We start from the raw sequence: 57671 nt of genomic DNA, 5'->3' as shown, positions 1-57671 counted from the left end.
CGATGACATCAGCGCCAGCAGCAGCATATTGCGGCGGCTGATTTCACTGTTCAATTTGACGCGCGAGAACACACCGCGCATCTCTGGCGTGTGGCTGATATCCACCGACAGCATCTCGTCCATCGGCAGTTTCGCATCCAGCACCACCATTGCAGTCATCAGCTTGGTGAGTGACGCGATAGGCCGCACACGATCCGGATGGCTGGAGAACAGCACTTTATTGGTTTCAAGATCGACAATCATGGCACTGCCGGAGGCGATTTGCGGTTGGGCAATCGGCGCCAGATTAGACAGCGCAGCAGGCGCGGCCAGTGCCGGAGTGACAGCTGCCGGTGCGGCGACAAACAGCGCCAGCGACAGCAAGGAAATACGCATTTTTACAGACATCGTGTCAAAAAAATCCGGTAAGGAGTTTTGCGCCGTGTTTAAGACACAGGCCGCGCGCATCAAACCAGACGGGATGCGGGCTGGCAGCAGCATAATACGCGCTTATCTGCGAAATTTCTTAGGTAGATTGTTTCTGAGCGTTAAAAAACGGGAGACCTAATGGCCTCCCGTTCACGGTATCATTGCAGGTTAGAACAATCGTGGTCCGTAACCCCACAACACCACGGTCAGTGCCAGCAGCACTTCAAACACCAGCACACCAATCGCCAGTGTCGATCCTGAGAAGCGCATGCTCTCTTCACGATCAATATTGAGGAACACCGGAATGCCGACGTACAGCAGATAACCGGTATAGAGTAACGCCACTGCGCCGATCAACACGCACAGCCACACCAGCGGATAAAGTGCCACCAGCCCACTAATAAATAACGGGGTAGCGACATAGCCAGCAAACACGGTACAGCGCTGAATGCTGGGACGCTGCGGATAATCGCGCGCCATCCAATGAATGACGCGGCCCATCACCGCCACGCCGCCTAAGATAATCAGATAGAAAAGAATGCCGAGACCGATACCGGTCAGCAGGTTGAGTTGCACGAACTGCCCTTCGCCCAGATTCCAGCCCAGTTGTGTGGTACCGATAAAGGCACAGATCACCGGGATCGCTGCCATCATCAAAACATGGTGGGTGTAGTGGTGCGAAACGCTCTCGTTTTCTTGCTTGATATCGCGCATTTCCTGGTTAGGATGCGCCAGAAGACCCCAGACATGATTCATAAAATCACTCCTCTGATGCGACGGGCTGCCACTTCAGCGATCAGGCTGTCTCACTCAGGCAGCTTCCCTTCAAGTATAATCGGCGCGGCTGTTTTTGCGGACAGCGGCACAAAAAAAGCCGCTGGCGTATAAACTGTTACCTGAATCACTCGCGACAGGGAGGAAAATTTGCATCTCGATATCAATGGATTAATTACGCAGTACGGCTATCTGGCGTTGCTGATTGGCTGTATCGCGGAAGGGGAAACTTTTACCCTGCTGGGCGGCGTGGCGGCGCATGAAGGTCTGCTGCACTTCACCGGCGTGGTGCTGGCCGCGATGGTGGGAGGAATTATCGGCGATCAGCTGCTGTTCTGGCTGGGCCGTCGCTACGGTACGCGCATTCTGCGCCGTTTCCGTAAACATGAAGATACCATTCGTAAAGCCAATCGCCTGATTCAGAAGCGCCCGAGTCTGTTTGTGATTGGCGTGCGCTTTATGTATGGCTTCCGCATTATTGGCCCGATCATCATCGGTACCAGCCGGTTAAAACCGCTGCGCTTCTTTGTGCTCAACGTGATAGGCGCCGCGCTCTGGTCGCTGATCTTTGTCACCCTGGGTTACTTCGCCGGGGAGATCATTACTCCGTGGCTGCATAAACTCGACCAGCATCTTAAACATTTGCTGTGGCTGGTGGCGGCGATTGTGTTCGGCATCGCGCTGCGTTACGTGATTCGCCGCTGGAACCGCCGCCGGGCGGATTAGTGGTGATAACCTTTAAACTGCGGGTTGGCCAGCATAAAGCCACCGTCAACAATAAACGATTGTCCGGTGGTATAGGTCGCCCATTCCGAACACAACCACGCGACTAAACTTGCCACTTCACGCGTATTGCCGGGCCGTCCAATCGGAATTTCCGGCATACGTGTGCTGTGCGCCTGATCGTCAGTCAGATGGTTCATTGCAGTGGCAATCGCGCCCGGTGCAACCGCATTCACCAGAATGTGATGGGGCAACAAACTCAACGCCATCGATTTGGTCAGACCGCCGAGCGCATGTTTCGCCGCGGTGTAAGCGGTGGCATCCGGCAACGGAGTGTGTTCATGCACTGAAGTGATGTTAATGATGCGCCCGCCATCGCCCTGATCGACCATATGGCGGGCGGCGATCTGTCCGCAGATAAATGAACCATCCACATCGACGCTGAACGTTTTCCGCCAATCTTCAAAGGTGACGTCGAGAAAATCGGCTTTCATCATCACGCCCGCATTGTTGACCAATACGTCAATGCGACCCAGTGAATTGATGAGCTGCGCCAGTTGCTTGCCCCCTTCTTGCGGGTCGGAAAGATCCAGCTGCCGCACCTGTGCGGTTTGCCCTTTGCTTTCGACCAGTCGCGCTGTTTCCTGCGCCCCCGCTTCATCTGAGCGCCAGGTGATCCCTAACGTGTAGCCCGCTTCAGCCAGCATGACGGCACAGCTGCGGCCAATGCCGGAATCGGATGCGGTAACCACGGCCACTTTCTGTTTCCCCAGTGCCATAACATTCTCCTGCGTGATGGGTGTCCTCACAGTATAGAAGTTATCGTTCTGTGCCTCGGATCAGCCGAAAAAACCCTTTCGTCTATAGTTAACAATCAGATGCAGTCAAGGAGGCAGGATGAGCAAAATTAAACGCAGAATTGATGATCACGGCGTGATTGGGGATTTACGGACCTGTGCATTGATCGCCAATGAGGGCACCATTGATTATCTCTGCTGGCCCGAGTTAGACAGCCCATCCGTGTTTGCTGCGTTGCTGGATGGCGATGATGCCGGTCTGTTCTCACTGGCACCCGACTGGAAAAATGCGCGCCAGCAGCAGCTCTATCTGCCGGACACCAATATTTTACAGACGCGCTGGTTGGGCGATGCGGGCGTGGCGGAGATCACCGATTACATGCCGATCTGCGACCAGCCCAATAAAGTGCCGCGATTGGTACGTCGGGTCAAAATGGTGCGCGGCTCGGCCACCTTCAATTTGCTGTGCGCCCCGCGCCATGATTATGCCCGTGCTGAAACCCATACCGAACTGCGCCCCGGTGGCGTGGCCTTTCTTGCTGAAGGCCAGCCCGCGTTACGGCTGAGTGGTACGGTGGTGATGACGCGTGAAAACCACAGTGCAGTTGCCGAATTTACCCTCAAAGCCGGGGAATCTGCTGAGTTTGTATTTGGCAGTGATGACGATCCCTTCGTGGCGGAGATTGCCACTGAACAGTGCTTCAGCGACACACTGGCCTACTGGCGGCGCTGGAGCAGCCACAGTACGTATCGCGGACGCTGGCAGGAGATGGTGACGCGATCCGCACTGGCACTCAAACTACTTACCTCGAAACAGCACGGTTCGATTGCGGCTGCAGCGACCTTTGGTTTGCCGGAAGAGTTAGGCGGCGAGCGCAACTGGGATTATCGCGCCTCGTGGATTCGGGATGCCTCCTTCAGCATGTATGCGCTGATGCGGCTGGGTTATGTGGAAGAAGCGCGAGACTTTACCCATTGGGTGGGGCGTTGCGTCGAGCACAGCCATGACGACACGCCGCACCTGCAGGTGATGTATCGCCTGGACAGCGGCACCGAACTGCATGAAACCGAGTTGCTCAATCTTTCCGGCTATGCCAACTCGCGCCCGGTACGCATCGGCAATGATGCGTGGCAGCAGACCCAGCTGGATATTTACGGCGAACTGATGGATGCCATTTACCTTGCCAATAAATACGGTGAAGCCATTTCACAACGTGGCTGGCGGCATGTGTCCGACATGATTGATTATGTCTGCGGCAACTGGAACCAGCCCGATGCCGGTATCTGGGAGATGCGCGGTGAGCCGGAGCACTTTCTGCATTCGCGCCTGATGTGCTGGGTGGCGTTGGATCGCGCCCTGCGTCTCGGTCTGAAGCGTTCGTTGCCAATGCCGTATGAGCGCTGGGATCGTGTGCGCAGTGAAATTCGCGACGACATCTGGCAAAACTTCTGGAACCCGGAACTGGGCCATTTCACCGCCACACGCGGCGGCAAGTTCCTGGACGCATCCATGCTGTTGATGCCGCTGGTGCGCTTTGTCAGCTCCACCGATCCTGACTGGATCGCCACCCTTGACGCGATTAAAACCCACCTGGTGAGCGACGGTTTAGTGCGCCGCTATAACATTAGCGAAACGCCTGCCGATGCCTTAACCGGGGGTGAAGGTTCCTTTGCCGCCTGTTCCTTCTGGTATGTGGAGTGTCTGGCGCGGGCCGGGCGCGTGCATGAGGCGCATTTTGAGTTTGAAAAGCTGCTGAGCTATGCCAATCCCCTGGGATTGTACGCCGAGGAATTTACTACGCATGGCGAAGCGCTGGGGAATATGCCGCAGGCGCTGTCGCATTTGGCGTTAATCAGTGCCGCTTTTTTCCTCAATCGTAAATTGAGTAATGAAGTGACGCTGTGGCAGCCTTAAGAGAATTCACATTTTGGGCGGTACGGCAACGAGATGGGTCGGGAAATGCCCACTAATTAAGTAAAGTATCATCAGCCATTGAAAATCCTGATTCCCATCACTGCGCCTATGCACATATAATGCGCACCGGGTCATTGAGACCAAGATGGATTCGACACACTGACAAGCCTGAAACACGGCTATAACGACTTGAAAAACATGAAAAAGAGCATTCGCGCGTTCGCTTCACTTGCTTTAGTACTGGCGGCGTTCAGCCAGTCGGCATTCGCAGTAGTGTATCCGCTGCCAGCGGCTAACAGCCGTTTGATCGGCGAAAACCTTGAAATCACCGTGCCTGATGACAGCCGACTTCCGCTGGAAGCCTTCGCTGCTCAGTACCAGATGGGCCTCAGCAACATGCTGGAAGCCAATCCGGGCGTTGATGTTTATCTGCCAAAAGCGGGCACCAAAATGGTGATCCCTCAGCAGTTGATCCTGCCTGACGCCCCGCGTGAAGGCATCGTGATCAACAGCGCGGAAATGCGTCTTTACTACTACCCGAAAGGCACCAAGACCGTGGTTGTGCTGCCAATCGGTATCGGCGAACTGGGCAAAGACACGCCAGTGAACTGGACTACGACGGTTCAGCGTAAAAAAGCCGGTCCAACCTGGACGCCGACCAAAGCGATGCACGCAGAATACGCATCACGTGGCGAAAGCATTCCAGCGGTATTCCCGGCAGGTCCGGATAACCCGATGGGCCTGTATGCGCTGTATATCGGCCGCCTGTACGCAGTTCACGGTACTAACGCCAACTTCGGTATCGGTTTACGCGTGAGCCACGGCTGTGTGCGTCTGCGTGCTGACGACATCAAATGGCTGTTCGACAACGTGCCGGTTGGTACTCGCGTACAGTTTATCGATCAGCCGGTGAAAGCCACCGTTGAGCCAGATGGTTCTCGCTATGTAGAAGTGCACAACCCACTCTCTACTACCGAAGAGCAGTTCAACTCACGTGAAGTGGTGCCGATTACACTGACCGCTGCTGTGACCAAAGTGATTGCCGATGGCAGCACTAACCAGGATGCAGTGAACAACGCTATCCAGGCGCGTAACGGTATGCCAGTTAAGATCAATGGCCCGCAGGGTGAAGTGATGCCTGCGCCGGTGCCGGTACAGGAATCTTCTGACGCTACGCCGAAAGAAGAGCCGATGACTCCGCAAGGTGCCAGCGGCGTTGCACCGCAGAGTGATGTGGCTCCGGCTGCTCAGCCTGCTCCAGCGACCGGCAACAGCCTGTAATCGCTGACTCGCCATGCAGTAAAAAACCAGTCCATTGCGGCTGGTTTTTTTATGGGCGCAAAAACGTATTACCCGACTCGACTGGCCACAAGATTGTGACTTATGTGGTCGTTCTGATCTGTTACCTGTGTGCCCGGTAGTCCCTTGATGCGCGCCTGGATGCCTGGGCATCATTCCCGCCGCCGTCTCAGCGCCAGCCAGCCCGCCACCAGGGTAAACACCAGCACCACAATCACCAACAGTAAGAAACCGTGCGGATTATTTGCCAGCGGAATCCCGCCCACGTTCATACCGAAAAAGCCGGCAATGATGTTAATCGGCAGCGCCAGCACGGTGATCACCGTCAGTAAAAACAGCGTGCGGTTACTCTGCTCCATCAAACTGGCGGCAATCTCTTCCTGCAACAAGCGAATGCGTTCCATCAGTCCCGCCAGGTCATTCAATGCCACGCTGAACTCTTCCGTAAAGATGCGCAATTCACTGAGCGGTTCGCGCTTAAGCCACTTTGGTGGCCGATTTAACAAACGAAATAGCGCGGCGGGTTCCGGTGCCAGCAAACGCTGCACACGCAGTAGCATACGGCGCAAATGGCCCAACTCACTGCGGTTGGTTTTAATCGCTGCACTGAGCAAACGCTCTTCAATGGCATCCACCGCCTGACTGGAGCGACGCACCACTTGCTCCAATTGCGCTTCCTGCTCACCCAGCAACCACAACAGCATCGCATCCGGCTCGGCGAACGGGAGACGATCAATTTGCTGATGCATGCGTTCAATCATTCCCACCGGGCGATAACGCGCGGTGACAATGGTGTGCGCACAGCACCAAATCCACAACGTCGCGTTCTGTGTGCTGCGCTCTTCTTTGCTGAACGTCACATCATTGAGCACCGCCAGCAGCGCATCGTTTTGATGGGCCAAACGTGTGCGCGGTGAAGCAGAATGGATCTCGTCGAAAAAATCATCATCTACACTAAAGTGGTCCTGAACCCAGCGTTCGGCACGCGCATGATTCAGGTTGATGTGTAGCCAAAGAAAATAGGATTCCGGCAAATCTTGCTGTGCAAGCTGTGCAGCTTCACGGGCATTGAGCCGCTGTGGCGCCGCTTCCGGCGTGAACAGATAGCCATGAATAAGACCGGCCACTTCATTATTGAAGTCCGGCAATGAGGCAAGCGGCAAGACAGGCTGGAGCATGGCAGCGTGATGATCCCGAAGCGGTCAGATCCACATACTGCGACAGCCGTGTTACAGCAAGATGACAGAGCGTGATCGCGATCATCATTCTGTCATACAAACCACGTATCACACTGCGGGTAACGGGTGCCATTCGAGCACCGTCAATCCACACCGGGGTGTGTTATGGCTGAAAACAGTTTACCTGCATCTACATCAACATCATCGTCCCACAACGGACGCCCGAATCTTAACCAGGGCAACGGAAAAATCTCACGCATCATCTTTCTGATCCTGCTGTGCGGCGGCCTGCTGTTCACCGCCATCAATCTGTTCAACGACGTGGAAGAGACCGGCGCGCCGGTCACCAGCTATACGCCGTTCCTGCTGCTGGGCGTGGCTTTAGTGATTGCGCTCGGCTTTGAGTTTGTTAACGGCTTCCACGATACCGCTAATGCTGTCGCCACTGTGATTTATACCCATTCGCTGTCTCCGGGTGTGGCCGTGGTGTGGTCGGGCTTCTGCAACTTCCTCGGCGTATTGCTCTCCAGCGGCGTGGTGGCGTTTGGCATTATCTCGCTGCTGCCGGTGGAGCTGATTCTGCAGGCAGGCAGCGGCAACGGCTTTGCCATGGTGTATGCGCTGTTGTTCTCGGCCATCATCTGGAACCTCGGCACCTGGTATTTCGGCCTGCCTGCGTCCTCTTCGCATACGCTAATCGGTTCGATCATCGGCGTGGGCGTGGCGAATGCCCTGCTGCATGGTCGCAGCGGCACCAGCGGTGTGGATTGGGATCAGGCGATCAAAGTGGGTTACGCCCTGCTGCTGTCACCGATTGTCGGCTTTATCTGTGCTGCGCTGCTGTTGCTGGCGATGAAAGCCTTTATCCGCAACCGTCAGCTGTATGAAGCACCAAAAGGCAATCAGCCCCCACCGGCGTGGATTCGCGGCCTGCTGATTCTGACCTGTACCGGCGTCTCTTTCGCTCACGGCTCAAACGACGGTCAGAAAGGCATGGGCCTCATCATGCTGATTCTGGTCGGCACCATGCCGATTGCCTACGCCCTGAACCGTTCGCTGCCGCCGGATCAAATCCCGCGCGTGACCGCGTTAACTCAGGTCACCGAACAGCAGTTGCTGACGCTGCAACCGGCACCAGCTGCAATGCCCGCACCGCGTGAAGTACTGACCGAATTTGTGCGTACCAGCCAGAACCGTCCACAGGTATTGCCTGCCCTTGGCATGATGCTGGGCGATATCGGCGACCAGATCCGTCTTTATGGTGCGGTGGAAAATATCCCGGCACAGGCGGTGACCAACACCCGTAACGATATGTACCTCGCCTCCGAGACCATCAAACATCTGCAATCGGCCAAAGTCGCGCTGCCGGAAGAGATTGCCAGCAATCTTACTGCGGTGAAGAAGGAGCTGGATGCCGCCACGCGCTTTATCCCGATGTGGGTGAAAGTGGTGGTGGCAATTGCCCTTGGCCTCGGCACCATGGTGGGCTGGCGCCGCATTGTGGTCACCGTCGGTGAGCGTATCGGTAAAACTCATCTGACCTACGCACAGGGTGCCAGTGCGGAGCTGGTGGCGATGGCGACCATCGGCGCAGCGGATGTTTTCGGCTTGCCGGTCTCCACTACGCACGTGCTGTCATCAGGCGTAGCGGGTTCAATGGCCGCCAACAAATCTGGTCTGCAGCTCTCAACGATTCGTAACCTCGCGCTGGCGTGGGTACTGACGCTGCCGGTCTCAGTCTTACTTTCAGGGCTGCTTTACGCTCTGTTTATTCATCTGTAACGGGGAAAAGTCATGGCGACACACGACAATAGCTTCCACAGCGAGACCTTTAATGCGCGTCTGCTGCAGGAGTTTTACGACAGCTACGACGAAGAGCTGGAAATGGAGCTGGACGATCTACGCTTCAATGATAATGGTGAGCCACAGCAGGAAGGCGATAAGGCCTTTCGCCGCCGCTACTTCCGTGAGCTGCTGCATCTGCAGGGCGAGCTGGTGAAGTTGCAGGATTGGGTGATGCGTACCGGACATCGCGTGGTGATTTTGTTTGAAGGCCGTGATGCCGCCGGGAAAGGCGGGGTGATCAAGCGTATCACCCAGCGTTTAAACCCGCGCACCTGTCGCGTCGCCGCCCTGCCCGCACCGAACGATCGTGAGAAAACACAGTGGTATTTCCAGCGCTACATCGCTCACTTGCCTGCAGCCGGTGAAATTGTGATGTTTGACCGCAGCTGGTACAACCGCGCAGGTGTTGAGCGCGTGATGGGCTTCTGTAACGAAGCCGAAGTGGAAGAGTTTTACCGCAGCGTGCCGGAATTCGAAAAAATGCTGACCCGCAGCGGCATTCAGATCATCAAATACTGGTTCTCGATTACCGATGAAGAGCAGGAGCTGCGCTTCCTGAGCCGCATCCACGATCCGCTGAAACAGTGGAAATTGAGCCCGATGGATCTCGAAAGCCGTCGCCGCTGGGAAGATTACACCGAAGCGAAAGAAGAGATGCTGGAGCGCACCCATATTCCTGAAGCGCCATGGTGGGTAGTGCAAGGTGTGGATAAGAAACGTGCGCGCCTGAACTGCATCAGCCATCTGCTGCAACAGGTGCCCTACGAAGAGAGCGAGAGCAAAACCATTATGTTACCGACGCGCGAACGTCATGAAGATTATCGCCGCGCGCCAGTGCCAGAAAACATGGTGGTACCAGAGAAATATTAATGAACAGTTTGCACGGCTGCCTGGCGGCCGTGCTGCTGTTGCAGACGCAATGTAATGGCAAATGCGCCTAGCACCATCAGGGCCGCCGCCAGATACACCGACTGCATCCCCCAATGACCAATCAGTAACCCCGCCACCGGCCCCGTCAATCCCAGCCCTAAATCGAGAAACGCCGAATACGTCCCTAACGCCGATCCCTGATCCTGTTGCTGCACGCGTTTAACGGCTTCCACACCCAGCGCCGGGAACACTAGCGAGAAACCACCGCCGGTCAGGAACGCGCCGATATCCACCAGCCAGCTGCTGTCGGCCTGCCAGATTAACAGCAGACCGGCACACTCCAGCACAAACGACACCAGCGACACTTTCAACCCGCCGAAACGGGTGATATAGCGGCCACCGGCGAGACGCACCAGCACAAAGCCCAGGCTGAACAAGGTCAGGGCAAAGGCGGCGCCGCTCCAGTCGCGGCTGGCAAAATAGAGCGTGATAAACGTCGAGATGACGCCGAAGCCGATGGTGCCGAAGCCCAGTGCCAGCCCGAACAGCCAGACGCGGCTGACCACGCGATGAAAAGGAATACGCACGCCCGCTGTGACGCTAACCGCCGCCTTACGACTCGCCATGCAGAAACCAATCACGCCCATCAACGCCACGAGTCCGGCAAACCCGCTGATGCCGAACATTTGATTGAGCAGCACTCCGAGCGGTGCGCCTATCGCCATCGCAAAGTAGGTGGCAACGCCATTCCAGGAGATCACACGCGCCGTCTGCAGCGGTCCGACAAGGTTCATCCCCCACAGTGTCGAACCCGTGCTGCTAAAACTTTCTCCCACGCCCAAAAACAGCCTACCCACCGCTAAAAGCGCCAGACTCAGCATGGGTGTTGCGGTAAACAACGCGGCGAGAAGAGAGAGCACGCCGCTCATGCCGCAGCACACCAATCCCATCATCACCACGCGTTTCGGGCCATAGCGATCGGCCAGGCGGCCCGAATGCGGACGACTGAGCAGCGTGGCGAAGTACTGCAGGCTGATGATCAGCCCGGCGATGAACGAGCTGAAACCCAGCTGGTTATGCACAAATCCCGGCAGCACCGCGAGCGGCAGCCCTACTGAGAGATAGCAGAAGAAGGTGAAGACAATAACGGAAATGATGCGTTTATTTAACTGAGCATGACTCAGTACAGCGGCGTCAGACATAAGTGATGGCATTACAAATGAATGTGAAACGCTACTATAGCGCAAACAGTGTTGAGCTTGAACCTGACTTTACGTGGAACGGTGTCATAGCTTAATTCTGAATAATGCTGGTCATGTCAACAATCAAACGTCGCCTCGGTTATTTCGTCTTACATTAATAACAGCTCTTAATTAATCTTCATTTATATATTGGCCTGAAAATTCCGAAAAGAAACCTTTTAGTAAAAAAATTAATCCATAAAATCCTCTAAAAATAGTAACAAAACCCTTTATTAATCTGTTCAGGTCGCGCGTATGCTGAGAAGAACTCCTCCAATCATTCACATTAAGACATAGATCCGCCCTTGCTTGCTTTAGCTTACAGATGGTTAAATCAAACATTAATCATTACTTTTGGTGCGTAACTAATGTAATGGCAATGCTGGCCCAGCGCACCGACTCAAGCAAATTTCAAACCTTTGTTAATTCTGTTTCTTAACGACCAGGAGAAACCATGAAGATTATCACCAGTGGAAGCGGATATCCTGAAAAAAGAAATATTATCACTAACCCTCATAACAAATATATTAATTGCCGAAAAAAGAATATCTATTTCTATTTAAATGCCGTCAAAGCAAAAATCTTACATAAAAATAAACAATTTATTTTTCTCCCGATTCCCGGCTTACTGCCACAGGATGCGGATGTCATTCACCTTTTCAATGAAGTGGCCGACACCAAAAGGAACTGGATCGCCACTTTTGAAACCGAGATCCCACGCGTGCTACCGGTGCCTGGTGTAGCGAAATACGACAATCCAGAATTAAAGTCGCAGCTGCAATTAATAGCGAAAGCGGAATGCCTGGCGTTGATTGCCATCTCGCAAGCGACCCTCGACATCCAATGCAAGCTGCTCGATGCGTTTCCCGCGATCAAAGCCGCCGTCAGACACAAGCTACACGTCCTGCATCCGCCGCAACCGCTGCTGTGCGCTGAACCGCGCCTCGTCTCGCCCGGAGAAATACGTTTCATCTTTATCGGCAATGAGTTCTATCGCAAAGGCGGCGCGGAAGTGGTACTGGCCCTCTCCCAGTTATCTGAAGAGGATGTATTTAACCGCAGCCAGATTCAGGTCACGCTGATCGGTGACATCACGCAGCGGCATAATATCGCGCATCGGCAATTTCAGGATGATGAGGCGTTTTACACACGTATTGAGCACTTAGTCAAAACCTCGCCCCATATTCAGCATTTTACCTCTCTGCCCAACAATCAGGTGTTGACCTTGCTGCAGCATTCTCACGTGGGATTGCTGCCCAGCTGGCAGGATACTTACGGCTTCTCGGTGCTGGAGATGCAAGGCAGTGGCTGTCCAGTGATCACCACCAACATCCGCGCTTTGCCAGAGATCAATCCACCCGGTGCGGGATGGCTTATCCAGCAGCCGGTCAATGACGAATATGAGTATGTGGTGGATTCTGAGGAGAGCAAACTGCAAATACGCCAGCAAATCGTGCAGCAGCTTAAGGCGCATATCATTGATATTTTGCGTAATCCGGGCGTGATCACGCAATACTCTGCGCAATCACTGAAGAGAATTGCTGAGCAGCACGATCCGGGGAAATTCAGCGAGCAACTTGCCCACTTCTATTCAGCCAGCAAGCAGATGCACTACACAACGGCGTTTAAATGAGGAAGGGTTAAACCGGTGCGGTTAACTGAAGGGCGTGGCGCTCAATTGCCGTGGCAATCTCAGCAGATACGCGCAGAGTGCGGATCTCACTGAACAGCCCATCGGCTTCGTTATAGGCTTTACGCAGATAACCGAGCCACTGTTTGATGCGGGCGACGTGATACATGCCGGTATCGCCCTGCTTCTCCAACTGCGTGTACTTCAGCAGCAGTTCGACCACATTCGGCCACGGCATCGGCGCTTCGTTGTATTTCACCACACGGCCGAGGTTCGGGATGTTGAGCGCACCGCGCCCCAGCATCACCGCGTCGCAACCGGTGATGCGCAGACAGTCTTGCGCATCCTGCCAGCTCCAGATCTCACCGTTGGCGATCACCGGAATCGACAGACGCTGGCGAATTTCACCAATCGCCTGCCAGTTGATGCTCTCAGCGCGGTAGCCATCTTCTTTGGTGCGGCCGTGCACCACCAGTTCGCTGGCCCCGGCCTGCTGCACCGCGTCGGCAATTTCAAAGCGGCGCTCTCCCGAATCCCATCCCAGACGCACTTTCACCGTGACGGGAAGATGATCGGGCACGGCTTCGCGCATCGCTTTCGCGCCGCGATAAATCAGCTCAGGATCCTTGAGTAAGGTGGCGCCGCCGCCGCTGCCGTTCACCAGTTTTGATGGACAGCCGCAGTTGAGATCGACGCCCCAGGAGCCGAGTTCTACCGCACGCGCGGCGTTTTCTGCCAGCCACTCAGGATATTGCCCGAGTAGCTGCATACGCACGCGCGTACCGGAAGCCGTTCGGCTGCTGTTGTGCAGCTCGGGACACAAACGGTAGAAGGATTTTACTGGCAGCAGCTGATCGACCACGCGTAAAAACTCAGTAACGCACAGATCATAATCATTTACCCCGGAGAGCAGTTCGCGTACCAGCGAATCCAGCACGCCCTCCATCGGCGCCAGTAATACCCTCATCGCGTTAGATGTTCCCGCTCTTTTTTGCTGCCGGACGACGACGACCGCTGTTGGCGGCTGGCGCGTTTTGAGCGGCACTGCTGCCCTGACGACGTGCAGGACGCGCTTCGCCCTGTGGACGTGCACCATTGCCACCCTGTGGACGCTGACCGTTGCCACTGTGCGGACGAGAGACGTTACCGCCCTGCCCACGTCCCTGGCCACCCTGACCACGGCCCTGGCCGCGACCCTGCTGCTGGCGACCGTTCTGGATCGGTTCCGCTTTGATGCTAGGGTCCACTTCGAAACCTTCCAGCTCAATGCGCGGAATTTCACGCTTCAGAAGGCGTTCGATATCACGCAGCAGTTTGTGTTCATCGACACACACCAGTGACAGCGCAGCGCCGGTTGCCGCAGCACGGCCGGTACGACCAATACGGTGGACGTAATCTTCCGCCACGTTTGGCAGCTCGTAGTTCACCACGTGTGGTAATTCTTCGATATCCAGACCACGCGCGGCGATATCCGTTGCCACCAGCACACGAATGCCACCGGATTTGAAGTCAGCTAACGCGCGGGTACGCGCGCCCTGGCTTTTGTTACCGTGGATTGCCGCTGCGGTGATGCCATCTTTGTTCAGCTGTTCAGCCAGATGGTTGGCGCCGTGTTTGGTACGGGTGAACACCAGCACTTGCTGCCAGTTGTCGCGACCAATCATCAGCGACAGCAGTTCCCGCTTACGCTTCTTATCAACGAAGTGTACTTGCTGTGAAACTTGCTCAGAGGCGGTGTTACGACGCGCCACTTCAACCTGCTCTGGGTTGGTCAGCAGTTTTTCCGCCAGGGTTTTGATCTCATCAGAGAAGGTGGCAGAGAACAGCAGGTTCTGACGTTTTGCCGGCAGACGCGCCAGTACACGGCGAATGTCGTGGATGAAGCCCATATCGAGCATGCGATCCGCTTCATCCAGCACCAGAATTTCAACCTGTGACAGATCAACCGCATTTTGATGTGCCAGATCCAGCAGACGGCCTGGCGTCGCCACCAGCACATCCACACCCCCGCGCAGTTTCATCATCTGCGGGTTGATGCTCACGCCACCGAAGACCACCAGTGAGCGGATATTAAGATACTGACTGTATTCACGAACGTTCTCGCCCACCTGCGCCGCCAGTTCACGGGTTGGGGTGAGGATCAACGCACGCACCGGACGACGACCGCGCGCGTTAGAGGGATTCGCAGTGAGACGCTGCAACAGTGGCAGCGTGAAACCGGCGGTTTTACCGGTACCGGTTTGGGCGCTTGCCAACAGGTCACGACCTGCCAGCACCACGGGAATAGCCTGACGCTGAATCGGCGTCGGTTCCTGGTAGCCTTGTTCCGCTACCGCACGCAAAATATCGGCACTTAAGCCGAGAGAGTCAAATGACATGCAGGTGTATTACTCCGAACCGCCCTGTTCGCCGTCAGCGATGTAGTTTTCAGGGGGTATATGACGCAAGCCTGGTGGGCTCACGTGTGAAAAGGGCACAAACTACCATGCGTAAGGGCGGGAGTTTAGCAGGTTTCCGCTGCCACCGCGACTGACAATAGTCACGGCGCTGTAACATGATGTTGGTAGTCTTCCCGTCGTGGCACGAGTTGCGCCGTTGCTCTCTGTGACCGTTATTGCGCTGCGCATAACAAAATAGGAGCCGCATGCGGCTCCTTTCGGTTCGCGACTGAGCTTTCGCTTAGCTGCGCTTTTTCTCCACGCGATGCGCGGGTTCTTTCGCCAGCAAGGATACCAGCGCCGGACCCACCAACATCACCACGCCCAGGCAACCGATCAACAGGTTGTTGTGGATGAAGCGCGAGATCAGGAACAGCGTCAGCATCGCTGCGCCGAAGTAGTACGTTGTCGTGACTTCTTCCAGCGCGTCACCCATGCGACGTAAACGGGCACTACGCTGCAGAGCCAGCATGGCGATAAACACCACCGCATAAGCTGCTACCAGGGTACTGCTCACTTCAACCAGCGCCTTGTGCTTCCAGCCCCAAACCAGCGCGGCGATCACCAACAGGTGCATCGCAATATGCAAACAGGTTTGACCGGTAACGATCTGAACACGATTAGACCATTTCATTCTCTTCTCCTGGCAGACCCAACAGGTCGCCCAAGTGTATCTGGCTGCGGCCAGACGGATTTCCTCAATGTAAAGCAAATTTCGGATAACGCCCTAATTTTCTGCGTCCATCACCATCCATTTGTGACAAAGACTACACTTTGTGCTGTTGATGATGAAAAGGAGCGCGTCGAAGTATGCCACAAAACACGCAAGGATTTTCATTTAAAGTCCTGACGATCAATACCCACAAGGGGTTCACCAGCTTTAACCGTCGCTTTATCCTGCCGGAATTGCGTGACGCAGTCCGCGCCACCTCGGCGGATATTGTCTTCCTGCAAGAGGTGATGGGCACCCACGCTATCCATTCGCTGCACATTGAGAACTGGCCGGAAAACTCTCATTACGAGTATCTGGCCGATACCATGTGGCATGATTTTGCCTATGGCCGTAACGCAGTTTATCCCGAGGGACATCACGGGAACGCGATATTGTCACGTTTCCCCATTATTGAATATGAAAATCTCGATATTTCTGTGGCGGGAAGCGAAAAGCGCGGCATGTTGCACTGCCAGATTCGCCTGCCGGATCGCCCCGATCCGCTGCATGTCATCTGTGTGCATTTAGGGCTTAAAGCACAGCATCGCCAGGCGCAGATGAAGATGATGAGCGATCGCATCAATGCCCTGCCGCATGATGCGCCGCTGGTGGTGGCCGGAGATTTCAACGACTGGCAAGTGCACGCCAATCGCTTCCTGAAGCGCAGCGCGGGATTGCAGGAAGTGTTTAGCATGAAAAACGGCCGCCCGGCACGTACCTTCCCGGCACGTTTTCCGCTACTGCGACTGGATCGTATTTATATCCGCAACGCCACCGTGAGCCAGCCCTGGGCGCTGCCGGTCAAACCCTGGTCACACCTTTCCGATCACGCCCCCCTGGCCGTGGAGATCTTCCTATGAATTTCAGCTGGCGTGAGGGCAATCAGTTGCGGTTGCTGGAGAACGGCGAGCAGTTCTTCCCCTGCGTTTCAGCAGCCATTCAGCGTGCCGAGCGTTCGCTGCTGCTGGAGACGTTTATTCTGTTTGAAGACGACGTCGGCAACGCGCTGCATAGCGATCTGCTTGCAGCAGCGCAGCGTGGCGTGAAAGTCGAAGTGATGGTGGATGGCTATGGTTCACACGATCTCTCCGACGCCTTTGTGAACACGCTTACGGAAGCCGGGGTGCGTTTTCTCTATTACGATCCGCGCCCGCTGGTGCTGGGCATGCGCACCAACGTGTTCCGTCGTCTGCATCGTAAAATCGTGGTGGTCGATGATGCCCTCGCCTTTGTGGGCGGCATCAACTTCTCTGCAGAGCACAATACCGATTACGGCCCGGAGGCGAAGCAGGATTATGCGGTCGAGGTGACGGGGCCGGTGGTGCTGGATATTGCTCGCTATGTACAGCAGGCCATCGGTAGCAAGCAGACCACGCGACGCTGGTGGGGAGGACGTTCACAGCGGCTGGCGGTTAATGCGATGCCCGGTGAGGCGCAGGTGTTGTTTGTTTACCGCGACAATGACGACCATCGCGACGACATTGAGCAGCACTATCTCGATATGCTGCGCAAGGCCAAACAGGACGTCATCATCGCTAATGCCTATTTCTTCCCTGGCTATCGCCTGTTACGTGAAATGCGCAGTGCCGCACAGCGTGGCGTGCGTGTACGGCTGATCGTGCAGGGTGAACCGGATATGCCGATTGTTAAAGTGGGCGCCGAGATGCTCTATAACTATCTGGTGGATGCCGGGGTTGAGGTTTATGAATATTGCCGCCGTCCACTGCACGGCAAAATTGCGGTGCAGGATCAGCACTGGGCCACCGTGGGCTCCAGCAATCTTGATCCGTTGAGCTTATCGCTCAATCTGGAAGCCAATCTCATCGTGCACGATCGCACTTTCAATCAGACGCTGCGTGACAATCTGGAAGCCTTGCTTCAGCACGATTGTGTGCGTGTGCAGGATGACAAATTGCCGCCGCGCACCTGGTGGCATCTCACTAAAAGCGTGATTGTGTTCCATTTCCTGCGTCACTTCCCGGCCATTGCCGGTTGGTTGCCCGCGCATACGCCTTTACTGGCGCAGGTTGATCCCCCCGTGCAACCGGAAATGGAAACCCAGGATCGGGTCGAAACCGGCAACGAAGGAGCGAAACACTGATGAGCAAAAAACATTCTCGCTGGCAATGGACAAAGAAAATCCTCACCTGGCTGTTCTTTATTGCGGTGATCGTACTGCTGGTGATCTACGCGCGCAAAGTGAACTGGCAGGACGTGTATCAGGTGATCGTCGGCTACAACCGCTATGTGGTGCTGGGCGCAGCGGCGCTGGTGGTGGTCAGCTATCTCACCTATGGCGTGTATGACTTAATCGGTCGCGCCTACTGTGGACACAAACTGGCGAAGCGTCAGGTGATGCTGGTGTCGTTTATCTGCTACGCCTTTAACCTGACGCTCAGCACCTGGGTCGGCGGCGTGGCGATGCGCTATCGCCTCTATTCCCGCCTCGGCCTGCCCGGTGGCACCATTACACGCATCTTTTCCATGAGCATCGCCACCAACTGGCTGGGCTATCTCCTGCTGGCGGGCGTGGTGTTTGTCGCCGGCATGGTGCCGATTCCGCCGCGCTGGTTTATTGGCGAAAACACCTTGCGCATTATAGGTGCCGTGCTGTTAGTGCTGGTGGCGATTTATTTGTGGGCCTGTGCCTTTGCGAAAAAACGTCGCTGGACGATAAAGGGGCAACATCTACAGCTGCCGTCGCTGCGGATGGCGCTGATTCAGTTTGCCGTTTCAAGTGCAAACTGGCTGGTGATGGGCACCATTATCTGGCTGCTGCTGGCGCGTCAGGTGGATTATCCGCAAGTACTGGGGGTGCTGCTGATCAGCAGTATTGCAGGGGTGATCATTCATATTCCTGCGGGCATCGGGGTGCTGGAAGCGGTATTTCTGGCGCTGCTGGCTGGCGAGCATGTTTCGCACGGCACCATCATTGCCGCCCTGCTGGCCTATCGCGTGCTGTACTTTATTTTGCCGCTGCTGCTGGCGCTGGTGTTGTATCTGATGCTGGAGAGTCGCGCTAAACATCTGCGGCAGAAGAATGAACAGAAGATGGCCAAATCAGACGCGGGATAATCGGGGAGAAATCACTCGCGCGCGGTGGGCGCCATCAATAGCGCACCCGACAAAATTCTGTGCAGATTTACATTGATGCATGTTGCCTGTCTTGAATTGCGCCCCCTAAAAGCATCCTGTTCGGATGTTGCAGGGGGCGCATTGATACCAGCCAGAAGCGGTGCTGCAGAGTTAACGACGGTTGCCGAAAATACGCAGCAGCATCAGGAACAGGTTGATGAAGTCGAGATACAGCGTCAATGCCCCCATGATTGAGTAGCGACGCAGATTCTCTTTGTCATTGACGTTGATGGTCTCGCCAATCGATTTCAGTTTCTGGGTGTCATAAGCGGTCAGACCGACAAACACCACTACGCCGATATAGGTGATCGCCCACATCAGCGCCGGGCTTTTCAGCCAGAAGTTCACCAGGGACGCCAGCACAATACCAATCAGCGCCATAAACAGCAGGCTGCCAAAGCGGCTGAGATCGCGCTTGGTGGTGTAACCGTAGAAGCTCATGGCACCGAACATGCCCGCCGTCACGAAGAAGGTGCTGGCGATAGAGGAATAGGTGTAGACGAGGAAAATACTCGCCAGCGTCAGGCCCGTTAGCGCTGAATAGAGCATAAACAGCCCGGTGGCTAAGGTACTGCTCAGACGATGCACCATGCCCGACAGCACAAAGACTACCGCCAGCTGCACAATGATCAGCCCGAAGAAGGTGATGCGATTTGCAAACACCAGCTCCATCACCGCCGGCGTGCGCGCTGCAAACCAGGAGACAAACGCGGTCAGCAGCAAGCCGCAGGTCATCCAGCCATAGACCTGCGCCATATATGTCTGCAGCCCGGTTGACGCCTGCTGCACGATTGAATCATTACGTGGATATCGGTCCATGATGCACCTCTTTAAGTTAGACAAACGCTCTAAGTGTGGAGTCTACACCGCATTGCGTCAACGGCGCGTCAAGCACTGCTGATATCGGCCATTTACGCGCTGGGCAAACCAGGCGGTGGTCAGATTGCGGGTGATTTTCGGGCTCTCCAGTTTAATGCCCGGCAGCATCTCGCGCGGCAGGCGTTTACCGGCCATTTTATCAGCCAGAATAAACGTCTGCTTCCAGAGCGTGCTGCTGCTGAAGCTTTCCGTATCGCCCTTCTCCAGGTCGCGACGGATTTCCCGATTGCTCATATCCAGTTGCTTGCTCAGCGTGCGCACCGCTAATTCGGTGGAACCCGCTTGCTCGCTGCCGTACATAATTAAGTCACCATCCAGCGCCAGTTTAATGCCGCTGGCGCGCGCTACGGCTGCCTGAAAAGCGGCGTTGCGGCTGGCGTACCAACCGGCATTGAAATCGGCAAAACGGTACAGCATCTGGCTGTAATCCGCCGGATAGCCGAGCAGATGCATTGTGCCAAAGTAGATGCCGCCGCGACGCGTGAAGACTTCACGGCGAATCGAGCCATCAATCGAATACGGATAACCTTTGGCATGCGCTTCGGCAAATTCAATGCTGACCTGCATCGGGCCGCCGGTGTGAATCGGATTGAGATTGCCAAACAGCTTCTGCCCCATCGGCACCATATCGATGAAATCATCGAAAATTGCGCTCAGCTCTTTCTCACTGCGCACTTTATCCAGTCGCGCGGCGTAGCTTTGGCCGGTGGGCGATTTAATCAGTAAGGCGGTGCGCACCAGGAACGCCGGAACGTGGACTTTGGCGGCGCGGCGATCAATTTCGCCCCAGGCGATTTTCGGTAAACCGGGCACAGGCGCATCGGCATTGAAATTCGATTCCTGATCGGTGACCGCGATCACCGCACAGACGTTACTGGCGCTGGGATCGATCTGCTGGACGCGAAACGCGGTGTAGATGTCGTCTGCCCAGGCGCTTTTTTGGCTGACATCGCTCGGCAGTAACTTTTGAATCTGAGATTTGACGTCGGCAGGTTGCCGCGCGGGGGCCTGCGGTTCTTTTTGGTACTACATCCGGCCAGTACCAGCGCGGTGAGCAGCGCCGCGCCTTTGAGCATTTTAGTGGTATTCATCTTGTTCCCTGACAGGCCAGCAAAACCCGTACCTTAACGTTTTCAACTCGCTACGGCTATCAGAGCAGGTCGGTTTTACGCGCTACTTCCAGCGTTCGGCGGCTTGATGGTCGCTGTCGCGCGCATCGACCCAACGATCGCCCTGTTCGGTGGCTTCACGCTTCCAGAACGGCGCACGGGTTTTCAGGTAATCCATGATGAACTCGGTAGCAGCAAATGCGCTACTGCGATGGGCGCTGCTGACGCCAACAAACACAATTTCATCACCAGGGAACAGTTCGCCCACGCGATGGATCACCGTCACCTGCTGCAACGCCCAGCGCTGACGCGCCTCTTCGACTATTTCCGCCAGCGCTTTTTCCGTCATACCCGGATAGTGTTCCAGGGTTAAAGCGGCCACGCTGTCACCGAGATTGTGATTGCGCACTTTGCCGGTAAAGGTGGCCACCGCGCCATCACTGTCATGCGCGGCGAGTTGGCGATACTCCTCGCCGACATCAAAAGGCTCAACGCCAACGCGAATACGAGTGGCCATGCTCATCCTCCGGTGACCGGCGGGAAGAACGCCACTTCATCACCCGCACGCAGCGGATGGCTCATCGGCACCAGCGTCTGATTGACCGCTGCCAGCAATTTGCCGGACTCCAGCGCCAGCGCCCAGCGATCGTTCCTCTCCGCCAGCGCTGCACGCAAGGTTGCTACATCCTGATATTCCGGTTTCAGCTCTAACGCGCTGATGCCGGTCAATTCACGCACCTGGGCAAAAAACAGCACCTTAATCATGTGCCACCGCCTGAAAATCGCCGGATTTGCCGCCGCTTTTGCTGAGCAAACGCAACTGATCGATCACGATATCTTTCTGCACCGCTTTGCACATGTCGTAAATGGTCAGCGCGGCCACCGATGCGGCGGTCAGCGCTTCCATTTCCACGCCGGTTTTTCCGGTCAGACGGCAACGAGAGGTGACGCGCACGCGGTTGTGCTCAGGCTCGGCCACCAGCGTCACTTCCACCTTGCTCAACATCAGCGGATGGCACAGCGGGATCAACTCCCAGGTGCGTTTCGCGGCCTGGATACCGGCGATGCGTGCCGTGGCGAACACATCGCCTTTATGATGGCTGCCGTCGATGATCATCTGCAGCGTTTCCGCGCTCATCAGCACCAGTGCTTCAGCCTGGGCTTCACGCACCGTTTCAGTTTTGCCGGAGACATCCACCATATGGGCTTCACCAGCGGCATTGATATGAGTTAATGATGACATGCTTACAACTTCTTCAAATGAGAGACAAAATTACAGGGACGCGTGCGCGCATCCAACTGTTCTTCAATAATGCGTTCCCAACCGCTACGGCAGGCATTGGTTGATCCCGGCACGGCGAAAATCAGCGTCTGGTTCGCCAGCCCGGCCACCGCGCGTGATTGCAGCGTGGAACTGCCAATCTCTTCGTATGAGATCATCCGGAACAGTTCGCCAAAGCCGTCAATTTCACGGTCGAACAGCGGCAGCAGCGCTTCCGGCGTACTGTTTTTGCTGTTAAATCCGGTGCCGCCATTGACGATCACCACCTGCACATCATCACTGGCAATCCAGCGCGACACGGTGGCGCGAATACGGTAACGGTTGTCAGGCACAATCGCGCGATCCACCACCTGATGCCCGGCTTCTGTCAGTGCCTCACGCAAGTAGTCGCCCGAGCTATCATTGCTGGCATCACGGCTGTCCGAGACGGTCATCACCGCCACATTCAAGGCGACAAACTCGCCGGTAGGTTTACCCATGGCTGTAACTCCTGTGTTTAGCCGCCAATGAATGAGAGGTTTTGTGTGATGCCGGTGTTGCCCTGATGCAGGAAATGCGTCTGCTTTTTCTGCCCGAGACTGTGGGCGATGCGGGCCTGTAGCTCGCCCTGCTGATCGTCGGATGCCAGTAAATCGCGCAGCGAAACGCCGCCGTCGCCGAACAGGCACAGATGAAGATTGCCCATGGCTGACACGCGCAGACGGTTGCAACTGGCGCAGAAATCTTTTTCGTAGGGCATGATCAAACCGACTTCGCCCTGATAGTCAGGATGGCGGAACACCTGCGCCGGACCGTCACTGCGTCCACGCGGCTGAAGCTGCCAACCCTGCATGATCAGCTGATCGCGAATCACCTCACCCGAGATGTGATGACGACGGAACAGATCACCGCCCTCGCCGGTTTCCATCAGTTCGATAAAGCGCAGCTGAATTGGACGGATGCGGATCCAGTCGAGGAAGGTCGCCAGGCTGTAGCTGTTGAGATCGCGCATCAGCACGCTGTTGACTTTGACCTTCTCGAACCCGGCGTCAAACGCGGCATCAATTCCGGCCATCACTTCCGCGAATTTGTCCTGGCCGGTGATGGCGTGAAACTGGCGCGCATCAAGGCTATCGACACTAACGTTAATGTGAGTGAGCCCGGCATCACGCCACGCGCGCACGTCTCGCGCCATTCGGTAACCGTTGGTGGTCATGGCGATCTGGCGAATGGCGGCGTTTTCACGCACTGCTGCGATGATATCGGTGAAGTCGCGGCGCATAGAGGGTTCGCCGCCGGTGAGACGCACTTTTTCCGTGCCCGCGGCCGCAAAGGCACGCGTCACGCGGCGAATCTCGTCCAGCGAGAGGAAACTTTTGTTGTGATTACCGTTCGGTTTATAACCATCGGGTAAACAGTAGGTACAACGGAAGTTGCAGACATCCGTGACCGACAGGCGCAGATAGTAGAAGCTGCGCGCATAGGCATCTGTAAATTGTGGCACCTGAACACCTTTCCAAATACGGGAGATGCAGTCATTTCTTTCTGCACCCTGGCAGCGATGCTGCGGCCAGGCATCCATATCGTTATGACTTAGGCATGCAAGGCTTGGGAGTCTGTTGTCATTATGGACAACACGGTTAATTCGAATGGTAGCGCGATTTCTCTCTCGCATCCATCAGTGAATTTCGCTATATATATTGATACATAACGTTTTTTTCACCGCATTTTCGCCGCAGGATACGGTAAAATGCGCGACAGATATTGATACACATCACTTCAACTGCATGACAACCTGCAGTTGTCCGTTAAAAGGAACAGCATGAATCGTACCCTGGCAGATTTGGATCGCGTGGTAGCACTGGGCGGTGGGCACGGCCTGGGTCGTGTGATGTCGGCGCTGGCACCGCTGGGCTCACGCCTGACCGGCATCGTGACCACCACCGATAACGGCGGATCCACCGGACGCATTCGTCGTTCGGAAGGCGGTATTGCCTGGGGAGATATGCGTAATTGCCTGAACCAGTTGATCATGGAACCGAGCGTAGCCTCGGCAATGTTTGAATACCGTTTTGCCGGTAACGGCGAACTGGCCGGTCACAACCTCGGTAATCTGATGCTCAAAGCGCTCGATCACCTTAGCGTGCGGCCGCTGGAAGCCATCAACATCATTCGCAATCTGCTCAAAGTCGATGCCTTCTTGATTCCGATGTCGGAGCAACCGGTAGACCTGGTGGCGCAGGATTGCGAAGGCAATATGGTGTATGGCGAAACGGCAATTGATGAAATGAAGCTACCGCCGCAAGAGTTGATGCTGCATCCCAATGTCACTCCCACTAAAGAAGCACTGGATGCGATTGCGGAAGCGGATTTGATCCTGATTGGCCCAGGCAGTTTTTACACCAGCCTGATGCCAATTCTGCTGATGGAGGAGATGGCACGCGCGCTGCGCCGTACGCCCGCCACCATGGTGTTTATTGGCAATCTTGGACGTGAGTTAAGCCCGGCCGCCAGCCTGACGGTGGCGGATAAACTGGCGATGATGGAAAAAGCCATCGGCAGGCGAGTGATAGATGCCGTGGTGGTCAGCCCGTCAGCGGACGTCAGCGGCGTGGAAGATCGCCTGATTGTACGCGAACCGCTGGAGGCCGCCGATATCAAGTATCGTCACGATCGCCAGCTGCTGCGAATTGCGCTAGAACACGCGATTCAGGCAGTTTAACCTCGCGCGGGCAGTACGCATAAATGCGCACCCTACGAGGGCGAATTTTAAGGATCTTACGTAGGGTCGCAATTCAGGTACGACCTGGCACATGGGTAGCAGATCAGACCGGGCACATAGTTAACACGTATGTGCTCAGTCGATCCGAATGATACGTCTTTCTGCACCGTCAGGAGGCGGCGATAAACAACTCGCGCAGCTGGTGCAACTGGTCGCGCACACTGGCGGCCTCTTCGAACTCCAGATTCTGCGCGTGCTGCTGCATCTGCACTTCCAGCTCGTGAATTTTCTTCTGCATGGCTTGTGGCGTCAGCGCCAGATAATTGGCCTCTTCTTCTGCCGCCACACGTGAGGCGGTTTTGCCCTTACCGCGCGTTTTCACCACGTTTTTGCCCAGCTCAAGAATATCGGTGATTTTCTTGTTGAGGCCCTGCGGCACAATGCCATTCTCTTCGTTGTAACGCTGCTGCTTCTCTCGACGACGTTCGGTTTCGCCCATCGCGCGTTCCATCGAAGGGGTGATCTTATCAGCGTACAGAATCGCCTTACCGTTGATGTTACGCGCCGCACGGCCAATAGTCTGAATCAGTGAGCGTTCGGAACGCAGGAAGCCCTCTTTATCCGCATCGAGGATCGCCACCAGCGACACTTCCGGCATGTCGAGACCTTCGCGCAGTAAGTTGATGCCCACCAGCACATCGAACTCACCGAGACGCAAATCACGAATGATCTCCATACGTTCAACCGTATCGATATCGGAGTGCAGATAGCGCACCTTCTCGCCGTGCTCCACCAGATATTCGGTAAGATCTTCCGCCATGCGTTTGGTCAGCGTAGTGACCAGCACACGTTCATTGATCGCCACGCGTTTGCGAATTTCTGATAGTAAGTCATCCACCTGAGTGGCGACCGGACGCACTTCCAGAATCGGATCCAGTAGCCCGGTGGGACGTACCACCTGATCAATCACTTCGTCACCGGATTTTTCCAGCTCATAGTTACCTGGCGTGGCCGAAACATAGATGGTTTGCGGTGCCAGCGCTTCAAACTCTTCAAAACGCATCGGACGGTTATCCAGCGCCGAAGGCAAGCGGAAGCCATATTCTACCAGCGTCTCTTTACGTGCGCGGTCGCCGCGATACATGCCGCCAATCTGGGGGATGGTAACGTGCGATTCGTCCACCACCAGCAATCCATCGGCGGGCAGGTAGTCAAATAAGGTCGGCGGTGGCTCGCCCGGACCGCGACCCGAGAGATAGCGCGAGTAGTTTTCAATGCCAGAGCAGTAGCCGAGTTCGTTCATCATTTCGAGATCGAACTGGGTACGCTGGCTGATGCGCTGCTCTTCCAGCAGTTTATTGTTCTCCAGCAGCACCTTGCGACGATCCACCAGCTCGACTTTGATCTCTTCCATCGCCTGCAGAATACGTTCGCGTGGCGTCACGTAGTGCGTTTTCGGATAGATAGTGAAACGCGGGATCACGGACTCAATCTGCCCGGTCAATGGATCGAACAGCGACAGACGCTCAACTTCTTCGTCAAACAGTTCGACACGCAAGCCGATGTCGTCGGATTCAGCCGGAAAGATGTCGATCACTTCGCCACGCACGCGGAAGGTGCCACGCTGGAACACCTGATCGTTGCGGGTATACTGCAGTTCCGCCAGACGGCGCAGAATGCTGCGCTGGTCGATAATCATGCCGCGCGTAAGGTGCAGCATCATTTTCAGATAGAGATCGGGATCGCCCAGGCCGTAAATCGCCGAGACCGAGGCCACCACAATCACATCACGGCGCTCCAGCATCGCTTTGGTGGCTGAGAGACGCATCTGTTCAATGTGCTCGTTCACCGCCGCATCCTTCTCAATGAAGGTGTCAGAACTCGGCACATAGGCTTCAGGCTGGTAGTAATCGTAATAAGAGACAAAAAACTCCACGGCGTTATCCGGGAAGAACTCTTTCATTTCACCGTATAACTGCGCCGCCAGCGTTTTGTTTGGTGCCATCACCATCGTCGGGCGATTGAGATCGGCAATCACGTTGGCGATGGTAAAGGTTTTACCCGATCCGGTTACCCCCAGTAGGGTTTGATGTGCGAGACCATCCTCCAGCCCCTCTTCAAGACGACGAATGGCCTCGGGCTGGTCGCCTGAAGGTTTGAAATCAGAGTTGAGTTTGAAGGCTTTACTCATGGTTTTGCGGTTCCTGCAGAAGATGTCAGCGAGCAGGCTGATAATTCTACTCTGCTATGACGAATTTGCCAGAAAAAAATACTGGATATATTTACAGATATCTTGCACGATAACGGGGAAAGCAGCTGTCTCGCTTCAGTGCAATTTAAGCGGCAAAAGGCAAAAGCTTGTTGCGCAAGGTTATCCCCAGAGCCGTGACGCTTTTAACATTTGTCAAGAGAGCGTCATTAAATTGCAGTCCGATGACAAGGCAGAAAAATCTCAGGCTTGCTTTTAATTAACCTGCTGATTTTATTGGTAATGAGTTCAAAGTCCAGTTTCGCAGCATAATGTATGCAGGCCGCGTATTTCCTCGCTTTCACGCGGTTTTCAGTCGCTAATGCACAAGGTTATCCACAGGAATAGTGGATAACTGAATCCAGCCCCGAGCCCATCAGCTGTGTATAATTTTCCCCGCTCTTATCCTGGCGTGCGAAATATTTTTTTTTTCGTTTTTTTTCCGCCTGCCTTAAACCGCTTTAACTATCCTTTTGGCAAGTCAAGCACCATTGTTCTCGTAAATACCGTGCCTTAAGACCACTTATTTCTTCAGTGATTGCCTTATCAATGAACAGATGCACCAGAAACGTTAAGCATTCAGCACCGTCAAAGTGCAGTCAGGTTATTACTCAGCGGGATTATTAAGTATTTCTCACCTTTTAAGCCCGCTTTCGCTGGATTCTGACACAGAATATCCCGTTCCATTAACCTGGCCTGGTAATTGCAGTAGTTTAACGATGGAGTGACGAGTCCATACGGCTTGCCTTGCAGGCCATCAACAGCAGTGTCCACCTTAATCGTGCACGACTGTATGCCAGACGACACAGAGCGGAAGCATTCAGGCAAATAATCTGGAAGGAGTATGTCAGATGCTGAGTTTACGTTCGGTGAATCAGTTTTACGGTCACAACCATATCCTGTGGGATGTGGATCTCGATCTGCCGCCCGGCACCTGTACGGGTGTGCTGGGCAGTCCAGGCATGGGCAAAACCACGCTGGTGAACTGCATTATGGGTCGCTTGCCCATTAACAGTGGCTCAATGATCTGGCAGGAAGATGGCTCGCCACCCGAGAATTTGTTGCTGCAGCCCGCCGAACAGCGTGCGCGCATGGGAATTGGCTATGTGCCGCAAGGTCGCCATATCTTTTCGCAGATGAGCGTGGAAGATAATTTAATGATCGCGCTGATGGCCGCTCAGGACGATCGCAGCCGTGCCATTCCTGAAATGGTGTTTGACCTGTTCCCGGCACTCTATTCCTTGCGTCATCAGCGCAGTGGCGAATTGCCGATGGATCAACAGCAGCAGCTGGCACTGGCGCGAGCATTGGTGCTGCAACCTAAACTGCTGATTCTGGATGAGCCGACCGAAGGAATGTCGCCGTGGCTGGAAGAGGAGATGGGCAACCTGATACGCCGTCTTAATCGCGATTACGGCCTGACCATTTTACTGCTGGAGCAGCATGTCTCCTTCATCCGCCGCGTGGCAGACTATTTCCTGCTGCTTCACCGTGGTCGCAATGTGGCGCAGGGTAAAGTCGCTTTGCTGGATGATGTGACGGTGAATAAGTGGCTGACAGCGACATGATGATGTGGTCGCCATCGATGAACTGCAGCCAAAATGTTGCATCACATTCTGACATTGAAGGTGCTGGTCTATGGCGGCCCTACGGACGAAATGATGTCAGGTGCGCACTGTTGCGTACCTGACATCGAATCGCCATCCATAACGATCCTACGGGCGATATGAAGTAGAGTGCGCATGAATGCGCATCTGAAACAGGCTCATGACTGCGGCAACGTTAAATACTGACCGCACTCGGCCTGTTGTGCTTCGCTGTCCAGATAGGGAATTTCACCGAGGAACGGTGCATCAATACGTTGACGCAGCGTGGCCATGTACTCGGCATGTCGTTTACCTGGCGGCTGAATATCATTGGCAATCCAACCGGCTAACCGCAACCCTCGCGCCTTCACCGCTTCCGCTGTCAGCATCGCGTGGTTAATACAACCTAGCTTCACCCCCACCACCAGAATCACCGGCAGTTGTTCCGCTTCGACCCAGTCAGCATAGGTCTGCGTCTCGGATAATGGCGTAAACCAGCCGCCCGCACCTTCAACCAATACCCATTCGGCCTGCTGCTCCAGCGCACGCAATCCGGCTGACAGCGCAGAAAACGCAATCGGCCTGCCCTCTTCCGCGCTGACAATATGCGGTGACGTCGGCTCGACAAATGCCAGTGGATTCACCTGCTCATAGCTGAGCGCCAGGCTGCTGTAGCGCTGCAACGCCAGCGCATCACTGTTACGCACGCCCTCTGGGGTGATCTCGCAGCCCGAGGCCACGGGCTTGTATCCTGCGGTGCGTAAACCTGCTGCGCTTGCCGCCTGCAACAGTGCGCCACTGGCGACCGTTTTGCCCACTTCGGTATCCGTTCCGGTAATAAACCAGCGTGTCATTTGCTCAAAACTCCGTACATCAAGTGATAACTAAGACGATAACCCTGCGTATCCTGCGGCCAGTGCTGCTCCAGTTGCGTGAGCTGCGAGCGTGTGAGCGGCTGTGCGCCACGGCCGTCGTGCAGATGCGTAGCACCAATGCCTTTCAAAGAACGCATGGCACTCAGCGCGCTGGGGAAATGCAACGTGATAGTCTGCGGCTGGCACTGCGCCGGTAAGCCTGTGAGAGCGGCAGAGAACTGCGCTGCGCTGAGAAAACGATTGGCGTGCTGACGGCCATCTAACCGAGCCCAGGCTTCATGCACTTCATGCAGGGAGCCATCGAGCAAGGTTGAGAACAGCACGCTGCCACCCGGCCGTGTGACGCGCAAAAACTGCTGCAACGCCAGGCGCAGATCGCTGCTCCACTGCACCGCCAGATTGCTCCACACGCCATCGACGCACGCATCCGGCAGCGGCAGGTTATCGATATCGCCTTGCAGATAGTGCTGCGCCGAGCGCTGCTCACGCGCGGCGTCCAGCATCGCACTGGAGAGATCCAGCGCCGTCAGTTCGCGCCCACGATCGCGCCAGTAGCGGCTGTACCAACCGGTGCCACAGCCCGCATCCAGCAGATGCGGCCCGAAGCCCGCGGGTGCCAGCGCCAGTAGCGCATCGCCGCTCTGCCGTTGCAGCTCGGCATGCTGCTCGTAATGCTGTGCGGCACGGCCAAACGCTTTGGCGACCGCCTGCTTGTTAACCTGCAGCGTCATACAGCGCCTCCAGCAGACGATCAATATCGTCGTTATGATGGGCAGCAGTGAGCGTAATGCGCAGCCGCGCCGTGCCCGGCGGCACCGTTGGCGGCCGAATGGCGCTAACCCAGCATCCCGCTTGTGCCAGTCGTTGTGACAACGCCAGCGCCGCGCTGTTTTCCCCGACGATCAACGGCTGAATAGCACTGGCTGATGGCATCAGTTGCCAGGGCAAATCAGCGGCACCCGCCCGGAATCGCGCAATATGACTATTCAGCCGCTCACGCAGTTCATCGCCCTGCTGGATCTGGTGCAGCGCCGCCAGCAGCGCACAACACTGTGCCGGTGGCATCGCGGTGGAGTAGATCAGATGGCGTGAAAACTGCTCGACGTAATCCGCTGTGGCATCGTCACTCAGCAGCGCTGCACCGCTGACGCCAAAGCCCTTGCCAAACGTGACAATCAGCAATTCCGGCTTCACACCCTGCTGCCAGCAACTGCCGCGCCCCTGCTCACCGTGCACGCCAATGCCGTGCGCATCATCCACCAGCAGCCAGCCGTTGGCACGGCGCGTCTCTTCAGCAAGGGAAGCGAGCGGTGCGCTGTCGCCATCCATGCTGAATACGCCTTCGGTCACCACCAGCGTACCGCCTTCCGACGGGCTAGCCAGCAGTTTTGCCAGACTCTCCGGCTGGTTGTGCGCAAAGCGGCGTAGTGTGGCCGGGCTGTGGCTGGCAGCATCCAGTAATGAAGCATGCGCCAGCTTATCAGCAAGAATGCGATCCTGCTTTTCAGCCAGCAGGTGGATCACCGCCTGGTTAGCGGCAAAGCCAGAGATAAACAGCAGCGCACGCTTGTAACCCAGCCAGTTAGACAGTTGCTCTTCTAACTGCGCATGATGACGGCTATAGCCCGTCACATGACCCGACGCGCCCGCTCCCGCACCCGCTTCTGCTGCGCCCTGTTGCCAGGCCGCAATCACCGCTGGATGCTGGCTCAGCCCGAGATAATCATTGCTGGAGAAGTGACGGTATGAACGCCCCTCCAGCGTTATCTCACGCACGCTGTTGTGTTCAACCCGGCGTCGCAGACGCCAGCCATCGGCATCACGTCGCGCCGCCAGCGCCTGTTCGATGCGAGATGACCAGCCCATCACACCGCCGCGTTGTAGAACTGCTCGGTATCAGCGTGCACCAGCTGCTCACTGAGTTGATACTGCTGTTCGTTATCACCGGCGGTAGTGGCGGTATGTTCTGGATTCAGGCCCAGCTTGCGGAACAGGATCAGATCTTTGTCCTCTTCCGGGTTTGGCGTGGTCAGCAGCTTGCAGCCGTAGAAAATCGAGTTAGCACCGGCCATAAAGCACATCGCCTGCGTCTGTTCGCTCATCTGTTCACGACCTGCGGACAGGCGGACGTGCGACGATGGCATCATGATGCGCGCCACGGCGATGGTGCGGATAAAGTCGAACGGCTCAACGTCATCGTTATCGGCCAGAGGCGTGCCTTTGACTTTCACCAGCATGTTGATTGGCACGCTTTCTGGCGGTGTCGGCAGGTTCGCCAGCTGCACCAGCAAGCCAGCACGATCTTTCACGGTTTCACCCAGGCCGACGATGCCGCCAGAGCAGACTTTGATACCTGCGCCGCGCACTTTATCCAGCGTATCCAGACGTTCCTGATAGCTGCGCGTGGTGATGATGCTGCCGTAGAATTCCGGCGAGGTATCGAGGTTGTGGTTGTAGAAATCCAGCCCGGCGCTGGCCAAACGCTCCGCCTGGGTGTTATCCAGCGTGCCCAGCGTCATGCAGGTTTCCATGCCCATGGCTTTAACGCCCTGCACCATCTGCTCCAGATACGGCATGTCGCGTTCGTGCGGGTTTTTCCACGCAGCGCCCATGCAGAAGCGGCTCGATCCTGCCGCTTTGGCTTTACGCGCCGACTCCAGCACCGCTTCCACTTCCATCAGCCGCTCGGACTCCAGCCCGGTTTTGTAGCGCGCACTCTGCGGGCAGTATTTACAATCTTCCGGGCAGGCACCGGTTTTGATCGACAGCAGCGTACTGACCTGCACCTGACGCGGGTCAAAATGCTGACGGTGAACTTGCTGCGCTTCGAACATCAGCTCAAGGAAAGGTTTATCGAACAGAGCCTGGGCTTGTGTCAGTGTCCAGCGGTTTGCCATTGCTTACTCCAAAAAAAAGGGGTTCATCCCGACGATTAACGTGGTTATACTTGTAAACTAAATCTTTTCAAAATGGTTTACAAGATTGATGTTCTCCCAAGACGACCTCAACTTTGACCGCCAGCATATCTGGCATCCTTATACGTCAATGCGCGATCCCCTGCCCTGTTATCCGGTGGTGGCAGCGCACGGTTGCCAGCTTCAATTGGCCGATGGACGTGAACTGGTCGACGGTATGTCGTCATGGTGGGCAGCGATTCATGGCTATAACCATCCGCGCCTCAATCAGGCGATGCAGCAACAAATGGCACAGATGTCGCACGTGATGTTTGGCGGCATTACCCATCCGTCGGCAGTGGCATTGAGCCGTCAACTGGTCGAGATGACCCCTGAAGCGCTGGAGTGCGTGTTCCTCGCCGATTCGGGGTCGATTGCCGTTGAAGTATCGATGAAAATGTCGTTGCAGTACTGGCTGGGGCGCGGTGAAACGCGACAGAAATTCCTGACGTTAAAACGTGGCTATCACGGCGATACTTTTGCCGCGATGTCGGTGTGCGATCCGGAAAATTCGATGCACAGTCTGTGGCGCGGCTATCTGCCCGAGCATCTGTTTGCCGCTGCGCCGCAGTGCGGTTTTGATGACGAGTGGAACGATGCGGACTTCGCTGATTTCGCCCGGTTAGCCGAGACGCACCATCGCGACATTGCCGCGGTGATCCTTGAACCGATTGTGCAAGGCGCAGGCGGTATGCGTTTCTATCACCCGCGCTACCTGCAACAGGTGCGTGAGCTGTGCGACCGCTACGGTATCCTGCTGATTGCCGATGAAATCGCCACCGGCTTTGGCCGCAGCGGCAAGCTGTTTGCCTGTGAACACGCCGGGATTACGCCAGATATTCTCTGCCTCGGTAAAGCGCTGACCGGCGGCACCATGACGCTCTCCGCCACGTTGACCACGCGCGAAGTGGCCGACACCATTAGCCGCAGTGCGGCAGGTTGCTTTATGCATGGCCCGACCTTTATGGGCAATCCGCTGGCTTCTGCGGTGGCCGTTGAAAGCCTGACGATGATCAACGAGGGACTTTGGCCTGCGCAGGTGGCGGCGATTGAACAGCAACTGCGTCGTGAGCTGCTGCCGTTGCGTGAACATCATGCGGTGGCCGATGCGCGTGTGCTGGGCGCGATTGGTGTGATTGAAACGCGTTCACCGGTCAATATGGCGGCGCTGCAGCAGTTCTTTGTCGAACGTGGCGTGTGGATCCGTCCGTTCGGCAAGCTGATCTATCTGATGCCACCTTATCTGATTTCTGCCGCAGAGTTGGCGCAGTTAACCCAGGCGGTGCGCGCGGCATTGGACGTTGAGGCACATTTCCTGGCCTAAGCGAACTGGAAGTGGCGCGCGTTTTCCACCATGATGGAGAGCACACTGCACAACGGAAAAAGGAGAAGTCATGCGCGTAGTTAGCCAGGATTTTAAAGACGGCGATAAAATGCCCGAACGTCACGTTTTCAATGGGATGGGACGTCAGGGTGACAATCTGTCTCCCCATTTGGCGTGGGATGAGGTGCCTGCAGGGACAAAGAGCTTTGTCGTGACCTGCTTCGATCCGGATGCCCCCACCGGTTCTGGCTGGTGGCACTGGGTAGTGGCAAATATTCCGGCTGACGTCACCGAGCTGCCACAAGGTTCCGGTTCAGGCGTGGTCGAGCTGCCGCAGGGTGCGATTCAAACCCGTACCGACTTCGGTCAAACCGGTTACGGTGGCGCAGCACCACCACAGGGTGATCCGCATCGCTATATCTTTACTGTGCACGCGATGGACACCGATAAGATTGATGTCGACGCCGGCGCGAGCGGCGCCATGGTCGGCTTTAATGTGCACTTCCATGCACTGGCAAGCGCGTCGATCACAGTTCTGTATTCTTAAAATGAGAACGGCGCCGAATGGCGCCGTTTTATCATCAATCCAGGGTGTGAATCACCACCCACATCGGGCCTTGTCCCACCGCGTAACGCGCCAGCGGTTGCAACAGACCGCGATCGGCAATCTTGTAGACTTCGATATGGTGCGACTTCTGTCCTGCCGCCACCAGATACTGACCGCTGTTATCAATATTGAAGCCGCGCGGCTGGGTTTCGGTTGGCTGATAACCTTCAATCGCCAGCACTGAACCATCTTCGCTGATGCTAAATGCAGTAAGGGTGCTGCTGGTGCGGTCACAGGCATAGAGGAAACGGCCGTCTGGCGTGATATGGATATCAGCCGCCCAGCGCGTGTCGCTGAAATCTTTTGGCATCATATCCAGACTCTGCACACGCTCAACCTGACCATGCACGTTGTTCAGTGCCCACACATCCACGGTGCTATCAAGTTCATTCACCACATAGCCGTACGCGCCATTTGGATGGAATGCCATATGGCGCGGACCCGCACCTTCAACTGTGGTGACCTGTGCTTGCTCGCGCGGTGCCAGAGTGCCATCGGCGTTAAGCTGGAACAGGCAAATACGATCCTGCTTCAGTGCTGGCACAAACAGCGTTTGGTTGCTGAGATCGATATTGGCTGAATGGCAGCCATCCATGCCGCCAATCACCTGGCTTGGGGCTTGCGGCAAACCATCGCTGTCGATCGGGCTGATGCTGACGCATGCATCATTGTAAGAACCGCAGAACAGGAATTTACCCTGGCGATCGGTCGAAATATGCGTTGGGCTGCCCGGCAGTGGCGCTTCACCCGCCAGACTCAGAGAACCGTCGGCCGCAATGCGATACGCTAATACGCGAAAATTCGGACGAACACCGACATAGAGGAAATCTTTCTTCGGGCTCACCACCATCGGCTGCACCTGACCGGCCACATCCGTGACCTGCAATAACGTCAGTGCGCCATCTTCCTGCAACTGCCACGCATGGATCTGCTGGCTCTCGGGACTGGCGGTATACACGACTTGTTTCATGCGTTTTTCCTTATTCGCTGCCTGATGAAAGGGATAACTGTAGCGCGTTTCATTTTGCCGCGCTGGATTCATTTGTGCCCTGTTTTTTGTCTCAGGGCCGCTGCCGGGTGTAGACTCAATGCTTTGCTAACTCCCGGACGGAAAGTGTAATGAGCTACCGCGTAATCGCCCTTGACCTCGACGGCACCCTGCTGACCCCTACTAAAACCATTTTGCCTGAATCGATCGAAGCTTTAGCCCGCGCACAACAGGCGGGGGTCAAAGTGCTGATTGTGACCGGTCGCCACCACTGCGCCATTCATCCTTTTTATCAGGCGCTGCAGCTGGATACACCCGCAATCTGCTGTAACGGCACCTACTTGTACGACTATCAGGCGAAAAAAGTATTGGCTTCCGATCCGCTGGAAAAAAGCCAGGCGAGCCGCGTGATTGAGATGCTCGATCAGGAGAACATTCACGGCCTGCTGTATGTCGATGATGCGATGCTGTATCAGGAGCCGACGGGCCACGTGACGCGCACTCTGAACTGGGCACAATCTCTGCCGGAAGCGCAGCGTCCGCTGTTCCTGCAGGTGCCAAGCCTGGCGCAGGCAGCGCTGGATGCAAAATCCATCTGGAAGTTCGCCCTCTCCCATCCTGACACCCGTGCATTACAGCAGTTTGCTGAGCGCACCGAAGCGGAACTCGGTTTGGCGTGTGAATGGTCGTGGCACGATCAGGTGGATATTGCTCAGGCAGGCAACAGTAAAGGTAAGCGTCTGGCGCAATGGGTAGAAAGTCAGGGCTTGAGCATGCAGGATGTGCTGGCGTTCGGCGATAACTACAACGATCTCAGCATGCTGGAACAGGTCGGTTTAGGCGTGGCGATGGGCAATGCTGATGACGCGATTAAAGCGCGCAGCAAAAAGGTGATTGGCACCAATTTGGAGCCAGGTATTGCCGAAGTGATTTATCAGGAAGTCCTGTAAGCACAGGATGTTCGCGGTGCGCACCACGGCGCACCTTGCGAATGCTTAAGGTGCGGCCGCTGCTGCACCTGATTGTTAATAATGAGGGTCACACCGGGTGCTTTCATCCGCACATCGCACACATTTTGTCTGATCGCCCTTGATGACCCTAAGGTCAAGCCGTGATCGCCACGCTCTTAATTTGCGCATACAGCCATTGATCGGGCCGGATCCCCAGCTCATCTCGCGCCCACGGCGAAATTCGCGCCCACAGTTCGCTAATGCCAATGCGCAACTTCACTTCCACCTGATCGTCAATCTCCAATAACTCGACCACCTGAGCCGGCAGGATATTGCGCACCGAGGTGTTTTGCGGCGGCTGCAAGGCCAGCGACACATCACCAGAAGCGATACGAATGCGCAGTGCGGTTTTCAGCGGCTGGTTGACGCGGCTTACCCAAATATGCTGATCCCCCAAAGAGAGTGCCGTCATCGGGTAATCGGGATGCTGTTCCAGAACCTGCACTCTGAGCACGCTGCTGCGATCGGCTATCGGCAGCCACGGGCGCATGGCTGCACTGCTCCACACCTTCTCCAGCGAACCAAAGGCTTTGACTTTGCCGCTGTCGAGCACCAGCACGTTGTCCGCCAGTTGCAGAATTTCATCCAGGCTGTGCGAGACGTAGAGAATCGGAATATCGACCTGTTTCGCCAGCTTTTGCAGATACGGCATCAGTTCGCGTTTGCGTGGCAGATCCAGTGACGCCAGCGGCTCATCCATCAATAAGATGTCGGGCGCGGTAAGCAGTGCACGGCCAATCGCCACGCGCTGTTTCTCGCCGCCTGACAACGAGGCCGGAAAACGGCTCAGCAGAGGCTCAAGGCCCAGTAATGCCACCAGCGCGTTAAACTGCGGCTTCATGGCAGCAGCCATGCCATATTGCAAATTGCCGCGCACCCGATAGTGCGGAAACAGCCGAGCGTCCTGGAACACATAGCCAACGCGGCGTTTTTCCGGCGGCAGATTGACCTGCGTCGCCGAATCAAACAGCAGACGATCGTTGAGCTGAATCTGGCCGCTTTGCGGCTGTGTCAAACCGCCAATCGCGTTGATCAGCGACGTTTTGCCCGCACCGGATACACCAAAAACAGCCGTAATGCCGCTGCCGGGAACCTGCACGTTGACGTTCAGTTGGTGATCGCCCAGCAACTGGGAAATATTGAGATTAAGCATCAGGCTGCCCCCAGCCGCTTACGGCCCCAACGTGCCAACAGCTCAGAGGCCACCAGCGATAACAGCGCCAGCGCAATGGCCACCGCACACAAGCGTGCGGCAGTGCCTTCTGCGCCGGGGGTTTCAATCAGGGTGAACATCGCCGAGGGAATGGTGCGCGTCTCGCCGGGGATATTCGAAACGAAGGTGATGGTGGCGCCAAACTCACCCAGTGAACGGGCGAAAGCGAGAACGGTACCGACAATGATGCCCGGTAGCGTAAGCGGCAAGGTGATAGTGAAGAACACGCGCCAGCGACCGGCACCGAGCGTGCGTGCTGCCTGTTCCAGTTTGGTATCCACCGCTTCCAGTGCCAGACGAATCGCCCGCACCATCAGCGGAAAAGCCATCACGGCCGAAGCCAGTACCGCCCCACGCCAGCTAAAGGCCAGGGTGAAACCGAACCAGTCGTAAAGCCACTCGCCGATGAATCCACGTCGGCCCAGTGCAATCAGCAACAGATATCCCACCACCACCGGTGGCAATACCAGCGGCAAATGGATAAGACTGTCGAGTAAGGTTTTACCTGGAAACCGGCAACGTGCCAGAATCCAGGCCATCATGATGCCAAACGGCAAGCTAAACAGCACCGCTACGCTGGAGACTTTTAAGCTGAGAAACACGGCCTGCCATTCGGGATCACTGAGTATCATTTCTTCGGCGCAAATCCATACTGTTTAAACACAGCAGCGGCGTCCGGCCCCTGCAAATATTTGTAGAAGGCTTCAACCGTTGCGTTCTGATGATCTTTTACCACCGCCATCGGATATTCCACTGGCTTGTGGCTATCGTCCGGGAAGCGTCCTACTACCTGCACTTTGTCACTGGCAACCGCATCAGAACCGTACACGATGCCATACGGTGATTCATTACGTTCGACCAGCGCCAATGCGGCACGGACGTTGTTAGCCGGTGCAAGCTGCGGCGACACCGTATCCCACGCGCCCAGCTTTTGCAGCGCTTCTTTGGCATAAATCCCGGCCGGGACATGATCCGGATCGCCCACCGCCAGACGTTCGCCTTTCAACAAACTTTTCCAGTCAGTTTTTGCATTGATAGTCACCGCTTTTGCGCTGTCGCTTTTCGGTGCCACCAACACTAAATCATTGCCCAGCAAGGTGTAGCGGGTGTTCTCCACCACACTCTTTTTATCCACCGCATAGTCCATCCACTGCTGATCAGCAGAGATAAACAGATCGGCCGGTGCCCCCTGTTCGATCTGGCGCGCCAGCGTCGAGGATGAAGCGAAGGACGATACCACTTCAACGCCGCTCTTTTTCTGATATTGCGTGGCAATATCCTGCATCGCATTGGTTAACGATGCCGCAGCAAACACGGTGATCTTCTCTGCCGCCACAGCGTGACCGGCCATGGAAACAGTCAGTACGGTAATAGCAGCCCAGCGGTAATTGATTTTCAGCATTTTTTACTCCTTGTTACGTTATATATTCGATAATACAACGTGGGAACAAATGCTGTCATGAACTTAATATCGGCAGGATTGAGGGGAAGTTAAAGAAAAAACGCCCGCTGAGTGCGGGCGCTTGTAAAATCAGTGTTGCGAGCTGTTGGCAGGACGATCGTCGCGGCGGCCAAATTTGGAGATGACGTTGAACACTTCACCCAGGCCGTAAATCAGACCGAGCATAATGGCCATCACAATTGGCACCATGATGACAGCCACAGCCAGGCTTTTAAGCAGTTCCAGCATGGAAACCTCACGCAGAAAATAAAAAAGTGATTGTAACGGTTAGGGAAAAAAACGCACTGCCCTTTTCGTGCTTTTACTTTTGGCCTTACACTTGTCGTACTCACTTAAGGAGCTGACATGCAGGCAGAACTTTCTCTTCACATTCGTCTTCAGCAGAAGCTGTTTGCCGACCCTCGTCGCATCGAACTGCTGAAACGCGTGCAGGAAACCGGCTCCATCAGCCAGGGCGCTAAATTAGCGGGCATCAGCTACAAAAGTGCCTGGGATGCCATCAACGACATGAATCAGATGGCTGATCAAACCTTAGTCGACCGTGCCACCGGAGGCAAAGGCGGCGGCGGCGCGCAGCTGACGCGCTATGGCGAGCGTCTGATTCAGCTGTTTCACCTGATGGAGCAGATCCAGCAGAAAGCTTTTGATGCGCTGCAAAACGACAGCCTGCCGCTCGACAGTTTACTGGCGGCGATTGCGCGTTTCTCCCTGCAAACCAGTGCGCGCAATCAGCTATTTGGCACGGTGATGGCGCGCGATCACCATCAGGTGCAGCAGCACATTGAGGTTCAGCTGGCCGACGGCGTCACGCGTTTGCAGGTGGCAATCACCGAACGCAGTGCCGAACGTCTGCAGCTCGACAGTGGCAAAGAGGTGCTGGTGCTGATCAAAGCACCGTGGATTCAGGTGAGCCGGGATGTGGTAAACAGCGATAATCAATTGCAGGTAACGATCAGCGCCATCGAGCCAGGTGAACAGGTCAGCGAAGTGTTGATGACATTGCCGAGTGGTGAAACCCTGTGTGCAACGGTGAACAACGCGCAGGTGCAACAGCAGAATCTGCAGCCGGGCAGCAGCGTAACCGCCAGTTTTAATGCGGAACACGCCATCATCGCCACACTGCTCTGAAAACCAGGCCATGATTTGACTTCGTCTGCGTCGCTCGCTACAACTGAGTAACACGATGCATAAAACGGAATGAATCATGGCTTCATTGCAAATTTCGCAAGGCATATTTCACCTTAGTGACACCCGAGCACTGTCCCTCAACGATCTGACTCTTAAAAGCGGCGAAAGCTGGGCCTTCGTCGGCGCCAACGGCAGCGGTAAATCCTCCCTGGCGCGCGCACTTTCTGGTGAACTCTCGCCGGGTAAAGGCGCGGTTACCCAGGACTTTCAGCGTCGCACGCGCCTCTCGCTGGAGCAGCTGCAAAAGCTGGTGGCGCAGGAGTGGGAACGCAACAACACCGATCTGCTGAGTGAAGGCGAAGATGATACCGGCCGCACCGCCGCACAGATCATTCAGGATGAAGTGAAGGATGAGGCGAGGTGTCAGGCGCTGGCCCAGCAGTTTGGCATCACCTATCTGCTCTATCGCCGCTTCAAATACCTCTCCACCGGCGAAACCCGCAAAACCCTGCTGTGCCAGGCGCTGATGGCGCAGCCCGATTTATTGATTCTCGATGAACCTTTCGATGGATTAGATGTTGCCTCACGCGCCAGCCTGGCGGAGACGCTGAGCGATCTGCACCAGCATGGCTTTACCGTGGTGCTGGTGCTCAACCGCTTTGACGATATTCCTGACTTTGTGCAACAGGTCGGTGTGCTGGCCGAGTGCACTCTCACCCACGTCGGTGAGCGCCAGGCGATACTGGCAGAAGCACTGGTTGCGCAACTGGCACACAGTGAGAAACTCGACGGCATGGCGTTGCCAGAAGCGGATGCGCCGGATCAGTTGCCGCAGCTGGCGGAAGACGCGCCACGCGTGATTCTGCGTAATGGCGTGGTGTCGTATAACGATAAAGCGGTGATCGACGGGCTGAGCTGGCAGGTGAATCCCGGCGAGCACTGGCAAATTGTGGGGCCCAACGGCGCGGGTAAATCCACTCTGTTGAGTCTGGTGACCGGCGATCATCCGCAAGGCTACAGCAACGACTTAACCCTGTTTGGTATCCGTCGCGGCAGCGGTGAAACCATTTGGGACATCAAACAGCACATTGGTTACGTCAGCAGCAGTTTGCATCTCGATTATCGCGTCAGCTGTAACGTGCGCACCGTGGTGCTCTCGGGCTTTTTCGATTCAATTGGCTTGTATCAACCCGCTTCGGATCGGCAGAAAGCGCTGGCGCGCCAGTGGCTGGCCTTACTGGGCATGGACAATCATCTGGCCGATGCGCCGTTCCACGGTTTGTCATGGGGCCAGCAGCGCCTGGTGCTGATTGCGCGTGCGCTGGTCAAACATCCTACCCTGCTCATTCTGGATGAGCCGCTGCAGGGGCTCGATCCAATTAACCGCCAGCTGGTGCGCCGCTTTGTTGATGTGCTAATTGGTGAAGGACGAACGCAGTTGCTGTTTGTCTCACACCACGCCGAAGATGCGCCGCAGTGTATTACTCATCGCCTGAGCTTTGTGAAGCAGGATGAAGGATACGGATTCCAGCAGGATGATTTGCGATAACCTCGTCGTCATCAACCCCGCCCCTGCATCGTAGGGGCATATTTATGCTTCAATCCGGTCTTCTGCTAAACCCTTTTACATTGTCGCGTGCGCATTAATATTCACCTCATTGAATAGCCGATGTAACCGCTACCATTTACCCGCCTGGTATTTCAGCAAACGCGCGTTACAACCCCACAAAATGAGAATCGTCACCTTGTGTAAACGATACCATTTATCCAGACTGGATCACGCTTTGGGGCCCGCCTTTGTGCTACCTTGATCGCAGTGATTTTGATCCGTTTGCCGTTTACCAGGACTCGTTATGGAAAAATTTAATCCGGTTGATCATCCGCATCGCCGTTATAACCCATTGATCGATAAGTGGGTGTTGGTCTCACCGCATCGTGCCAAGCGTCCATGGCAGGGTGCGCAGGAAACGCCTGCGCTGGAACAACTGCCTGCGCATGATCCTGATTGCTTCCTGTGTGCCGGCAACACCCGTATCACCGGGGATAAAAACCCCGATTATAAAACCACCTATGTTTTCACCAACGACTTTGCCGCGCTGATGACCGATACACCCGATGCGCCGCAAAGCGACGATCTGCTGATGCGCTGTGAGAGCGCGCGCGGCACCAGCCGGGTGATCTGTTTCTCACCAGACCACAGTAAAACGCTGCCGGAACTGCCGCTCAGCGGACTGGAAGATATCGTGCGCACCTGGCAGGAACAAACCGCCGATCTCGGTCAGCACTATCCATGGGTGCAGGTGTTTGAGAACAAAGGCGCAGCGATGGGCTGCTCAAATCCCCATCCGCACGGCCAGATCTGGGCTAACAGTTTTCTGCCTAATGAAGCGCAAAAAGAAGATGATAATCAGCGCCGCTACTTTGACGAAAAAGGTTCGCCGATGCTGGTGGATTACGCCGCACGCGAGCTGAAAGATGGCAGCCGCACCGTGGTAGAAACCGAACACTGGCTGGCCGTAGTGCCATGGTGGGCCGCGTGGCCGTTTGAAACCCTGCTGCTGCCAAAAGCCCACATCAAACGCATTACCGATCTGACCGCTGCCCAGCGCAGCGATCTGGCGCTGGCGCTCAAGCAGCTCACCAGCCGCTATGACAACCTATTCCAGTGCTCCTTCCCCTATTCGATGGGCTGGCACGGCGCGCCCTTTAACGGCGAAGCCAACGATCACTGGCAGCTGCATGCCCACTTCTATCCGCCGCTGCTGCGTTCAGCCACGGTGCGCAAATTTATGGTTGGCTACGAAATGCTGGCCGAAACCCAACGTGATTTAACGGCGGAACAGGCAGCAGAACGTCTGCGTTCTGTCAGCGATATCCATTTCCGCGAGGCGCAATAAATGTCATTAAAGTCCACTACTCAACAGGTTTTCGCTGACACCTTTGGCTATCAACCGACGCACAGCATTCAGGCGCCAGGCCGCGTGAATCTGATTGGTGAGCACACCGATTACAACGACGGCTTTGTGCTGCCGTGCGCCATTGATTACCAGACGGTGATTGCCTGCGCCAAACGTGACGACCGCCAGGTGCGCGTGGTCGCGGTTGATTATGACAATCAACAAGACAGCTTCTCGCTGGATGCGCCGATTGAAGCGTTAAAAGAGCCGATGTGGGCTAACTACGTGCGCGGTGTGGTGAAACATCTGCAGAAGCGTGATGCCAGCTTTGGCGGTGCCGATCTGGTGATCAGCGGCAACGTGCCACAGGGTGCGGGCCTGAGTTCATCGGCGTCACTGGAAGTGGCGGTCGGCACCGTGTTCCAGCAGCTCTATCAGCTGAAGCTGGACGGCGCTGCGATTGCGGTTAACGGTCAGGAAGCGGAAAACCAGTTCGTTGGTTGCAATTGCGGCATTATGGACCAGCTGATTTCTGCGCTGGGTCAGCCCGATCACGCCATGCTGCTGGACTGCCGCACACTCGGCACACGCGCCGTCTCGATGCCGGAAGATGTCGCGGTGGTGATCATCAACTCCAACTTCCGCCGCAGCCTGGTGGGCAGCGAGTACAACACCCGCCGTGAGCAGTGCGAAACCGGTGCACGCTTCTTCAACAAACCGGCGCTGCGCGATGTCACGCTGGAAGAGTTTGCCGCGTCGGAATCGCAGCTGGATGCGCTGGTGGCAAAACGTGTGCGCCATGTCATCACCGAAAATGCCCGTACGCTGGAAGCCGCCGATGCGCTGAGCAGTGGCGATCTGAAGCGCATGGGTGAACTGATGGCCGAATCCCACGCCTCAATGCGTGATGATTTCGAAATCACCGTACCGCCTATCGATCAGCTGGTGGAGATCGTCAAGGCAGAGCTCGGTCCGCGTGGCGGCGTGCGTATGACCGGCGGCGGCTTTGGCGGCTGCATCGTGGCACTGATGCCAACCGAACTGGTGGATCAGGTGAAAGCCGCGGTTGCCGAAAAATACGAAGCGCAGACCGGCATCAAAGAAACCTTCTACGTGTGCAAAGCGTCAGCAGGAGCGGGCCAATGGTAAGCGACGTCAACTCTCATGCGCCAGACGGGCAACCGTGGCGCATGACCGTGCTGCGCAATCGCAACGGCATGGTGGTCACTTTTATGGATTGGGGCGCGACCTGGCTCTCCGCGCGCGTGCCGATGCAGGATGGCAGCGTGCGTGAAGCGCTGCTCGGCTGCGCCACACCATCGGACTATCTGCATCAGGATGCTTACCTTGGCGCGACGGTGGGCCGCTACGCCAACCGCATCGCTTCGGCTGAGCTTAAGCCGCTAAATCTGCTGCTGGCCGCTAATCAGGGTGCGCATCAACTGCACGGCGGACCGGAAGGCTTCGATAAGCGCCGCTGGCAAATTGTCAGCCAGAGCGAGACCGAAGTGCACTATCGTATCGATTCACCCGATGGCGATCAGGGTTTCCCTGGCAACCTGATTGCCGAAGTGATTTACCATCTTGGCGATGATAACTGCCTGTCGATCACCTATGACGCGCAGACCGACAAGCCCTGCCCGGTGAACCTCACCAACCATGCTTACTTCAATCTTGACGCGCATCATGGCGATGCACGCCAGCATCGCTTACAACTGCACGCGGATCGTTACTTACCGGTCGATAGCGAAGGCATCCCTAACGCGCCACTGAAAGCCGTGGCCGGCACCAGCTTCGATTTCAATCAACCGAAGTGTGTGATGGATGACTTCCTCGCCGATGACGATCAAAAAGCGGTGAAAGGCTATGACCACGCGTTTCTGCTCAGCACCGCTGGCGACAGCACTCAGCCCGCAGCCGAACTGTGGTCGGCCGATGGCAAACTGGCGCTGACCGTGTTTACCGCCGCACCGGCGCTGCAGTTCTACTCCGGCAACTATCTGGATGGAACACGCGCCCGTGAACAGGGCAGCTATACTGCTTTCCAGGGCATCGCGTTGGAGAGTGAATTTTTACCGGATTCGCCCAACCATACCGAGTGGCCGCAGCCTGATTGCTGGCTGCAACCCGGCGATCGCTGGCAGTCTGTGACGCGTTATCGCTTCACACCGCAGTAAGCCAGCGGATGAAAAACGCGCACTGCGTTAGCGACAGGCTTACGCCGTGCGTTGTTTTCCGCTATGGTATGGCGCTATCAGTGTGCCGCTTTTCAGGTGGCCGCAGCCGGTTTCTATAATCATCGAAACATCAAGCATTAAGGAGTTAAGCTATGGCCGTAACTAAGCTGGTTCTGGTGCGACACGGCGAAAGCCAGTGGAACCAGGAAAACCGCTTCACCGGATGGTATGACGTGGATCTGTCAGACAAAGGTCGCACCGAAGCCAAAGCAGCCGGTCAGCTGCTGAAGAAAGAAGGTTTCGTGTTTGATTTCGCTTATACCTCCGTGCTGAAACGCGCCATCCACACCCTGTGGAACGTGCTGGATGAGCTGGATCAGGCGTGGCTGCCGGTTGAGAAAACCTGGCGTCTGAACGAGCGTCACTACGGTGCGCTGCAGGGTCTGGATAAAGCTGAAACCGCCGCCAAATACGGCGACGATCAGGTAAAACAGTGGCGTCGTGGCTTTGCCATCACCCCACCAGAACTGGATCGTGCGGATGAGCGTTTCCCGGGCCACGACCCACGTTACGCATCACTGACCGACGCACAGCTGCCAACCACCGAGAGCCTGGCACTGACCATCGAACGTGTTATTCCTTACTGGAATGAAAGCATTCTGCCGCGCATCAAAAGCGGTGAGAAAGTGATCATTGCAGCACACGGTAACTCACTGCGTGCGTTGGTAAAATACCTCGATAACCTTAGCGAAGATGAAATCCTCGAACTGAACATCCCAACTGGTGTGCCGTTGGTGTATGAGTTCGATGAGAACTTCAAACCGCTGAAGCGTTACTACCTGGGTGATGCCGACGAGATTGCCGCGAAAGCTGCAGCCGTGGCTAACCAGGGTAAAGCCAGGTAATTCCCGGCTTAAAAACAAAAAGGCCAGACGCGAGTCTGGCCTTTTTTATTGCGCGTTAAGCAATTAGCCGCGGCGTTGTTTGACCGCCTGCGCCAGTTGACGCAAGGCTTTCTCGGTGTCTTCCCAGCCGATGCAGGCATCGGTGACGCTCTGGCCGTAAACCAGCTCTTTACCGCTGTCGAGGCTCTGATTCCCTTCCACCAGATGGCTCTCGATCATCACGCCAGTAATCGCCTGCTCACCGCCCGCGATCTGCTGCGCCACATCATCAGCGACCACCATCTGACGCTGGAACTGCTTGCTGCTGTTGGCATGGCTAAAGTCGATCATCACCTGCGGACGCAAGCCCGCTTTCTCCAGACCGGTTTTCACCGCTGCCACGTGTTCTGCGCTGTAGTTCGGCTCTTTGCCGCCGCGCAGAATGATATGGCAATCTTCGTTACCGCTGGTTTCGACAATCGCCGAATGACCGAATTTGGTGACGGAGAGGAAGCAATGCGGCGCGCTGGCGGCACCAATCGCGTCGATGGCCACTTTGATGGTGCCATCGGTGCCGTTTTTGAAGCCGACCGGGCAAGATAAACCGGAAGAGAGTTCACGATGCACCTGGGATTCGGTGGTACGCGCACCAATCGCGCCCCAGCTCATCAGATCCGCCATATATTGTGGGGTGATCATATCAAGGAACTCGCCTGCCGCTGGCAGACCGATGTCGTTGATATCCACCAACAGCTTACGCGCCAGACGCAGGCCATCGTTGATCTGGAAGCTGCCATCCATAAACGGATCGTTGATCAGCCCTTTCCACCCCACAGTGGTACGCGGTTTTTCGAAATAAACACGCATGACCACTTCCAGCTCACCTTTCAGCTCGTCACGCAGCGTCAGCAGACGGCTCGCGTACTCTTTAGCGGCTTCGGTATCGTGGATTGAGCAAGGACCGATCACCACCAGCAGGCGATCGTCCTTGCCGTGCAGAATGCGGTGAATAGCCTGACGTGCCTGAGCAACGGTTTCAGCGGCTTTATCGGTAGCGGGGAATTTTTCGAGCAAAGCAACAGGCGGTAATAATTCTTTGATTTCTCTGATGCGTAAATCGTCGTTCTGATAATCCATACATAATTCCATTCAAATTTCTGGCCCCGCGTTCGCCGGGCGCAACCCGTTAAATGTATCCCTTCAGGCTGCGAGTGTAAATTCCACGCTCGCGTAAATGCTTCTGTGAAATTTGCATTTATACGCTCATGAACTAAGCTTTTTAAACGTAAGCACTGAGGAATGAGGTTCTTGCGCTATTTAATTTTTAAGCGAAGCGTTAACGATGGAATTATATTCCGTCACGGTACGTTATTTTCGTCACTCAGCACCCGTGGTGTTTGACGGCAACTCTCCATCGATTAAAGGAGCATAATGATGAATAAGTTTGCAATTATCTTTCTGACGGCAGCGATGACCCTGGGCAGCGGTGCAGCAATGGCTGCAGCGAATAATAATGGTGAAGCGAATGCCTCAGCGGAAGCTGGCGCGGCTGCAGGTGGCGCTAAACAGAATCTGCCACCGAATAATGTTGATAACAGCAAAATCAATAACGGTAGCACCAATGCTAACAGTGCGGCGACTTCCGGCACTGATTCCAGCAATATGTCCGCTGAAGAAGTTCACAAAAATACCATGTGTAAAGATGGTAAATGCCCGGATGTAAACAAAAAAGTTGAAACGAAGGAAGGTGGTGGAGACGTCAACAAGAAAACTGACGGCACTTCACAGTAATCTTTTTTTAGTCACACAAAGGGAGAGCTTCGGCTCTCCCTTTGTATTTCCGCACCTGCTTTTCCGCTATGCTAAAACCATGAAATTCAGAGGAACTGTTTCATGGCTTCACTGCTGCTTATTGATGACCATCCGTTAGTTGAAGTCGCTCTGGAAGCGGCCTGTGTTCACTCCCCTATCCCGGTAAAACTGCACGCCGCCGCGACTGAAGCTGAAGCGCGCCAGCTTTTACAGCACCATCAATTTGATCTCATCGTGCTCGATATTGGCTTGCCGGACAGCGATGGCCTCGAATTATTGCGCCGTCTGCGCGCCCGCGATCCAAATTGCCCGGTGTTAATCTATTCCGCACAGCAGAGTCGCCACACCTTGCTGAGTGCCGTGTCGCTTGGTGCGGCGGGCTATGTGGTAAAAAGCCAGAGCATGGCGCAATTGCTGAGTGCGATTCTGGCGGTGCTCGGCGGGCAGCAAGCTTTTCCGCCGCTGCCCGAGCGTATCGAGCTGCCGCTCACCGAGAAAGAACAGCAAATCGTCGCACTGCTAGTGCGCGGGCTGTCTAATTTGCAGATTGGCGAGCAACTGCATATCAGCAATAAAACCGTCAGCACCCACAAGAAAAACATTCTGGAGAAAACCGGCGTGCAGTCGGTGGTGGAGCTGGCCGAACTGTGGAAAGCCCAACAGTGAAAGTCATCTTGTGGCTGTGTCTGCTGTTGATCAGCTTAACGGCTCGCGCCGACTTACAGCCCGCCAGCAGCGTGATGCTCCCCGCCATGATGCCCGCACCGCATGTCGAGCCATGGCCGCAACCCACCTTACGCGTTGCCGTCCCGGCGCAAAACAGCGCGCCCTGGGCGATGCGCATTGGCGATCGTATCTGGGGGATTGATGCCGATTACCTTAGCGCGCTGAGCCAACTCACCGGCACGCGCTTTAGCCTGCAAAGTTACGCCGATCGTTCCCAGCAGCTGGCGGCACTGGAGCGCGGTGAGGTCGATTTCGTATTGAGCAACGAACATGCACAGCTGCCGGAAAACATCCTGGTCAGCGACAGCTGGGTTAACAGTCCGATCCGCATTTACCGCAATCGTGATAATCAACGCGCGGTGATGTTCAACAGTGAAAATGCCCAGCTCACCATCGCGGAAGCCACACTGGCACAACTGCCTGATGCCTTTGTGCAAAACCATCGCTGGCACAGCCTGCCAGGCGATTTACAGGCGCTGTATGCGCTGCTCAATCAGCAGAGTGACTATCTGGTGGCGGATGAAACCAGCGCCGGCTTTCTGCTTAATCAGCTGCAACAGGGGCAGATTTACCAGATCACCGCCGATCCCGGCGCCGGTGAACTGTCGCTACGCGCACTGGCGCGCGATCCCACGCTGATCCACTGGCTCAATACCCAGCTGCGCCTGCTGCCCGCGGAGTTCAGTAATCGCGTGCAACAGCGCTGGAGCCCGCCTTTGCTGCGTTATCAGGATACGCAAACGCTGATGCTGTCGGCTGCTGAGAAGCAATGGCTGTCCGCACAGAGCGAGATTCCTTATGCCGCAGAAGTGGATAATGCCCCCTGGAGCTATCGCGATGGCAACGGCAATGCTCGCGGCTTTGGTATTGATCTGCTTAATGCGTTAAGCCAAAGCACCGGGCTGCGTTTCACACCGCGCTGGGTGAGCAATCCCCAACAGGCGCAGACGTTGATGCAGCAACATCAGGTGATGCTGAATTTGCTACAACCCCTGAACGGCGACGATACCAGCAGCAACACATTGCCAGTGTGGCGCGCGATTTGGGGGATTTACACGCTTAATACGCAGCAGCCGATGAGCTGGCAATCCCTGCAACATCAGCGAGTGGGCGTACTGCGCGCCGACCTGGCGCAACGGCTTCTGCCTGAGAACATCACGCCCCAACTGTTCGATGACCGTGCCCAGCTCTGGCAAGCCCTGAACAGCGGTCAGATTGATGCACTGGTAGATAATGTCCTGTCTGCACGCTGGCGCATGGCCAGCCACGCGGATAATCGTGTCCATTTAGCCTTTGCCGCCAGCGATGTTGCCTGGCCGCTGGCACCTCAGGTAAGCCAGGATCAGCCGCAACTCCAGGGGTTGCTGGATCATGCACTGCAGCAAATCCCAGCGGATACGCTCAATCAGATGCGCATTAACTGGTCGCAGCCGCCCCAGCCAGGCACCACTATGGCGATGCGCAATGTGCCGCTGATGATTTTGATGGCGGCCGGGATGATCATTTTGCTGCTGTTAGTGCTGCTGCTGCGCCGCTACCTGCAACAGCGGCGCGATCGCCTGCAGCGTGAACAAGCAGAGCGCGCTAACGCCGCCAAAAGTCAGTTTCTGGCCACCGCCAGCCACGAATTGCGCACGCCAATGCAGGCGATTCTCGGCCTGCTGGAACTCGAACAGCAGCAGCATCCTAGCGAGCGTTTGACACTGATGCACAGCAGTGCGCGCTCGCTGATGGCGCTACTGAACGATCTGCAAGACCATGCACGCATTGAGAATCAGAGTTTTCGCCTGGCACCGCATCCGCTCCATCTGGCAGATTGGCTGCAGCAACAGCTGCAGTTCTATCACCCTTTGATGCGCGAATCCGGTCCGATATTGTTGGTTGAGGCGCTCACGCCCTTGCCGACGCGCGTGATGCTGGATGGCGATCGCCTGCAGCAGGTGGTGAACAATCTGGTGGCCAACGCGCTGAAGTTCACGCGCCAGGGTGAAGTCAGGCTGTCGCTCGCCGTCACCGATCAGATTCAGTTAACGGTCGCCGACAGCGGCAGCGGTATTCCACTCAGCGAACAAGCGCAGCTGTTTGAACCCTGGTATCAGGCACCGTCGGGCAAAAGCCACGCCGTGCAGGGCAGCGGCCTGGGTTTATTTATCTGCCGCGAGATCGTGCAACGTATGGGCGGCCAGTTAACGCTGACTTCTGCGCCGGAACAAGGCACCACAGTGAAGGTGATATTGCCGCTCGACCTCTGTGAGGATGCGCCCACCGAACGCCATGCTGCCTGGCCGCGCTATCCGCATCTGCGGGTGGCGATTGTTGATGACCATCCCACCAATCTGTTGGTCTTGCAGCAGCAGCTGGCTCGATTCGCTATCACGGCGCAGGTGTTCGAAGAGGGGCGTAGCCTGTTGCGCGCCGATGCGCTTCAGCCGTTTGATGTGCTGTTGATTGACCAGATGATGCCACGCCCGGATGGATTAACACTGCTGCGCATCTTACGCCGCCGCCAGCAGCGACGCAGCAAACCAGCACTGCGCGTACTCTGCTCCGCCGACGTGCAACTGCTCAAGGTAGCGTTGCAAGAAGACGAAGCGCTGTTGTTGAAACCGATTGAGCTGGATGATCTCGCGGCTCTGCTGACACGCACGGTGCGCGATCCTCTCCGACAACTGCCCGACAGTTTAATGATTCTGGCCCAGCACAATGAGGCCTTTATCCCGCGCATTTGCCAGACACTGCAACGCACGCTGCAGCAGGATCGCGATGCGCTACTGGCGGCCAGCGTCGAGCATGACTGGCCCGCTGTCGAGCGTGCCGCCCATCGCATGAAAGGCAGCTGGCTGTTGCTCGGCATGGATGAGATGGCCGAACGTTGTCAGCAGCTCACCGATCAGGCAAAACAGCAGCGTCTGGACGATGATGCCCTCAATTTACTGATATCATTAACGAACAGGTTACTGGAACAACTGGAAAGTTATGGCACACACTCATTCTCACGGCGCGCATAACAGCAATCGTACGCGTCTGGCGGCGGCGTTTGGCGTCACCGCGCTGTTTATGATTGCCGAAGTGATTGGTGGCGTGGTATCGGGTTCGCTGGCGCTGCTGGCGGATGCCGGACATATGCTCACTGACGCCGCCGCGCTGTTGATGGCGCTGCTGGCCGTGCAGTTTGCTCAGCGCAAACCCAGCGCCCGCCACACCTTTGGCTTACTGCGCCTCACCACACTTGCCGCCTTTGTGAATGCCATCGCGCTGCTGGTGATTACGGCACTGATTGTCTGGGAAGCGCTGCGCCGTTTCTATCAACCTCAGCCGGTTGCTGGCGGATTAATGTTGGGGATTGCGATTGCCGGTTTGCTGGCTAATCTGCTCTCTTTCTGGCTGTTACATCGTGGCAGTGAAGAAAAAAATCTCAACGTACGTGCGGCGGCGCTGCATGTGCTGGGCGATCTGCTCGGCTCCGTTGGCGCGATTGTTGCCGCTATCATTATCATGCTGACCGGCTGGACACCGATCGATCCGATTCTCTCACTGCTGGTTTCGCTATTGGTGGTACGCAGCGCGTGGTCGTTGCTGCGGGAAAGTCTGCATGAGCTACTGGAGGGCGCGCCGAGCGGGATTAACGTGGATAAACTGGCACGCGAGCTGACACGCAACATCGCGGAAGTGCGCAATGTGCATCATATACATGTGTGGCAGGTGGGAGAGAAGCCGGTGCTGACATTACATGTGCAGGTGATCCCACCTTACGATCATGACGGGCTGCTGGTACGTATTCATCAATATTTGCATGAACACTATCAGATTGCGCATGCCACTGTGCAGATGGAGTACCAGCCTTGTACCGGTCATGATTGCGAACTCTGCGCGGAGCAGAGCTCGCATCAGCACTCACATGAACATCTCACGCTGGATGGTCACGCCCATCACCATCACTGATTCGACAGCGCGCGCGACCCGTGTTCGCGCGCACTTTGCATCCACAAGCGGGAACCGTTAAGCGCGATCAACGTCAGAATCGCGTATTCCAGCGACATCGCATACACGCCCTGACGGGCAAAAATCATCACACTAATCACGTTGATCACCACCCACAGTAGCCAGTTCTCGACGTATTTCCGCGTCATCAGAATCATCGCCACAATCGACAGCACCATCATGCAGGAATCCCAGAACGGGAAGGCATCCGGCTGCAGTTGCGGCATCACCACGTTCAGGCCAAGGCCCTGCATGATGCCCACGGCGGTTTGAGTCAGAAACGCGAAAACCGGATCGATATACAACGTCATCAGCGCAATGGCGATTATGCACGCTGCGCCCCAACCAAGCGCCTTCGGCAACGGCAACCAGCGAATCTTCAGTGCGGCTTCATTGGCGGTGTTCTGACGACTCCACGCGTACCAGCCGTAAACATTGGCGACGAAGAAGAACAGTTGCAGCAGTAAGCTGGCATACAGCTGAATCTGGAAGAAGATCACCGCAAACAAGGTGACGTTAATCAGCCCGAAGAAGTAGTTGATGATCTTCTCCTGGCTAGCGAGCCAGATACACAGCAGACCCGCAAGGGTGCCCACCGCCTCGATCCATGACAGGTCGTAGCCACCCACGCCAATAGGAATGTGAACCAAAATATTTTGTGTGCTGAAGAAGTCCATGATCTGCACCTGTATGAAAGCCGCCTTACGCGTTCCCTTTCACCTTGAGTTTGAGTTGTGCTGCAAAGTCTAGCATGCGGTTAAGCGGTATCAATGCGGCTTCGCGCAGCGCATCATCGACATGGATTTCATGCTCGCTGCCGCCGTGCTCCAGCCCTTCGGCAATGGCTTTCAGGCCATTCATCGCCATCCACGGACAGTGCGCGCAGCTGCGACAGGTCGCGCCCTCACCTGCCGTCGGCGCTTCCAGCAGCTCTTTATCCGGCACCGCCTGTTGCATTTTATAGAAGATGCCGCGATCGGTGGCGACGATCATTTGCGGATGCGGCAGGTTTTTCGCCGCCTGAATCAGCTGGCTGGTGGAGCCCACAGCATCCGCCAGATCGACGATCGCCTGCGGGGATTCCGGATGCACGAGGATCGCTGCCTCCGGATAGAGCGTTTTCATGCGCTGCAGGGCCTGAGTTTTGAACTCGTCATGCACGATGCACGCGCCCTGCCAGCACAGCACATCCGCTTTGGTCTGTTGGGTGACGTAACGGCCCAGATGGCGATCCGGTGCCCAGATAATTTTCTCACCGAGGCTGTCGAGATGTTCAATCAGCTCAACCGCAATACTGGAGGTGACAACCCAATCCGCGCGCGCTTTAACGGCGGCTGAGGTGTTGGCGTACACCACCACCGTGCGGTCCGGATGTTCATCACAGAAGCGATTGAACTCCTCAATGGGGCAGCCAAGATCGAGTGAACACTCTGCATGCAGCGTCGGCATCAACACGGTTTTTTCCGGGCTGAGAATTTTGGCGGTTTCGCCCATAAAACGCACGCCCGCCACCAGCAGCGTTTTTGCCGGATGGGTGCTGCCGAAGCGCGCCATTTCCAGTGAGTCCGAGACGCAGCCGCCGGTCTCTTCCGCCAGCGCCTGAATTTCAGGATCGGTGTAGTAATGCGCGACCAGCACCGCATCGCGCTCTTTTAATAAGCGTTTGATTTCAGAGATGTAGTGGGATTTTTCATCCTGGCTGAGACGCGCCGGTTTCGGCGGAAAGGGATAAATCGCGCTTTCAGGATCGAACATCAGACTCATGACACGGCTCTCGTTTTCTCAATTTAACAAAATCGCCTGTTACAGCGATGATGCGGCATCAAAACCGCTATCGTGTTTTATATGCTAAACACGATAGCGGAATTGCGTGAGAGTGTCGTCTCTTTTTTATGCGGTTTACAAGCCACCTAACGATTTCTGCGGGTTTTCCAGTTCCAGCAAGAACGCTTTGACCGCCAGACCGCCCGCGAAACCAGTGAGCTTACCGTTGCTGCCAATCACCCGATGGCAGGGCGCCATGATCGACAGAGGATTTTTACCGTTGGCCGCCCCCACCGCGCGCATGGCTTTCGGGTTGCCGATCTGTTCCGCAATTTGCTGATAGCTACGGGTTTCACCAAACGGAATGGTGAGCAGCGCTTGCCAGACTTTTTTCTGGAATTCAGTGCCGACCGTGTCGTAAGGCATGTCGAACTGCTGGCGCTCTCCGGCAAAATATTCGCGCAGCTGGCGTTCGGCCTCACACAGGATCGGATGCTGATCGTTACGTCTGATGGGTTTCAGCGGCACGCGTTGCGAGCCTTCGTTTTCCCACAGAATCGCTGATAACCCGTTATCGGTCGCAATCAACGTCAGCTCACCAACTGGCGTGGGAATGATTTTGGCATGATACATAAGGCAACTCCGGCATAAATCAGTGTGTCATTATCGCACTTCTGCCGCGATAAACTGGCTGTTTTCGGTCATGAGCATAAACTGGTTAGCTGTCCGAAAGCAGCGAGTTTTGCTCAGCCACTTGCGCGACGATACCCAAAATAGTGCAAGGCGCAGGAAGGCGGCAAACGAGTGACGAACCGATCAGTCGATTTGCACAGCGCTTGTGCTGGCCCGAAGGGGGAACCTTCTTCAGGAGGTTCATCTTCTCTCTGAGCTGACTTAAGTCAGTGATTCAGGGGAACGAGCGCAACCAACCGCTTCTGAGCTTTGAATTCTGGATGGTATATGCGGTTTATTTGCTGGAGACGATGATGTTTGATCCCGAGATTGCATACCAGGCGCTGACCTCGCGCGACAGTCGTTTCGACGGCGTGTTCTTTGTTGGCGTGACCTCGACCGGCATTTACTGTCGGCCCATTTGTCCGGTGAAAGCGCCGATGCAGAAGAACTGCCTGTTTTTTGGCAGCGCCGAAGCCGCCGAGAAAGCGCATTTCAGACCCTGCCTGCGCTGCCGTCCTGAGTTAGCGCCGGGCTTCGCACCGGTCGATAGTCATCACCGCATCGCCGATCGCTTGATTCGTCGTATTGAAGAAGGCCTGTTGGAAGAGCAAGAGACCCTGGCCGAAATTGCCAACGAGTTTGACCTGAGTGAACGCCAGCTACGCCGCGTGATCCAGCAGGAGCTGGGCGTGTCACCGCTGGAGCTGCGCCAAACGCGGCGTATGCTGCTGGCGAAGCAACTCCTGACGGAGACTTCATTGCCCGTTACCGAAATCGCCTACGCCAGTGGCTTTCGCAGTTTGCGCCGCTTTAATGATGTGTTTCAGGCACGCTACCGTATGACGCCTTCGCGTCTGCGCAAGCAGAGTCAACCAGAGAGCGTGACCACCGTACAAGAGAGCGCGGAATTGCGTCTGAGTTATCGCCCCCCTTATGACTGGGATGCCATTTTGGATTTTCTTCAGCAGCGTGTGATGAAAGAGGCCGAGTGGGTCAGTGAAGGTGCTTATCACCGCACCGTGGCGCTGGGGAACTGTCGGGGCTGGGTACGCGTCAGCCATTTGCCTGAGAAGCAGGCACTCAAGGTGCAGTTCACCACCACCTTGACGCCGGTTTTGCCTGCTCTGCTGCGTCGCCTGCGCGACCTGTTTGATCTCGATGCCCAACCACAACGCATCAGCGAGCAGCTAAGCCAGGATCCGTTGTTAGCTGAGAGTCTGGCACGTTATCCTGGGTTACGCGTTCCTGGGGCGTTTGATGGCTTTGAGTTGGGGGTGCGCGCAATTCTTGGCCAGCAGGTGACGGTTAAGGCTGCGACCACCTTGAGCAGTCGTGTGGCGCAGCGTTTCGGCGAGCCATTAGTGACACCATGGCCGGAACTTTCTCGCCTGCCTCCGACGGCGGAATCCCTCGCTAGCGCAACCCTTGATGATATTGCTAGCCTCGGTATTGTGAGCGCCCGCTCGCAGGCGATTCAGGCGCTGGCACAGGCATGCGCCTCCGGTGCGCTGCGCTTTAATGGCGCGGTGAATCCTGACGTGGTTCAGCAGCAGCTGCTGGCATTGAAAGGCGTAGGGCCATGGACGGCGAGTTATATCGCCATGCGCGCCCTGCGCTGGCCGGATGCGTTCCCTAAAGAGGATATTGCGATTCGTAATAATCTTGGTGGGGTGAGTGCCAAAGTGGCAGAGCAGTTATCGCAGGTTTGGCGCCCGTGGCGCAGCTATGCGGTGTTGCATATCTGGAAGAGTTTGACGCCTGATAAATCGGCTGACAAAAAGAAAAAGGCATGACTGTGCGTACGTTTTGGGAATGGGGTCATCCGTCGTGCATTCTAGCTGCTAGTAAACAACGACAGAGCGTTCCAGTCGACAATAAGGGGCGGTTGCGTAAAGACGCCGTGAATACATCCCCGTAGGCTCTGGTGGCGCATCCCTGCGCCACAAGCTTTACTTCACCGCCCCTTATTGCCGCCTTCATGGCACATCTCTGCGGTTTTTTAAAAGCATTAACCAAAGCCACATAAGTCCGGCAAGGCGGGAGCGGAAGAGCAAAGCGTCCGAGCCATGGATGGCGAGGCCGATCCACAGGGATGTGAGACTCCTTCGCGATCCGTCCCGCCTTGACGGGCTGACGCACGGACTCATAGCAAGTTCAGCTAAAACTTTGAGAATTGAAGAATTGAAGATTTGAGAAACGCAGAAAAGCAAAAAGGCGCCTTTAGGGCGCCTTTCTACATAGTGGTGGGTCGTGCAGGATTCGAACCTGCGACCAATTGATTAAAAGTCAACTGCTCTACCAACTGAGCTAACGACCCGCTCGAGGAGCGGCTTACAACTTTAAACTTGATGGTGGGTCGTGCAGGATTCGAACCTGCGACCAATTGATTAAAAGTCAACTGCTCTACCAACTGAGCTAACGACC

53 protein-coding genes, 1 tRNA gene, 1 pseudogene and 1 riboswitch (1 of these 56 cut by a window edge) are annotated in these 57671 nt (G+C 55.9%); of the genes and pseudogenes, 25 read left to right on the top strand and 30 right to left on the bottom strand.

Annotated features, from left to right (window positions below; genetic code table 11):
• Both pbpG and JK231_RS05095 read right to left on the bottom strand, forming a co-directional pair.
• Positions 1–387, bottom strand: partial view of a D-alanyl-D-alanine endopeptidase gene (pbpG, locus tag JK231_RS05100; RefSeq protein ID WP_034821245.1) — the 5' end (the start) only. The gene continues 543 nt to the left of window position 1, outside the view; only the first 387 of its 930 coding nucleotides appear in the window; the start codon lies at positions 385–387; its stop codon lies beyond the left edge, outside the window.
• 189 nt (positions 388–576) lie between these two features.
• Positions 577–1164: a Yip1 family protein gene (locus JK231_RS05095; protein WP_211728123.1), complete on the bottom strand. Its 588-nt coding sequence runs from the start codon at positions 1162–1164 to the stop codon at positions 577–579.
• A 168-nt stretch (positions 1165–1332) separates the two neighbouring features.
• Here JK231_RS05095 and JK231_RS05090 point away from each other — a divergent pair, with 168 nt between their 5' ends.
• Entirely contained in the window at positions 1333–1908 is a 576-nt protein-coding gene (locus JK231_RS05090; RefSeq protein WP_034821056.1) for a DedA family protein, read from the top strand.
• On the opposite strand, the gene JK231_RS05085 is transcribed toward JK231_RS05090, so the two are convergent.
• Positions 1905–2684 carry an SDR family oxidoreductase gene (locus JK231_RS05085; protein WP_211728122.1) on the bottom strand — a complete coding sequence of 260 codons (780 nt, stop codon included), beginning with the start codon at positions 2682–2684 and terminating at the stop codon, positions 1905–1907. The genes JK231_RS05090 and JK231_RS05085 overlap by 4 nt on opposite strands.
• 118 nt (positions 2685–2802) lie before the next feature.
• On the opposite strand from JK231_RS05085, the gene JK231_RS05080 reads away from it, so the two are divergent.
• Both JK231_RS05080 and JK231_RS05075 read left to right on the top strand, forming a co-directional pair.
• On the top strand, positions 2803–4617 hold the full coding sequence (locus tag JK231_RS05080; RefSeq protein WP_211728121.1) for a glycoside hydrolase family 15 protein: 1815 nt from the start codon (positions 2803–2805) through the stop codon (positions 4615–4617).
• A 198-nt stretch (positions 4618–4815) separates the two neighbouring features.
• The gene (locus JK231_RS05075; protein WP_058961597.1) at positions 4816–5898 is read left to right on the top strand and encodes a L,D-transpeptidase family protein; all 1083 of its coding nucleotides are present in this window, start codon (positions 4816–4818) and stop codon (positions 5896–5898) included.
• A gap of 170 nt (positions 5899–6068) precedes the next feature.
• On the opposite strand, the gene JK231_RS05070 is transcribed toward JK231_RS05075, so the two are convergent.
• Entirely contained in the window at positions 6069–7094 is a 1026-nt protein-coding gene (locus tag JK231_RS05070) for a transporter (RefSeq protein ID WP_211728120.1), read from the bottom strand.
• Between the two features lie 165 nt (positions 7095–7259).
• Here JK231_RS05070 and JK231_RS05065 point away from each other — a divergent pair, with 165 nt between their 5' ends.
• Positions 7260–8876, top strand: coding sequence for an inorganic phosphate transporter (locus JK231_RS05065; protein WP_211728119.1), 1617 nt, complete (start codon positions 7260–7262; stop codon positions 8874–8876).
• Between the two features lie 12 nt (positions 8877–8888).
• Positions 8889–9809, top strand: a complete 921-nt coding sequence (gene ppk2, locus JK231_RS05060; RefSeq protein ID WP_045833553.1) for a polyphosphate kinase 2 — start codon at positions 8889–8891, stop codon at positions 9807–9809.
• On the opposite strand, the gene JK231_RS05055 is transcribed toward ppk2, so the two are convergent.
• Complete coding sequence (locus tag JK231_RS05055; protein ID WP_211728118.1) at positions 9806–11011, bottom strand: MFS transporter; 1206 nt, start codon at positions 11009–11011, stop codon at positions 9806–9808. The genes ppk2 and JK231_RS05055 overlap by 4 nt on opposite strands.
• A gap of 493 nt (positions 11012–11504) precedes the next feature.
• Between JK231_RS05055 and JK231_RS05050 the strand changes: the two genes are divergently transcribed.
• A complete protein-coding gene (locus JK231_RS05050; RefSeq protein ID WP_097117372.1) occupies positions 11505–12683 on the top strand; it encodes a glycosyltransferase family 4 protein in 1179 nt (392 codons plus the stop codon).
• A 7-nt stretch (positions 12684–12690) separates the two neighbouring features.
• Here the strand turns inward: JK231_RS05050 and dusC are convergent, their stop codons facing one another.
• From dusC to JK231_RS05035, 3 genes are all read right to left on the bottom strand, one after another.
• Positions 12691–13647 (bottom strand): tRNA dihydrouridine(16) synthase DusC, encoded by a 957-nt coding sequence (gene dusC / locus JK231_RS05045; RefSeq protein ID WP_211728117.1) that lies wholly within the window; start codon positions 13645–13647, stop codon positions 12691–12693.
• Between the two features lie 4 nt (positions 13648–13651).
• Positions 13652–15058: an ATP-dependent RNA helicase RhlE gene (rhlE, locus tag JK231_RS05040; protein WP_097117376.1), complete on the bottom strand. Its 1407-nt coding sequence runs from the start codon at positions 15056–15058 to the stop codon at positions 13652–13654.
• Positions 15059–15359: 301 nt separating this feature from the next.
• Complete coding sequence (locus tag JK231_RS05035; protein WP_034821088.1) at positions 15360–15752, bottom strand: YbhQ family protein; 393 nt, start codon at positions 15750–15752, stop codon at positions 15360–15362.
• A 176-nt stretch (positions 15753–15928) separates the two neighbouring features.
• On the opposite strand from JK231_RS05035, the gene JK231_RS05030 reads away from it, so the two are divergent.
• The 3 genes from JK231_RS05030 to JK231_RS05020 are packed head-to-tail and all read left to right on the top strand — an operon-like array spanning position 15929 to position 18905.
• On the top strand, positions 15929–16690 hold the full coding sequence (locus tag JK231_RS05030; RefSeq protein WP_058961602.1) for an endonuclease/exonuclease/phosphatase family protein: 762 nt from the start codon (positions 15929–15931) through the stop codon (positions 16688–16690).
• The gene (clsB, locus tag JK231_RS05025) at positions 16687–17931 is read left to right on the top strand and encodes a cardiolipin synthase ClsB (protein ID WP_160832569.1); all 1245 of its coding nucleotides are present in this window, start codon (positions 16687–16689) and stop codon (positions 17929–17931) included. Before JK231_RS05030 ends, clsB begins: the two co-directional genes overlap by 4 nt.
• Positions 17931–18905, top strand: coding sequence for a lysylphosphatidylglycerol synthase domain-containing protein (locus tag JK231_RS05020; protein ID WP_058961604.1), 975 nt, complete (start codon positions 17931–17933; stop codon positions 18903–18905). The genes clsB and JK231_RS05020 overlap by 1 nt, the downstream gene beginning before the upstream one ends.
• A gap of 171 nt (positions 18906–19076) precedes the next feature.
• Here the strand turns inward: JK231_RS05020 and JK231_RS05015 are convergent, their stop codons facing one another.
• The 7 genes and pseudogenes from JK231_RS05015 to moaA form a co-directional block, all read right to left on the bottom strand.
• Positions 19077–19784 carry a Bax inhibitor-1/YccA family protein gene (locus tag JK231_RS05015; protein ID WP_034821101.1) on the bottom strand — a complete coding sequence of 236 codons (708 nt, stop codon included), beginning with the start codon at positions 19782–19784 and terminating at the stop codon, positions 19077–19079.
• Between the two features lie 57 nt (positions 19785–19841).
• Positions 19842–20935: pseudogene (locus JK231_RS05010) on the bottom strand (DUF1615 domain-containing protein).
• An 82-nt stretch (positions 20936–21017) separates the two neighbouring features.
• Positions 21018–21470, bottom strand: coding sequence for a molybdopterin synthase catalytic subunit MoaE (moaE, locus tag JK231_RS05005; protein ID WP_097117382.1), 453 nt, complete (start codon positions 21468–21470; stop codon positions 21018–21020).
• A 2-nt stretch (positions 21471–21472) separates the two neighbouring features.
• Positions 21473–21718, bottom strand: a complete 246-nt coding sequence (moaD, locus tag JK231_RS05000; protein ID WP_097117384.1) for a molybdopterin synthase sulfur carrier subunit — start codon at positions 21716–21718, stop codon at positions 21473–21475.
• Complete coding sequence (gene moaC, locus JK231_RS04995) at positions 21711–22196, bottom strand: cyclic pyranopterin monophosphate synthase MoaC (RefSeq protein ID WP_097117386.1); 486 nt, start codon at positions 22194–22196, stop codon at positions 21711–21713. The genes moaD and moaC overlap by 8 nt, the downstream gene beginning before the upstream one ends.
• 2 nt (positions 22197–22198) lie before the next feature.
• Positions 22199–22714: a molybdenum cofactor biosynthesis protein B gene (gene moaB, locus JK231_RS04990; RefSeq protein ID WP_034821116.1), complete on the bottom strand. Its 516-nt coding sequence runs from the start codon at positions 22712–22714 to the stop codon at positions 22199–22201.
• 17 nt (positions 22715–22731) lie between these two features.
• Positions 22732–23718: a GTP 3',8-cyclase MoaA gene (moaA, locus tag JK231_RS04985; protein WP_160832570.1), complete on the bottom strand. Its 987-nt coding sequence runs from the start codon at positions 23716–23718 to the stop codon at positions 22732–22734.
• Positions 23707–23841, bottom strand: a riboswitch (molybdenum cofactor riboswitch). (Overlaps the previous gene by 12 nt.)
• 195 nt (positions 23842–24036) lie before the next feature.
• Between moaA and yvcK the strand changes: the two genes are divergently transcribed.
• The gene (yvcK, locus tag JK231_RS04980; protein ID WP_034821119.1) at positions 24037–24936 is read left to right on the top strand and encodes a uridine diphosphate-N-acetylglucosamine-binding protein YvcK; all 900 of its coding nucleotides are present in this window, start codon (positions 24037–24039) and stop codon (positions 24934–24936) included.
• A 169-nt stretch (positions 24937–25105) separates the two neighbouring features.
• Here the strand turns inward: yvcK and uvrB are convergent, their stop codons facing one another.
• Positions 25106–27127: an excinuclease ABC subunit UvrB gene (uvrB, locus tag JK231_RS04975; protein WP_034821123.1), complete on the bottom strand. Its 2022-nt coding sequence runs from the start codon at positions 27125–27127 to the stop codon at positions 25106–25108.
• A 908-nt stretch (positions 27128–28035) separates the two neighbouring features.
• Between uvrB and JK231_RS04970 the strand changes: the two genes are divergently transcribed.
• Positions 28036–28752 carry an ATP-binding cassette domain-containing protein gene (locus tag JK231_RS04970; RefSeq protein ID WP_034821129.1) on the top strand — a complete coding sequence of 239 codons (717 nt, stop codon included), beginning with the start codon at positions 28036–28038 and terminating at the stop codon, positions 28750–28752.
• A gap of 197 nt (positions 28753–28949) precedes the next feature.
• On the opposite strand, the gene bioD is transcribed toward JK231_RS04970, so the two are convergent.
• Genes bioD through bioB form a run of 4 tightly spaced genes read right to left on the bottom strand, consistent with a single transcriptional unit; the run spans position 28950 to position 32542 of the window.
• Positions 28950–29624 carry a dethiobiotin synthase gene (bioD, locus tag JK231_RS04965; protein ID WP_058961610.1) on the bottom strand — a complete coding sequence of 225 codons (675 nt, stop codon included), beginning with the start codon at positions 29622–29624 and terminating at the stop codon, positions 28950–28952.
• Entirely contained in the window at positions 29621–30376 is a 756-nt protein-coding gene (bioC, locus tag JK231_RS04960; RefSeq protein WP_211728116.1) for a malonyl-ACP O-methyltransferase BioC, read from the bottom strand. Before bioC ends, bioD begins: the two co-directional genes overlap by 4 nt.
• Positions 30360–31511, bottom strand: a complete 1152-nt coding sequence (gene bioF, locus JK231_RS04955) for an 8-amino-7-oxononanoate synthase (protein WP_211728115.1) — start codon at positions 31509–31511, stop codon at positions 30360–30362. Before bioF ends, bioC begins: the two co-directional genes overlap by 17 nt.
• A complete protein-coding gene (bioB, locus tag JK231_RS04950) occupies positions 31511–32542 on the bottom strand; it encodes a biotin synthase BioB (RefSeq protein WP_034821141.1) in 1032 nt (343 codons plus the stop codon). Before bioB ends, bioF begins: the two co-directional genes overlap by 1 nt.
• Positions 32543–32630: 88 nt before the next feature.
• Here bioB and bioA point away from each other — a divergent pair, with 88 nt between their 5' ends.
• Both bioA and JK231_RS04940 read left to right on the top strand, forming a co-directional pair.
• On the top strand, positions 32631–33923 hold the full coding sequence (gene bioA / locus JK231_RS04945; protein WP_211728202.1) for an adenosylmethionine--8-amino-7-oxononanoate transaminase: 1293 nt from the start codon (positions 32631–32633) through the stop codon (positions 33921–33923).
• Positions 33924–33993: 70 nt separating this feature from the next.
• Positions 33994–34470, top strand: a complete 477-nt coding sequence (locus JK231_RS04940; RefSeq protein WP_034821147.1) for a kinase inhibitor — start codon at positions 33994–33996, stop codon at positions 34468–34470.
• Positions 34471–34504: 34 nt separating this feature from the next.
• Here the strand turns inward: JK231_RS04940 and pgl are convergent, their stop codons facing one another.
• The gene (pgl, locus tag JK231_RS04935; RefSeq protein WP_160832576.1) at positions 34505–35500 is read right to left on the bottom strand and encodes a 6-phosphogluconolactonase; all 996 of its coding nucleotides are present in this window, start codon (positions 35498–35500) and stop codon (positions 34505–34507) included.
• A gap of 149 nt (positions 35501–35649) precedes the next feature.
• Between pgl and JK231_RS04930 the strand changes: the two genes are divergently transcribed.
• Positions 35650–36468: a pyridoxal phosphatase gene (locus JK231_RS04930; protein WP_211728114.1), complete on the top strand. Its 819-nt coding sequence runs from the start codon at positions 35650–35652 to the stop codon at positions 36466–36468.
• A gap of 154 nt (positions 36469–36622) precedes the next feature.
• Here the strand turns inward: JK231_RS04930 and modC are convergent, their stop codons facing one another.
• From modC to JK231_RS04910, 4 genes are all read right to left on the bottom strand, one after another.
• The gene (modC, locus tag JK231_RS04925) at positions 36623–37681 is read right to left on the bottom strand and encodes a molybdenum ABC transporter ATP-binding protein ModC (protein WP_211728113.1); all 1059 of its coding nucleotides are present in this window, start codon (positions 37679–37681) and stop codon (positions 36623–36625) included.
• Entirely contained in the window at positions 37681–38373 is a 693-nt protein-coding gene (gene modB / locus JK231_RS04920) for a molybdate ABC transporter permease subunit (protein WP_097117397.1), read from the bottom strand. The genes modC and modB overlap by 1 nt, the downstream gene beginning before the upstream one ends.
• Positions 38370–39143, bottom strand: coding sequence for a molybdate ABC transporter substrate-binding protein (gene modA, locus JK231_RS04915; RefSeq protein WP_211728112.1), 774 nt, complete (start codon positions 39141–39143; stop codon positions 38370–38372). Before modA ends, modB begins: the two co-directional genes overlap by 4 nt.
• 129 nt (positions 39144–39272) lie before the next feature.
• Entirely contained in the window at positions 39273–39431 is a 159-nt protein-coding gene (locus tag JK231_RS04910; RefSeq protein WP_013508338.1) for an AcrZ family multidrug efflux pump-associated protein, read from the bottom strand.
• Positions 39432–39548: 117 nt separating this feature from the next.
• Between JK231_RS04910 and modE the strand changes: the two genes are divergently transcribed.
• The 6 genes from modE (at position 39549) to gpmA (ending at position 46310) form a co-directional block, all read left to right on the top strand.
• Complete coding sequence (gene modE, locus JK231_RS04905; RefSeq protein ID WP_211728111.1) at positions 39549–40331, top strand: molybdenum-dependent transcriptional regulator; 783 nt, start codon at positions 39549–39551, stop codon at positions 40329–40331.
• Between the two features lie 76 nt (positions 40332–40407).
• Complete coding sequence (modF, locus tag JK231_RS04900; protein ID WP_211728110.1) at positions 40408–41880, top strand: molybdate ABC transporter ATP-binding protein ModF; 1473 nt, start codon at positions 40408–40410, stop codon at positions 41878–41880.
• Positions 41881–42184: 304 nt separating this feature from the next.
• Positions 42185–43228 (top strand): galactose-1-phosphate uridylyltransferase, encoded by a 1044-nt coding sequence (gene galT / locus JK231_RS04895; RefSeq protein ID WP_211728109.1) that lies wholly within the window; start codon positions 42185–42187, stop codon positions 43226–43228.
• Positions 43229–44377, top strand: coding sequence for a galactokinase (galK, locus tag JK231_RS04890; RefSeq protein WP_160832584.1), 1149 nt, complete (start codon positions 43229–43231; stop codon positions 44375–44377). It begins immediately after the preceding gene.
• On the top strand, positions 44371–45405 hold the full coding sequence (galM, locus tag JK231_RS04885; protein ID WP_211728108.1) for a galactose-1-epimerase: 1035 nt from the start codon (positions 44371–44373) through the stop codon (positions 45403–45405). Before galK ends, galM begins: the two co-directional genes overlap by 7 nt.
• Before the next feature lie 152 nt (positions 45406–45557).
• On the top strand, positions 45558–46310 hold the full coding sequence (gene gpmA, locus JK231_RS04880) for a 2,3-diphosphoglycerate-dependent phosphoglycerate mutase (protein WP_160832586.1): 753 nt from the start codon (positions 45558–45560) through the stop codon (positions 46308–46310).
• Between the two features lie 63 nt (positions 46311–46373).
• Here gpmA and aroG read toward each other — a convergent pair whose 3' ends face one another.
• A complete protein-coding gene (aroG, locus tag JK231_RS04875) occupies positions 46374–47426 on the bottom strand; it encodes a 3-deoxy-7-phosphoheptulonate synthase AroG (RefSeq protein WP_211728107.1) in 1053 nt (350 codons plus the stop codon).
• 294 nt (positions 47427–47720) lie between these two features.
• Here aroG and JK231_RS04870 point away from each other — a divergent pair, with 294 nt between their 5' ends.
• The 4 genes from JK231_RS04870 (at position 47721) to zitB (ending at position 52769) form a co-directional block, all read left to right on the top strand.
• Positions 47721–48080, top strand: coding sequence for a YbgS-like family protein (locus JK231_RS04870; protein WP_160832587.1), 360 nt, complete (start codon positions 47721–47723; stop codon positions 48078–48080).
• Positions 48081–48182: 102 nt separating this feature from the next.
• Positions 48183–48767: a response regulator transcription factor gene (locus JK231_RS04865; protein ID WP_160832588.1), complete on the top strand. Its 585-nt coding sequence runs from the start codon at positions 48183–48185 to the stop codon at positions 48765–48767.
• Complete coding sequence (locus JK231_RS04860) at positions 48749–51835, top strand: ATP-binding protein (RefSeq protein WP_211728106.1); 3087 nt, start codon at positions 48749–48751, stop codon at positions 51833–51835. The genes JK231_RS04865 and JK231_RS04860 overlap by 19 nt, the downstream gene beginning before the upstream one ends.
• The gene (zitB, locus tag JK231_RS04855; protein WP_211728105.1) at positions 51804–52769 is read left to right on the top strand and encodes a CDF family zinc transporter ZitB; all 966 of its coding nucleotides are present in this window, start codon (positions 51804–51806) and stop codon (positions 52767–52769) included. Before JK231_RS04860 ends, zitB begins: the two co-directional genes overlap by 32 nt.
• Here zitB and pnuC read toward each other — a convergent pair.
• The 3 genes from pnuC to JK231_RS04840 form a co-directional block, all read right to left on the bottom strand.
• Positions 52763–53485, bottom strand: coding sequence for a nicotinamide riboside transporter PnuC (gene pnuC / locus JK231_RS04850; RefSeq protein ID WP_160832591.1), 723 nt, complete (start codon positions 53483–53485; stop codon positions 52763–52765). The two genes, zitB and pnuC, sit on opposite strands and share 7 nt — an antisense overlap.
• Before the next feature lie 25 nt (positions 53486–53510).
• Positions 53511–54572 (bottom strand): quinolinate synthase NadA, encoded by a 1062-nt coding sequence (gene nadA, locus JK231_RS04845; protein WP_097117408.1) that lies wholly within the window; start codon positions 54570–54572, stop codon positions 53511–53513.
• 135 nt (positions 54573–54707) lie between these two features.
• Positions 54708–55205 (bottom strand): methylated-DNA--[protein]-cysteine S-methyltransferase, encoded by a 498-nt coding sequence (locus JK231_RS04840; protein WP_211728104.1) that lies wholly within the window; start codon positions 55203–55205, stop codon positions 54708–54710.
• A 353-nt stretch (positions 55206–55558) separates the two neighbouring features.
• Here JK231_RS04840 and JK231_RS04835 point away from each other — a divergent pair, with 353 nt between their 5' ends.
• Positions 55559–57040 carry an AlkA N-terminal domain-containing protein gene (locus JK231_RS04835; protein ID WP_211728103.1) on the top strand — a complete coding sequence of 494 codons (1482 nt, stop codon included), beginning with the start codon at positions 55559–55561 and terminating at the stop codon, positions 57038–57040.
• Between the two features lie 448 nt (positions 57041–57488).
• On the opposite strand, the gene JK231_RS04830 is transcribed toward JK231_RS04835, so the two are convergent.
• A tRNA-Lys gene (locus JK231_RS04830) sits at positions 57489–57564 on the bottom strand.
• Positions 57565–57671: the final 107 nt, after the last annotated feature.

The sequence above is a fragment of the Pantoea sp. JGM49 genome (genome assembly GCF_018257655.1).
GTDB lineage: Bacteria > Pseudomonadota > Gammaproteobacteria > Enterobacterales > Enterobacteriaceae > Pantoea > Pantoea communis.
This window is presented reverse-complemented; position numbering and strand designations above follow the sequence as displayed.

Coding starts and splice junctions, on each gene's coding strand:
- JK231_RS05095 (WP_211728123.1), bottom strand. CDS start 1,164: ATGAATCATGTCTGGGGTCTTCTGGCGCATCCTAACCAGGAAATGCGC.
- JK231_RS05085 (WP_211728122.1), bottom strand. CDS start 2,684: ATGGCACTGGGGAAACAGAAAGTGGCCGTGGTTACCGCATCCGATTCC.
- JK231_RS05080 (WP_211728121.1), top strand. CDS start 2,803: ATGAGCAAAATTAAACGCAGAATTGATGATCACGGCGTGATTGGGGAT.
- JK231_RS05075 (WP_058961597.1), top strand. CDS start 4,816: ATGAAAAAGAGCATTCGCGCGTTCGCTTCACTTGCTTTAGTACTGGCG.
- JK231_RS05070 (WP_211728120.1), bottom strand. CDS start 7,094: ATGCTCCAGCCTGTCTTGCCGCTTGCCTCATTGCCGGACTTCAATAAT.
- JK231_RS05065 (WP_211728119.1), top strand. CDS start 7,260: ATGGCTGAAAACAGTTTACCTGCATCTACATCAACATCATCGTCCCAC.
- ppk2 (WP_045833553.1), top strand. CDS start 8,889: ATGGCGACACACGACAATAGCTTCCACAGCGAGACCTTTAATGCGCGT.
- JK231_RS05055 (WP_211728118.1), bottom strand. CDS start 11,011: ATGTCTGACGCCGCTGTACTGAGTCATGCTCAGTTAAATAAACGCATC.
- JK231_RS05050 (WP_097117372.1), top strand. CDS start 11,505: ATGAAGATTATCACCAGTGGAAGCGGATATCCTGAAAAAAGAAATATT.
- dusC (WP_211728117.1), bottom strand. CDS start 13,647: ATGAGGGTATTACTGGCGCCGATGGAGGGCGTGCTGGATTCGCTGGTA.
- rhlE (WP_097117376.1), bottom strand. CDS start 15,058: ATGTCATTTGACTCTCTCGGCTTAAGTGCCGATATTTTGCGTGCGGTA.
- JK231_RS05035 (WP_034821088.1), bottom strand. CDS start 15,752: ATGAAATGGTCTAATCGTGTTCAGATCGTTACCGGTCAAACCTGTTTG.
- JK231_RS05030 (WP_058961602.1), top strand. CDS start 15,929: ATGCCACAAAACACGCAAGGATTTTCATTTAAAGTCCTGACGATCAAT.
- clsB (WP_160832569.1), top strand. CDS start 16,687: ATGAATTTCAGCTGGCGTGAGGGCAATCAGTTGCGGTTGCTGGAGAAC.
- JK231_RS05020 (WP_058961604.1), top strand. CDS start 17,931: ATGAGCAAAAAACATTCTCGCTGGCAATGGACAAAGAAAATCCTCACC.
- JK231_RS05015 (WP_034821101.1), bottom strand. CDS start 19,784: ATGGACCGATATCCACGTAATGATTCAATCGTGCAGCAGGCGTCAACC.
- moaE (WP_097117382.1), bottom strand. CDS start 21,470: ATGGCCACTCGTATTCGCGTTGGCGTTGAGCCTTTTGATGTCGGCGAG.
- moaD (WP_097117384.1), bottom strand. CDS start 21,718: ATGATTAAGGTGCTGTTTTTTGCCCAGGTGCGTGAATTGACCGGCATC.
- moaC (WP_097117386.1), bottom strand. CDS start 22,196: ATGTCATCATTAACTCATATCAATGCCGCTGGTGAAGCCCATATGGTG.
- moaB (WP_034821116.1), bottom strand. CDS start 22,714: ATGGGTAAACCTACCGGCGAGTTTGTCGCCTTGAATGTGGCGGTGATG.
- yvcK (WP_034821119.1), top strand. CDS start 24,037: ATGAATCGTACCCTGGCAGATTTGGATCGCGTGGTAGCACTGGGCGGT.
- uvrB (WP_034821123.1), bottom strand. CDS start 27,127: ATGAGTAAAGCCTTCAAACTCAACTCTGATTTCAAACCTTCAGGCGAC.
- JK231_RS04970 (WP_034821129.1), top strand. CDS start 28,036: ATGCTGAGTTTACGTTCGGTGAATCAGTTTTACGGTCACAACCATATC.
- bioD (WP_058961610.1), bottom strand. CDS start 29,624: ATGACACGCTGGTTTATTACCGGAACGGATACCGAAGTGGGCAAAACG.
- bioC (WP_211728116.1), bottom strand. CDS start 30,376: ATGACGCTGCAGGTTAACAAGCAGGCGGTCGCCAAAGCGTTTGGCCGT.
- bioF (WP_211728115.1), bottom strand. CDS start 31,511: ATGGGCTGGTCATCTCGCATCGAACAGGCGCTGGCGGCGCGACGTGAT.
- bioB (WP_034821141.1), bottom strand. CDS start 32,542: ATGGCAAACCGCTGGACACTGACACAAGCCCAGGCTCTGTTCGATAAA.
- bioA (WP_211728202.1), top strand. CDS start 32,631: ATGTTCTCCCAAGACGACCTCAACTTTGACCGCCAGCATATCTGGCAT.
- JK231_RS04940 (WP_034821147.1), top strand. CDS start 33,994: ATGCGCGTAGTTAGCCAGGATTTTAAAGACGGCGATAAAATGCCCGAA.
- pgl (WP_160832576.1), bottom strand. CDS start 35,500: ATGAAACAAGTCGTGTATACCGCCAGTCCCGAGAGCCAGCAGATCCAT.
- JK231_RS04930 (WP_211728114.1), top strand. CDS start 35,650: ATGAGCTACCGCGTAATCGCCCTTGACCTCGACGGCACCCTGCTGACC.
- modC (WP_211728113.1), bottom strand. CDS start 37,681: ATGCTTAATCTCAATATTTCCCAGTTGCTGGGCGATCACCAACTGAAC.
- modB (WP_097117397.1), bottom strand. CDS start 38,373: ATGATACTCAGTGATCCCGAATGGCAGGCCGTGTTTCTCAGCTTAAAA.
- modA (WP_211728112.1), bottom strand. CDS start 39,143: ATGCTGAAAATCAATTACCGCTGGGCTGCTATTACCGTACTGACTGTT.
- JK231_RS04910 (WP_013508338.1), bottom strand. CDS start 39,431: ATGCTGGAACTGCTTAAAAGCCTGGCTGTGGCTGTCATCATGGTGCCA.
- modE (WP_211728111.1), top strand. CDS start 39,549: ATGCAGGCAGAACTTTCTCTTCACATTCGTCTTCAGCAGAAGCTGTTT.
- modF (WP_211728110.1), top strand. CDS start 40,408: ATGGCTTCATTGCAAATTTCGCAAGGCATATTTCACCTTAGTGACACC.
- galT (WP_211728109.1), top strand. CDS start 42,185: ATGGAAAAATTTAATCCGGTTGATCATCCGCATCGCCGTTATAACCCA.
- galK (WP_160832584.1), top strand. CDS start 43,229: ATGTCATTAAAGTCCACTACTCAACAGGTTTTCGCTGACACCTTTGGC.
- galM (WP_211728108.1), top strand. CDS start 44,371: ATGGTAAGCGACGTCAACTCTCATGCGCCAGACGGGCAACCGTGGCGC.
- gpmA (WP_160832586.1), top strand. CDS start 45,558: ATGGCCGTAACTAAGCTGGTTCTGGTGCGACACGGCGAAAGCCAGTGG.
- aroG (WP_211728107.1), bottom strand. CDS start 47,426: ATGGATTATCAGAACGACGATTTACGCATCAGAGAAATCAAAGAATTA.
- JK231_RS04870 (WP_160832587.1), top strand. CDS start 47,721: ATGATGAATAAGTTTGCAATTATCTTTCTGACGGCAGCGATGACCCTG.
- JK231_RS04865 (WP_160832588.1), top strand. CDS start 48,183: ATGGCTTCACTGCTGCTTATTGATGACCATCCGTTAGTTGAAGTCGCT.
- zitB (WP_211728105.1), top strand. CDS start 51,804: ATGGCACACACTCATTCTCACGGCGCGCATAACAGCAATCGTACGCGT.
- pnuC (WP_160832591.1), bottom strand. CDS start 53,485: ATGGACTTCTTCAGCACACAAAATATTTTGGTTCACATTCCTATTGGC.
- nadA (WP_097117408.1), bottom strand. CDS start 54,572: ATGAGTCTGATGTTCGATCCTGAAAGCGCGATTTATCCCTTTCCGCCG.
- JK231_RS04840 (WP_211728104.1), bottom strand. CDS start 55,205: ATGTATCATGCCAAAATCATTCCCACGCCAGTTGGTGAGCTGACGTTG.
- JK231_RS04835 (WP_211728103.1), top strand. CDS start 55,559: ATGTTTGATCCCGAGATTGCATACCAGGCGCTGACCTCGCGCGACAGT.